Source organism: Cupriavidus basilensis OR16 (assembly GCF_000243095.1).
GTDB classification, from domain to species: domain Bacteria; phylum Pseudomonadota; class Gammaproteobacteria; order Burkholderiales; family Burkholderiaceae; genus Cupriavidus; species Cupriavidus basilensis_D.
This window is the reverse complement of sequence record NZ_AHJE01000056.1, coordinates 1-47,725: the sequence shown is the minus strand read 5'-3', so window position 1 is coordinate 47,725 and position 47,725 is coordinate 1. Positions and strand designations below refer to the sequence as shown.

Annotated in this window: 45 protein-coding genes and 5 pseudogenes; 16 read left to right on the top strand and 34 right to left on the bottom strand. The window is 67.0% G+C overall.

Annotated features, from left to right (window positions below; genetic code table 11):
* Together OR16_RS46160 and OR16_RS40515 are read left to right on the top strand one after the other, a co-directional pair.
* A partial coding sequence (locus OR16_RS46160; RefSeq protein WP_237717157.1) for a hypothetical protein occupies positions 1-180 on the top strand: 180 nt, incomplete at its 5' end.
* Between the two features lie 151 nt (positions 181-331).
* Positions 332-736, top strand: a complete 405-nt coding sequence (locus tag OR16_RS40515) for a ProQ/FinO family protein (protein WP_081488845.1) — start codon at positions 332-334, stop codon at positions 734-736.
* A gap of 75 nt (positions 737-811) precedes the next feature.
* Here the strand turns inward: OR16_RS40515 and OR16_RS47780 are convergent, their stop codons facing one another.
* Together OR16_RS47780 and OR16_RS47775 are read right to left on the bottom strand one after the other, a co-directional pair.
* Positions 812-1,159 (bottom strand): LysR family substrate-binding domain-containing protein, encoded by a 348-nt coding sequence (locus tag OR16_RS47780; protein WP_006160006.1) that lies wholly within the window; start codon positions 1,157-1,159, stop codon positions 812-814.
* Between the two features lie 92 nt (positions 1,160-1,251).
* Positions 1,252-1,734, bottom strand: a pseudogene (locus OR16_RS47775) (LysR family transcriptional regulator); the annotation flags it as partial.
* Positions 1,735-1,884: 150 nt separating this feature from the next.
* Here OR16_RS47775 and OR16_RS21190 point away from each other — a divergent pair.
* A complete protein-coding gene (locus OR16_RS21190; RefSeq protein ID WP_043420536.1) occupies positions 1,885-2,577 on the top strand; it encodes a 3-oxoacid CoA-transferase subunit A in 693 nt (230 codons plus the stop codon).
* A complete protein-coding gene (locus tag OR16_RS21185; RefSeq protein ID WP_006160003.1) occupies positions 2,574-3,209 on the top strand; it encodes a 3-oxoacid CoA-transferase subunit B in 636 nt (211 codons plus the stop codon). Before OR16_RS21190 ends, OR16_RS21185 begins: the two co-directional genes overlap by 4 nt.
* A 13-nt stretch (positions 3,210-3,222) precedes the next feature.
* Here the strand turns inward: OR16_RS21185 and OR16_RS42990 are convergent, their stop codons facing one another.
* The 5 genes and pseudogenes from OR16_RS42990 to OR16_RS21165 form a co-directional block, all read right to left on the bottom strand.
* Complete coding sequence (locus OR16_RS42990; RefSeq protein WP_006160002.1) at positions 3,223-3,378, bottom strand: hypothetical protein; 156 nt, start codon at positions 3,376-3,378, stop codon at positions 3,223-3,225.
* Between the two features lie 19 nt (positions 3,379-3,397).
* Positions 3,398-4,447, bottom strand: a complete 1,050-nt coding sequence (locus tag OR16_RS21180; protein WP_006160001.1) for an isocitrate/isopropylmalate dehydrogenase family protein — start codon at positions 4,445-4,447, stop codon at positions 3,398-3,400.
* Positions 4,448-4,598: 151 nt separating this feature from the next.
* Positions 4,599-5,162 carry an FMN reductase gene (msuE, locus tag OR16_RS21175; protein WP_006160000.1) on the bottom strand — a complete coding sequence of 188 codons (564 nt, stop codon included), beginning with the start codon at positions 5,160-5,162 and terminating at the stop codon, positions 4,599-4,601.
* Positions 5,163-5,328: 166 nt separating this feature from the next.
* Positions 5,329-6,173: pseudogene (locus OR16_RS21170) on the bottom strand (D-amino acid aminotransferase).
* Positions 6,174-6,351: 178 nt separating this feature from the next.
* Positions 6,352-7,380, bottom strand: a complete 1,029-nt coding sequence (locus tag OR16_RS21165) for an SDR family oxidoreductase (protein ID WP_006159998.1) — start codon at positions 7,378-7,380, stop codon at positions 6,352-6,354.
* Between the two features lie 125 nt (positions 7,381-7,505).
* On the opposite strand from OR16_RS21165, the gene OR16_RS21160 reads away from it, so the two are divergent.
* Entirely contained in the window at positions 7,506-8,183 is a 678-nt protein-coding gene (locus OR16_RS21160; protein ID WP_043420534.1) for a TetR/AcrR family transcriptional regulator, read from the top strand.
* Between the two features lie 32 nt (positions 8,184-8,215).
* Here the strand turns inward: OR16_RS21160 and OR16_RS21155 are convergent, their stop codons facing one another.
* The 9 genes and pseudogenes from OR16_RS21155 to OR16_RS21115 form a co-directional block, all read right to left on the bottom strand.
* Entirely contained in the window at positions 8,216-9,478 is a 1,263-nt protein-coding gene (locus OR16_RS21155; RefSeq protein WP_006159996.1) for a TolC family protein, read from the bottom strand.
* A gap of 20 nt (positions 9,479-9,498) precedes the next feature.
* Positions 9,499-12,634 (bottom strand): annotated as a pseudogene (locus tag OR16_RS21150) (efflux RND transporter permease subunit).
* Positions 12,634-13,707, bottom strand: a complete 1,074-nt coding sequence (locus OR16_RS21145; protein ID WP_006159995.1) for an efflux RND transporter periplasmic adaptor subunit — start codon at positions 13,705-13,707, stop codon at positions 12,634-12,636. The pseudogene OR16_RS21150 and the gene OR16_RS21145 overlap by 1 nt, the downstream one beginning before the upstream one ends.
* Positions 13,708-13,802: 95 nt before the next feature.
* The gene (locus OR16_RS40505; RefSeq protein WP_237717156.1) at positions 13,803-14,201 is read right to left on the bottom strand and encodes a hypothetical protein; all 399 of its coding nucleotides are present in this window, start codon (positions 14,199-14,201) and stop codon (positions 13,803-13,805) included.
* 106 nt (positions 14,202-14,307) lie between these two features.
* Positions 14,308-15,048 (bottom strand): ABC transporter permease, encoded by a 741-nt coding sequence (locus OR16_RS21135; RefSeq protein WP_237717155.1) that lies wholly within the window; start codon positions 15,046-15,048, stop codon positions 14,308-14,310.
* On the bottom strand, positions 15,009-15,881 hold the full coding sequence (locus OR16_RS21130) for an ABC transporter ATP-binding protein (RefSeq protein WP_006159991.1): 873 nt from the start codon (positions 15,879-15,881) through the stop codon (positions 15,009-15,011). The genes OR16_RS21135 and OR16_RS21130 overlap by 40 nt, the downstream gene beginning before the upstream one ends.
* Before the next feature lie 14 nt (positions 15,882-15,895).
* The gene (locus tag OR16_RS21125) at positions 15,896-16,900 is read right to left on the bottom strand and encodes an ABC transporter substrate-binding protein (RefSeq protein WP_237717154.1); all 1,005 of its coding nucleotides are present in this window, start codon (positions 16,898-16,900) and stop codon (positions 15,896-15,898) included.
* A 66-nt stretch (positions 16,901-16,966) separates the two neighbouring features.
* Positions 16,967-18,700, bottom strand: coding sequence for a hydantoinase B/oxoprolinase family protein (locus OR16_RS21120; RefSeq protein ID WP_006159989.1), 1,734 nt, complete (start codon positions 18,698-18,700; stop codon positions 16,967-16,969).
* Entirely contained in the window at positions 18,697-20,826 is a 2,130-nt protein-coding gene (locus tag OR16_RS21115) for a hydantoinase/oxoprolinase family protein (protein ID WP_043420532.1), read from the bottom strand. The genes OR16_RS21120 and OR16_RS21115 overlap by 4 nt, the downstream gene beginning before the upstream one ends.
* A 276-nt stretch (positions 20,827-21,102) precedes the next feature.
* On the opposite strand from OR16_RS21115, the gene OR16_RS21110 reads away from it, so the two are divergent.
* Positions 21,103-21,834: a TetR/AcrR family transcriptional regulator gene (locus tag OR16_RS21110; RefSeq protein ID WP_006159987.1), complete on the top strand. Its 732-nt coding sequence runs from the start codon at positions 21,103-21,105 to the stop codon at positions 21,832-21,834.
* A 129-nt stretch (positions 21,835-21,963) separates the two neighbouring features.
* On the opposite strand, the gene OR16_RS46155 is transcribed toward OR16_RS21110, so the two are convergent.
* A complete protein-coding gene (locus tag OR16_RS46155; protein ID WP_237717158.1) occupies positions 21,964-22,395 on the bottom strand; it encodes a carbohydrate ABC transporter permease in 432 nt (143 codons plus the stop codon).
* On the opposite strand from OR16_RS46155, the gene OR16_RS46150 reads away from it, so the two are divergent.
* Positions 22,310-22,834, top strand: a complete 525-nt coding sequence (locus OR16_RS46150; protein WP_237717160.1) for a hypothetical protein — start codon at positions 22,310-22,312, stop codon at positions 22,832-22,834. The genes OR16_RS46155 and OR16_RS46150 overlap by 86 nt on opposite strands.
* On the opposite strand, the gene OR16_RS21100 is transcribed toward OR16_RS46150, so the two are convergent.
* Genes OR16_RS21100 through OR16_RS46140 form a run of 4 tightly spaced genes read right to left on the bottom strand, consistent with a single transcriptional unit; the run spans position 22,803 to position 26,222 of the window.
* A complete protein-coding gene (locus OR16_RS21100) occupies positions 22,803-23,735 on the bottom strand; it encodes a carbohydrate ABC transporter permease (RefSeq protein ID WP_006159986.1) in 933 nt (310 codons plus the stop codon). The genes OR16_RS46150 and OR16_RS21100 overlap by 32 nt on opposite strands.
* A complete protein-coding gene (locus OR16_RS21095) occupies positions 23,732-24,811 on the bottom strand; it encodes an ABC transporter ATP-binding protein (RefSeq protein ID WP_006159985.1) in 1,080 nt (359 codons plus the stop codon). Before OR16_RS21095 ends, OR16_RS21100 begins: the two co-directional genes overlap by 4 nt.
* Before the next feature lie 32 nt (positions 24,812-24,843).
* Entirely contained in the window at positions 24,844-25,650 is an 807-nt protein-coding gene (locus OR16_RS46145) for a hypothetical protein (RefSeq protein WP_237717153.1), read from the bottom strand.
* A complete protein-coding gene (locus tag OR16_RS46140) occupies positions 25,644-26,222 on the bottom strand; it encodes a hypothetical protein (protein ID WP_237717152.1) in 579 nt (192 codons plus the stop codon). Before OR16_RS46140 ends, OR16_RS46145 begins: the two co-directional genes overlap by 7 nt.
* 303 nt (positions 26,223-26,525) lie before the next feature.
* Here OR16_RS46140 and OR16_RS21085 point away from each other — a divergent pair, with 303 nt between their 5' ends.
* Together OR16_RS21085 and tdh are read left to right on the top strand one after the other, a co-directional pair.
* The gene (locus OR16_RS21085) at positions 26,526-27,728 is read left to right on the top strand and encodes a glycine C-acetyltransferase (protein ID WP_006159984.1); all 1,203 of its coding nucleotides are present in this window, start codon (positions 26,526-26,528) and stop codon (positions 27,726-27,728) included.
* Between the two features lie 35 nt (positions 27,729-27,763).
* Positions 27,764-28,822 carry an L-threonine 3-dehydrogenase gene (gene tdh, locus OR16_RS21080; protein WP_006159983.1) on the top strand — a complete coding sequence of 353 codons (1,059 nt, stop codon included), beginning with the start codon at positions 27,764-27,766 and terminating at the stop codon, positions 28,820-28,822.
* 17 nt (positions 28,823-28,839) lie between these two features.
* On the opposite strand, the gene OR16_RS21075 is transcribed toward tdh, so the two are convergent.
* Positions 28,840-29,277: a universal stress protein gene (locus OR16_RS21075; protein ID WP_006159982.1), complete on the bottom strand. Its 438-nt coding sequence runs from the start codon at positions 29,275-29,277 to the stop codon at positions 28,840-28,842.
* A gap of 289 nt (positions 29,278-29,566) precedes the next feature.
* Between OR16_RS21075 and OR16_RS48340 the strand changes: the two are divergent.
* Positions 29,567-30,650, top strand: a pseudogene (locus OR16_RS48340) (Leu/Phe/Val dehydrogenase).
* Positions 30,651-30,779: 129 nt separating this feature from the next.
* On the opposite strand, the gene OR16_RS21065 reads toward OR16_RS48340, so the two are convergent.
* The 4 genes from OR16_RS21065 to OR16_RS21050 form a co-directional block, all read right to left on the bottom strand.
* A complete protein-coding gene (locus OR16_RS21065) occupies positions 30,780-31,301 on the bottom strand; it encodes an OmpA family protein (protein ID WP_006159981.1) in 522 nt (173 codons plus the stop codon).
* Positions 31,276-32,601 carry a diguanylate cyclase domain-containing protein gene (locus OR16_RS21060; RefSeq protein WP_006159979.1) on the bottom strand — a complete coding sequence of 442 codons (1,326 nt, stop codon included), beginning with the start codon at positions 32,599-32,601 and terminating at the stop codon, positions 31,276-31,278. The genes OR16_RS21065 and OR16_RS21060 overlap by 26 nt, the downstream gene beginning before the upstream one ends.
* Complete coding sequence (locus OR16_RS21055) at positions 32,598-33,122, bottom strand: YfiR family protein (RefSeq protein WP_006159978.1); 525 nt, start codon at positions 33,120-33,122, stop codon at positions 32,598-32,600. The genes OR16_RS21060 and OR16_RS21055 overlap by 4 nt, the downstream gene beginning before the upstream one ends.
* A gap of 234 nt (positions 33,123-33,356) precedes the next feature.
* Positions 33,357-34,313 (bottom strand): ATP adenylyltransferase family protein, encoded by a 957-nt coding sequence (locus OR16_RS21050; protein ID WP_043420524.1) that lies wholly within the window; start codon positions 34,311-34,313, stop codon positions 33,357-33,359.
* Between the two features lie 147 nt (positions 34,314-34,460).
* On the opposite strand from OR16_RS21050, the gene OR16_RS21045 reads away from it, so the two are divergent.
* Entirely contained in the window at positions 34,461-34,826 is a 366-nt protein-coding gene (locus tag OR16_RS21045) for a hypothetical protein (RefSeq protein WP_006159976.1), read from the top strand.
* Between the two features lie 39 nt (positions 34,827-34,865).
* Here the strand turns inward: OR16_RS21045 and OR16_RS21040 are convergent, their stop codons facing one another.
* Positions 34,866-35,327: an Lrp/AsnC family transcriptional regulator gene (locus OR16_RS21040; RefSeq protein ID WP_006159975.1), complete on the bottom strand. Its 462-nt coding sequence runs from the start codon at positions 35,325-35,327 to the stop codon at positions 34,866-34,868.
* 126 nt (positions 35,328-35,453) lie between these two features.
* Here OR16_RS21040 and OR16_RS21035 point away from each other — a divergent pair, with 126 nt between their 5' ends.
* On the top strand, positions 35,454-36,080 hold the full coding sequence (locus tag OR16_RS21035) for a LysE family translocator (RefSeq protein WP_006159974.1): 627 nt from the start codon (positions 35,454-35,456) through the stop codon (positions 36,078-36,080).
* Between the two features lie 70 nt (positions 36,081-36,150).
* Here OR16_RS21035 and OR16_RS21030 read toward each other — a convergent pair whose 3' ends face one another.
* The 5 genes from OR16_RS21030 to OR16_RS21010 are packed head-to-tail and all read right to left on the bottom strand — an operon-like array spanning position 36,151 to position 40,986.
* On the bottom strand, positions 36,151-37,164 hold the full coding sequence (locus OR16_RS21030) for a proline racemase family protein (protein WP_006159973.1): 1,014 nt from the start codon (positions 37,162-37,164) through the stop codon (positions 36,151-36,153).
* A gap of 35 nt (positions 37,165-37,199) precedes the next feature.
* Positions 37,200-37,988 (bottom strand): ABC transporter permease, encoded by a 789-nt coding sequence (locus tag OR16_RS21025; protein ID WP_006159972.1) that lies wholly within the window; start codon positions 37,986-37,988, stop codon positions 37,200-37,202.
* A complete protein-coding gene (locus tag OR16_RS21020; RefSeq protein ID WP_006159971.1) occupies positions 37,985-38,824 on the bottom strand; it encodes an ABC transporter permease in 840 nt (279 codons plus the stop codon). The genes OR16_RS21025 and OR16_RS21020 overlap by 4 nt, the downstream gene beginning before the upstream one ends.
* Positions 38,821-39,888: an ABC transporter ATP-binding protein gene (locus OR16_RS21015; RefSeq protein WP_006159970.1), complete on the bottom strand. Its 1,068-nt coding sequence runs from the start codon at positions 39,886-39,888 to the stop codon at positions 38,821-38,823. Before OR16_RS21015 ends, OR16_RS21020 begins: the two co-directional genes overlap by 4 nt.
* Positions 39,889-39,897: 9 nt before the next feature.
* A complete protein-coding gene (locus OR16_RS21010; RefSeq protein ID WP_006159969.1) occupies positions 39,898-40,986 on the bottom strand; it encodes an ABC transporter substrate-binding protein in 1,089 nt (362 codons plus the stop codon).
* Between the two features lie 85 nt (positions 40,987-41,071).
* Here OR16_RS21010 and OR16_RS21005 point away from each other — a divergent pair, with 85 nt between their 5' ends.
* The 3 genes from OR16_RS21005 to OR16_RS20995 all read left to right on the top strand — a co-directional run bounded on the left by OR16_RS21005 (position 41,072) and on the right by OR16_RS20995 (position 44,454).
* The gene (locus tag OR16_RS21005) at positions 41,072-42,151 is read left to right on the top strand and encodes a GlxA family transcriptional regulator (RefSeq protein ID WP_050983050.1); all 1,080 of its coding nucleotides are present in this window, start codon (positions 41,072-41,074) and stop codon (positions 42,149-42,151) included.
* Positions 42,152-42,351: 200 nt separating this feature from the next.
* Positions 42,352-43,506, top strand: a complete 1,155-nt coding sequence (locus OR16_RS21000; RefSeq protein WP_006159967.1) for a patatin-like phospholipase family protein — start codon at positions 42,352-42,354, stop codon at positions 43,504-43,506.
* Positions 43,507-43,653: 147 nt separating this feature from the next.
* Entirely contained in the window at positions 43,654-44,454 is an 801-nt protein-coding gene (locus OR16_RS20995; RefSeq protein WP_006159966.1) for an SDR family oxidoreductase, read from the top strand.
* A gap of 30 nt (positions 44,455-44,484) precedes the next feature.
* On the opposite strand, the gene OR16_RS20990 is transcribed toward OR16_RS20995, so the two are convergent.
* The gene (locus tag OR16_RS20990) at positions 44,485-45,189 is read right to left on the bottom strand and encodes a LysR family transcriptional regulator (RefSeq protein WP_006159965.1); all 705 of its coding nucleotides are present in this window, start codon (positions 45,187-45,189) and stop codon (positions 44,485-44,487) included.
* 249 nt (positions 45,190-45,438) lie between these two features.
* Between OR16_RS20990 and OR16_RS20985 the strand changes: the two are divergent.
* Positions 45,439-46,590, top strand: a pseudogene (locus tag OR16_RS20985) (MFS transporter); the annotation flags it as partial.
* A 442-nt stretch (positions 46,591-47,032) separates the two neighbouring features.
* Here the strand turns inward: OR16_RS20985 and OR16_RS20980 are convergent.
* Positions 47,033-47,725, bottom strand: a 693-nt coding sequence (locus OR16_RS20980) for a tripartite tricarboxylate transporter substrate binding protein (protein ID WP_043420519.1), incomplete at its 5' end; no start/stop codon positions are given.

The window sequence follows — 47,725 nt, the reverse complement described above, 5'->3', positions numbered from 1 at the left end:
TTTGCTGCAGCAGAGAAACGAGACTATAAAGAATTATCTGCGTTTCATCAATACTTTTTTAATCTTTTCTTGCTCGGGCAAGATTCGCTATGTGCTTTCTCACCTTTCCTGCCATCCCCGCAACCTTCGCTCGTCTGCCGTGCAGCTAAGCGTTGTACTGCGGAAGGGGGCGAATACTAAGCCGTTGGCACGGCCCTGGCAAGTCTTTTCTGGAAAATTTCGGCGATACGGAAAAAGAGCCTCCCGAGGCACAAACGAGCAACAAACCTCGGGGCTGACCGGCTTCCGCTAAAATTCACGTTCACTCCTCACCTCTTCACAACAAAACATTATGGGATTCGAACAACTTGCTGCCCTGAAAGCGCAGTTGGCGCAACAGGCCAAACCCAAGCCGGCGGCCAAGCCCACACGCGCCCGCCCAGCCCCACAGGCCGCCCAGTCGAAACCGGTGGATCCTGTCGTGCGGAACATCGGCCGGCTTCAAAAGCGCTTTCCCCTCGCCTTTCCTAAGAACCCTGCGCCGAAGAGAGCGTTGAAGGTCGGCATCTTTGACGATCTGCTTGGCTACGCTAGCGAGTTGGGCTTGCAAGAGGCGGAACTGCGCGAAGCCATCAAGACCTGGTGCCGCGGGACCCGCTACAAGGCCTGTCTCACGGAAGGGGCCGCGCGGGTGGACCTCAACGGCGCCGATGTGGGTTCTGTCACCCAAGCGGAAGCAACGCGCTTCAAGAAATAAGTGGCGGCGGTGGCGCGGCAGATACGGACAGGCATAAGGCTATCGGGCTACGGGCTATAGGGCCTGCCGCACGATTTACCCTGGCGGCCGCTCTGCCCCCTTCGCCTCGCGGCAGCGCTCGATCAGCCGCTGCGCCGTGGGTGAGCGCTCGTTCTTGCGATGGACCACGGCCAGTTGCGACACCACGTCGTTGCGGGCCAGCGGCTTGAATACCACGTCGGGTGGGGCAAACGCGCGCATCGAGGCCGGGATCAGCGCTACGCCAAACCCAGCCGCCACCATGCTGATGATGGTGGCCATCTGGGTCGACAAGGCCTCCACACGCGGCTGGAAGCCGGCATTGCCACAGATGGCAAGCGTGATGGCGTAGAAGCCGGTGCCGTGCTCGGTATGCGTACAGATAAAGGTCTCGTCGCGCAGCATCGCCACGTCGGCGCGTGCGCGGCCGGCCAGCGCGCCAGCGCATGGGTGGCGTGCAAGGCCACCACGACGGCTTCGGACGCGATGTCGAACATGGCCAGCCCTTCAGGCAAGGACCGCAGCGGTGGCCGGATAAAGCCGATATCAAGTTCGCCGCGTGCCACCGCATCGAGCTGCGCCGGCATGTCCATCTCCCGCATGGCTAGCCGCACGGCCGGATGATCCCGGCGAAAACGATAGACCAGCCTTGGCAGCAAGCCCGAGAGCGCGGCCGACGCCACATACCCGATGGCAGCGCTGCCGAGGTCCCCCCGGCTGGCACTGGCCGTGGCCAGCCCGGCATGCTGGACCTGGCGCAGCACGCCCATCGCTTCCTCGTAAAAAACGGCCCCCACCTCGGTCAGCGCGATCCGGCGCTTGCTGCGCGAGAGCAGCGGCGCGCCCGCCTCCTGCTCGATCCACCGGAACTGCTGGCTCAGCGCCGGCTGCGAAATGCCCAGGCGCTCCGCCGCGCGGCCAAAATGCAGTTCCTCGGCCAGCGCCGTGAAGTACCGGTAGTGTCGGAGTTCCAGGTTCATCGGGATGGCCACCTTCAATTCTTCAAGATAAGTACAGCTTATCAATAATTAAGCTTTGCATACTTGAACCTATCGAACCCTACGCCGCATGATGCAAGGCTTGGCGGCGGCAATGCCGCGGCGCGCATCGGGAGCAAGTGGGGCATGGGATTGGTCAACAAATGGGTAGCAAGCTGCGGAGAGGCCATCGCCGACCTGCGCCACGGCGCCGCCGTGATGGTGGGCGGCTTCGGCAGCGCGGGCCTGCCCGACGGCCTGATCGCCGCGGTGCTGGCGCATGGCGCGCGGGATCTCACCGTGATCTCCAACAACGCCGGCTACGACGGCGAAGGCGTGGCGAGCCTGATCGAAGGCGGGCGAATCCGCAAGCTGGTGTGTTCCTATCCGCTGACCGCGGGCGCCACGGCGTTCCGCGACGCGTACCGGCGCGGCGAGGTCGAGCTGGAACTGGTGGCGCAGGGCACGCTGGTGGAACGCATCCGCTGCGCCGGGGCCGGGCTGGGCGGGTTCTACTGCCCCATCACGGCCGGGACGATCCTTGCCGAAGGCAAGCACACGCGCGAGCTCAACGGCGTGCAGCACGTGCTGGAACTACCGTTGCATGCGGACTTTGCGCTGATTCGCGGACGCCATGCGGATCGCCTTGGCAACCTCGACTATCAACTGGCAGGCCGTAACTTCAATCCCATCATGGCCACGGCGGCGCGCGTGGTGGTGGCCGAGGTGGATGCCATGGTCGAGGCCGGCGCGATGCATCCCGAACATGTCGTGACGCCCGGCATCTTTGTCCACCGCGTCGTCACCGCCAGCGCCAGCAAGCAACACGCCAGGAGCCAGCCATGAAGCGATGGAACAGGGAGCAGATCGCCCGGCGCGCGGCGCAGGACATCCGGCCGGGTGCTTACGTCAACCTGGGCATCGGCCTGCCGACGCTCGTCGGCGACATGATCCCGAGGGAGCGCGAGGTCTTCCTGCATAGCGAAAACGGCATCCTGCATCTAGGGCCACGGCCGCCACTGGGGCAGGAGAACCCGAACCTGATCAATGCCAGCAAGCAGCCGGTGACGCTGCAGCCCGGCGCGGCCGTCTTCGATTCCGCGCTGAGCTTCGCCATGATGCGCGGCGGCCACCTGGACCTCGCTATCCTTGGCGCCTACGAAGTGGCGGAGAACGGCGACCTGGCCAACTGGAGCCGCGGCGACCCGAACACGCCGCCCGCGGTGGGCGGCGCCATGGAACTGGCGTTCGGCGCGCGCGAGGTCTGGGTGCTGATGGAACACACCACGCGCGATGCTCGCCCGCGCCTGTTGCAGCGTTGCACGCTGCCGTTGACGGCACGCGGCGTGGTCGGCCGCATCTATACCGACCTGGCGGTGATGCGCGTGACGCCCGATGGCTTGCTGGTTGAGGCCATGGCCGAAGGCATCACCTTCGGCGAGTTGCAGGCGCTGACCGAGGCGCGGCTGCTAGCCTAGCGCCACAGGCGGATCAGCGGCCGGACACCACCCGCTCGATCCACGCGATGAACACCGCGACCACTTCCCCGCGATTGGTCTCGTTCAACGTCTCATGGCGCGCCCCGCCGAACACGTGGGACGACACATCGGCCTGCCCTGCCGCGCGGGACGGCTGCGGCGCAGACATGGTACGCAAGCGGGTGCGTTCAGGCTATCGGGATTGCTCCGCCCAGCCGCTTGATCACCGCGTCGGCAAACTGCAGCGTCGAAGCCGAGCCCTTGAGGTCACCGGTCTTCACCTGGTCCTGGTTGAGCGCCAGGTCGATCGCCTGGCGCAACCGCACCGCCAGATCCTGGCGGCCCACATGCTCGAGCATCAGGCCGGCGGCCAGCATCAGCGAGATCGGGTTGGCAATGCCCTTGCCGGCGATGTCCGGGGCCGAGCCGTGCACCGCTTCGAAAATGGCGGCGGTCTCGCCGATATTGGCGCCCGGCGCCATGCCCAACCCACCGACAAGACCGGCGATCTGGTCGGACAGGATGTCACCGAAGAGATTGGTACAGAGCAGCATGTCGAACTGCCAGGGATTGAGCACGAGCTGCATGGCGCAGGCATCGACGATGCGGTCATCCATCTCCACGCGCCCCGCATAGTCCTGCGCCACCTCGCCCGCGGCCTCCAGGAAAATGCCGGTGAGCGCCTTCAGGATATTGGCCTTGTGCACCACAGTGATCTTCTTGCGCTGATTCTTGACCGCGTACTCGAACGCAAAGCGGGCGATGCGCCGGCAGGCGTCGCGCGTATTGGTGCCGGTGGATACGGCCACCGCGTGCGGGTCGTCCCCCACGGCGATGTAGTAATCGTGCGCCACATAGAAACCGCCCACGTTCTCGCGCACCAGCACCAGGTCGATATTCTCGAAGCGGCCCGGCACCAGCGTGCGCGCGGGCCGTACGTTGGCAAAGAGATTGAAGGCTTCGCGCAGCCGGACATTGACGGAGCGGAAGCCCCCGCCCACCGGGGTGGTCAGCGGGCCCTTGAGCGCCAGGCCGGTGCGGCGGATGCTCTCAAGGGTGGCCTGCGGCAGCGGATCGCCACCCTGGTCGATGCCCGCCATGCCAGCCTGCTGCACATCCCAGGAAAACGGCGCGCCCAGCGCGTCCAGCACCTTGACGGTGGCTTGCACCACTTCCGGGCCGATGCCGTCGCCTGGGATCAGGGTGGCGGGGATCTGATTGCGTGCTGGTTGCTCCATTTGCGATTCCTCTCGACAGGTTGAACGTCCGCGTGCGCAGAGCATGCAGCGCGGGCGCATTTCTGTCTAGCGCGGATCCTGTCAGCCCTGCGGGATCGCCGTGCCGGAAGGCAATGGTGTGGAATGAGCTAGTGCCTATGGCCGCCTGCCGTCAGGCGGCGCGCTGCAGCGGCAATCGGCTCGCACCAAACAGCGGCACCGCGCGGTCCGCCGCCAGCTGGATGCGCTGCGCCAGCGCCGCGCTGCTGACCTGATGGTTCTGGAAGTCGCCCGGGCTGCCATACACGCCGATCGGCAACGTCAGCGCCTGCAGGAAGCTGAACAGCGGCCGCAGCTGATGCTCCAGCACCAGCGCGTGCCGGTCGCTGCCGCCGGTCGCCGCCAGCAGCACCGGCTTGTCGACCAGCGCATCCTGCCCGACCAGGTCGAAGAGATGTTTGAAATGGCCGGGATAGGACCCGCGGTAGACCGGCGCCGCCACCACCAGCAGGTCGGCGGACTCGATCGCGGCGATCTCGCCTTCAATCTGCGCGGGCAGTTCGGCACGCGACAGCGCTGCGCCGAGCGGACGGGCGATATCGCCAAGGTTGACGATCCGGGTCTGCAACAGCAGCCGGCCCGCCAGTTCATCAAGCAGCGCCTGCACCAGCGCCAGCGTGCGCGAAGGCTGCTGCGCGCTGCCGTTGACGGCAACCACGTTCAGCGGTGTAGCCATGGGGGGAACCTCCTTTGGATGGAAGGCCGCCCGCGCCATGTTCCACGGCGGCCGCTTGCAAGTTCCTCACCTTAGCGCAGCCGCGCTGTCCGCCGAACGACGGATTTCAACTATGCATAAACGGTCGGCCGCCATGGCACGCATGGCGAAATTGCCAGCCGCTCGATCACGCCGGGCTGCGCGCCGCCTGATACGCGGCGTACAACTTCTTGAACACCGGGCCCGGCGCGCCATCGCCGATGGTCTTGCCGTCGATGGTCACCACCGGCAGGATCTCCTTGCTGGCCGAGGTCAGCAGCACTTCATCCGCGCCCATCACCTCGTGCTGCGAAATGCGGCGCGCTTCCAGCGAGATATCCAGCGCCGCGCACAGTTCCTCCATCCAGCCGTAACGGATGCCCTCCAGGATCAGGTTGTCCTTCGGCGGCGCCGAGACCCGGCCCTTGCTGACCACCCAGACGTTCGACGCGGAGGCCTCGGTCAACATCCCATCGCGGAACAGGATGGTCTCGGTGGCGTCGTTCTCCACCGCGTTCTGTGCGGCCAGCACATTGCCCAGCAGCGAGGTGGATTTCACCTGGCAGTGCAGCCAGCGCTTGTCCTGCGCCGTCACGCAGGCCACGCCCTTCTCACGCATGGCCGCGCAGGGCAGCGACATCGGGTTGGTCATGATGAACACTGTCGGCGTCACCACCTTGGGGAAGGCATGGGCGCGCCGGGCCACGCCGCGCGTGACCTGGATGTACACCATCTGGTCGGCAAGTCCGTTGGCCTGCACCACGCGCTCGATCAGCGCCATCCACTGCGCATCGGTGTGCGGGGGATGCTGATGGTGTCCAGGCTGCGCGCCAGCCGCGCCAGGTGCTGCTGCAGGCGGAACGGCTTGCCGGCATAGATGGGGACCACTTCATACACGCCATCGCCAAAGATAAAGCCGCGGTCCAGCACGGGGACGCGGGCTTCGGACAAAGGCGTGAGCTCGCCGTTGAGATAGACGATTTCGTCGTTCATGGTGGGTAGGGTAAGGCTGGCGGGCGCCGGGGCCTGGGTTGCAGTGCGGGTACGCGCTGGAAGAATGCATGCATTCTTCCACAAGGCGCGCGGGGAGCCTATGCAAAATCGGCATGACCTCGGCCTGCTCCGCCGCCCGGCCCCGCGGCCATGGCGCTTTCGCTTGCGCCCCCAGCCCTCACGCTGGGCCCGGCAACCATCCGTGCGCCCGATACCAGGCAATGACATCGCGCACCGTGTGATCCACGGGGCGGAAGCCCAGGCCTAGCTCGCTCTCGCTCTTGGCATGGCTAAAGCGTGTCCGGTCCGCTTCCTTCACCATCAGCCGCACGGTTGCAAGGCTGAGCAGGATCGGCTTGCCGCTGATCCGGGCGTAGATTTCCTGCGCGCAGGCCAGCGCAAACAACAATGGCACGGGCAGCGCGCGCTTGGGCGTTGCCACCCCCGCGGTGCGCCCGATCAGCGGGATCAGTTCACGCATGGTCATATGCCGGCCCGCCGCCAGATAGCGCTCGCCACGCCGCCCGCGCAGCGCCGCGGCGATATGCGCCTGCGCGACATCGCGGGCATCGACCACGGAAAAGCTCCCTGGAACCAGGCCCGGCAACCGGCGCTGTGCCGTGTCGAGCGCGACTTGTCCGGCGGACGTCGGCCCGATATCGCCCGGCCCCCACATCCAGCCGGGCAGCACAAACGTGGCATGCATCCCGGGGGCATTCTCGAGGAAGGCCAGGATCGCGCGGTCGCCCAGGATCTTGCTGCGATAGTAGTCATCGGCGTCGGCGGGATCGCGCACGTGCGTTTCATCGATCACCGAGCCCGGCGCGCCATTGAGCACGGCGATGGACGAGGTCTGCACGAAGCGGCGCACGCCCGCCGCGTAGGCTTGCCCGATGAGGGCGGCCGTGCCGTCGACATTGATGCGCCTGAGCGTTTCCCAGTGGCTGCCGCCCTTGTAGTTGTCGCGAAAGAAGGCAGCGGTATGGAACACCACATCGCAGCCGTGCAATGCCGGGGCGAATGCCTCGACATCGGCCATGTCGCCAACCACGAATTCCACACCCGCGAGGCCGCCGAATTGCTGCCTGGCTTTTTCCGCCGAGCGCACCAGCGCCTTGACCGCGACGCCGCGGCCCAGCAGCTCGCGGACAAGATTGTTGCCGAGCAGGCCGGTGGCGCCGGTCACGAAAGCGGTTTGCAGGTTCATGGGTAGGCCTTTATTTCGAAGATCATAGGAAATTCAGATATCAATTGATATCCGTTATGATAGCAGTTGATATCCCAAATGCAATCGATACGGCAATCCCTCTCGCCATGCCCAATGCCACGCCAATGAAGCCACCCACCCCACGCAAGCGCCTGAGCCGCGAGCAAAGCCAGGCGCAGACCCGCGAGCGCCTGCTTGAGGCCGCGCGCAGCCTGTTCGTGCAGCGCGGCTTCGGCGGCACGTCGATCCGGGACATCGCGGAAGAAGCCGGTTATTCGCAAGGGGCGTTCTATTCGAACTTTCTGGACAAGGAGGCGCTGCTGCTCGATCTGCTGCGCGGCCATATGGAGGCCGAGGCACGGCAGCTGGCCACGGTGTTCGACACGGCGGAGCGCGCCGGCGCAGAGGTGCTCGCGGGCCTGGATGCCTGGGCCGCGGCGCTCCATGCGGATGCCGACTGGGCCATGCTATCGATCGAGCTGCAGATGCACGCCAATCGCAGCCCGACGTTTGCCGGCGCTTACCGCGCGGTCTGGGATACGCACCGCAGCGAACTCGGCCGGCTGATCGAACGCCTGTTCCGCCATCTCGGCCGTGTGCCGCCGGCCGAGCCGGAGGAACTGGCCGCGAGTTTCATGGCGCTAGCCCATGGCCTCGCGCTGCAGCGGGGCACGACGAGCGCCGACCCGACTGGCCGCATGCTGATGCTCTTCCTGCGCGGCCTGCTGGCTAGCGCGCAGGCGGCTGGCGCAGCGGCCGATGCCGCTCACCCGGTCAAACGGGCCGGCCGCGCAAGCCGGTAGCCCCGGCGCACCGCGCCCGGGCAGTGGCCCGCTCAATCGTCGAAGTCCCACATCCGGTGCAGATCCAGCCGCAGCCGGCTGTCGGCCTCCAGCGCATCGACCAGGGCCACGCGTTCGGCCAGCGTGGTGTCGGCCAGGGTGCGCCGGACCATCAGCAGCTCGCTCAGGCCAGTTTCCCCCGCCTTGTAGGCCCGGCCCGTGCGCGCCGCGGCACTGCGCTGCAGCCCGAGCGCTTCGGCCTGGGCCACTGCGGCGGCGCGCTTGCCTTCCAGGCTGCGGTACAGCACATCGAACTCGGCGCCGATCCTGCGCTCCGCCGCCACCCGGCCACGGGCGGCAGCCTGCGCATCCGCCGCTGCCGCCACCGCCGCCGAACGCCGGTGCGCGGAGCCAAGCGGCATGCTGACGCTCACGCCCGCGATCCGCTCCGCGCCGCCGCGCTCAACCGTGAAGAACACGCCCACGGTCGGGTCGGGCTTGCGCTCCAGGTCGGTGCGCCGGGCCTGCCGCTGGGCTTGCATCTCCTGCGACTGGGCAAGGCGAAACTCATGGCTGTCCTCCACATAGCGGCTGCGCAGCGCGTCGGCGGGGTCTTCCGGCATGGGCTGCAGGCGCACCTGCGCGGGCAGCCCACCGGGCACGCCCAGGCCTGGGAAGCGCGCCCGCAGCTCCGCTTGCGCCGCCGCTTCCGCGGCGCGCGCGCTGGCCAGCGCGGCGGCGGTGCGGGCACGCTCGGCCAGCAAAAGCTCATGGTCCATGAGCGCCGCATCGCCGGCCTGCACGCGGCGCGCGGTGACGGCCGCCAGTTCGCCCGCCAGGCTGTCGTTGCCCTGCGCCGCCAGCCGGGCCTGTTGCGCGCGCAGCGCCGCGAACCACAGCGACAGGATCTGCCGCGAGACTTCATGGCGCGCATCCATCACGGTGAGCTGGCCTGACTGCACCGTGGCATCGGCCAGCTCGCCATCGGCGTCGGCCTTGCCCCATAGCCGCAGCGGGCGCTCCAGCGCGAGCTGCCCCTCGGCAAACCGGTCGGACGGCTCGCGCACCTGGCGCCGCTGCCCGATGGCGCGCACCACGGCCTCGGCCGTGCCGGCGCGAATGCCGTCCGCGCGTGCCAGCACCGCATCGCGGCGCGCCTCGGCCATCTGCACGTCCGGCGACTGGCCGACGGCGTCACGCACGGCGGACTCAAGGGGCAGCACGCCGGCTCCGGCAGGCATGGCTGCTTGCGGCCACACGGCGCCCGGCATCCCGGTGATCGCCATCATGGCAGCCGCGGCTGCCATCTTGCTCATTGCGCTTCTCAATGCGCCTCTCATTGCGCCTCTCCTTGTTCCATACGGCCTTGCTTGTCCTCGCGCGAACGCGCCACGCCAAAACGCTCGAACAGGAGCGGCAACAGCAGCAAGGTCAGTGCGGTGGCGCTGACCAGGCCACCCGAGACAACGATGGCCAGCGGGCGCTGGATCTCGGAGCCAGGCCCGGTGGCGAGCAGCAAAGGGATCATCCCCAGCGCCGTGATGCAGGCGGTCATCAGGACCGGGCGCAAGCGGTCGCGCACGCCGGTGCGCACCGCCTCGGCCAACGGCCGCCCTTCCTCCAGCAAGGCATTGAAATGCGAAACCAGCACCACGCCGTTGAGCACGGCGATGCCCAGCAGCGCGATAAAGCCCACCGAGGCCGGCACCGACAGGTATTCGCCCGCCGCCCGCAGCGCCGCGATGCCGCCCACCAGCGCGAACGGGATATTGGCGATGACGAGAGCCGCCTGGCGGACCGAGCGGAAGGTCAGCATCAACAGCAGGAAGATGGCGCCAAGCGCCAGCGGCACCACCAGCGCAAGCCGCGCGGCGGCGCGCTGCTGGTTCTCGAACTGGCCGCCCCAGTCCACGCGCAATCCCTTCGGCAGTCCCGCCAGGCCCGCCACTGCGCCTTGTGCCTCCTGCACAAAGCCGGTCAGGTCGCGCCCCTCCACGCTGACCTGGATCACCGCAAAGCGGCCGCCGTCTTCGTGGTTGATCCGCACCGGCCCTTCCACCCGCCGCACCTGTGCCAGGGAGGTGAGCGGCCAGGGTGTGCCGTCCGGCGCCGTCACTTGCAGGCTGGTGAATGTCTCCGGCGCCTGCCGCAGGCTATCTCCGCCACGCAGGATCAGTGGCGTGCGCACGGTGCCCTCCGGCACAATGCCAATACGCTCGCCCTCCACCTGTGCGCGCAGCAACGCTTGCAGCGCATCGCCGGAAATCGCCGGAAAGCCCGGCGCGGCCGACGGCAGCGCGGTCCAGTGCCAGCGTGAGGTACTGCACGCCCTCGTTGCTGGGCGCGATCACCTCGGCCGCGCCGGCGATCTTGCGCACGCGCGCGGCGATGGCCTGCGCCGCGGTGTCGATGGCGCCGAGATCAGAGCCGAACACTTTGATCGCCACATCGCCGCGCGTGCCGGTCAGCATCTCCGAGACGCGCATCTCGATCGGCTGGGTGAAGCCATACACCACGCCCGGGAAGCGCTCCATGACGCGCCGGATGGCGATCACGATATCTTCCTTGCTGCCGCGCCACTGCTCCTTTGGCTGCAGCACCAGGAAGGTGTCGGTCTCGTTCAGCCCCATCGGATCAAGGCCGAGATCGTCCGAGCCGGAGCGCGCCACGATCGAGCGGATCTCCGGCACCTCGGCCAGCAGCGCCTGCTGCACCCGCAGGTCCAGGTCCACCGAGGTGGCCAGCGACACCGACGGCGCCTTCTGCAGCTGCACGATCATGTCGCCCTCGTCCATGGTGGGCATGAAGGTCTTGCCCACCGACACGTAGAGCGCCACCGCCACGGCCAGCGCCACGCCCGCCGAGGCAAAGACCGCGCGTGGATGCCGCCCGCTCCAGTCCTGCAGCCGGGCAAAGCCGCTTGCCACCTTGCGCATCAGGTAAGGCGCCTCGTCCGCATGCGCGCGCAGCAGCAGAGAAGCCAGCGCCGGCACCACGGTGAAGGCGATCACCACCGACGACGCCAGCGCCAGCACGATGGTCAGCGCCACCGGGCCGAACAGCTTGCCCTCCAGGCCCTGCAGCGACAGCAGCGGCAGGAACACGATGGCGATGATCGACACCCCGGCCAGCATCGGCACCGTCACGCTGGCCACCGCGTGGCGGATCACCGCCCCGCGCAGCGACGGATCGCTCTTGCGCACGTGCGCCTTCGCCAAGGCGGATTCAATGTTCTCCACCACCACCACCGCCGCGTCCACCAGCATGCCCAGCGCGATCGCCAGGCCGCCCAGGCTCATCAGGTTGGCGGTCAGCCCCACATAGCGCATCAGCAGGAAGGTCGCCAGCATCGACAGCGGCAGGGTTGCCGCCACCACCAGCGCCGCGCGCAGGCCGCCGAGAAACAGGTACAGCGTCACCACCACCAGCAGGCTGGCCTCGATCAGGGCCCGCACCACGGTATTGGCGGCACGCGTGACCAGTTCACCCCGGTTGTAAAACACGTGCGTGGACATGCCCTTGGGCAGCTGCGGCGCCAGTGCATCCAGCCTGGCTTGCACGTCGGCGACCAGTTGGCGGGCATCGGCGCCGCGCAGGGCCAGCACCAGCCCCTGCACCGCTTCGCCGCGGCCATCCTTGCTGACCGCACCGTTGCGCGTAGCCACGCCGAGCCTGACGGTGGCCACATCGCCCACCGTCACCAGCGCCATGCCGTTGTGCCCGCCAGGCGCGGCAACAACCACCTGGCGCAAGTCCTCCACGCCGCGCACGCCGCCTTCCACGCGCACCACCCAGTTCTCGTCGCCCTGCTCCACCCGGCCCGCGCCGTCGTTGCGGTTGTTGGCGTCGAGCGACTGGCGCAGTTGCTCCAGCGTGACGGCGCGGGCGCGCAGCCTCGCCGGATCGGGGATGACTTCGTAGCTGCGCACCTCGCCGCCCAGCGCGTTGACATCCGCCACGCCGGGCACCGTGCGCAAGGCCGGGCGCAGCACCCAGTCCAGCACGCGGCGCCGTTCGGCCAGGGAGAAGGCATCGCCCTCCACCGTGAACATGAACATCTCGCCCAGCGGCGTGGTGATCGGCGCCAGGCCGCCGATGGCGTTAGGCGGCAGGTCGCGCAACAGGCCGGCGAGCCGCTCGGACACCTGCTGGCGGGCCCAGTAGCTGTCCACGCCTTCCTCGAAATCGACCGTCACGTCGCTGATGCCGTACTTGGACACGGAGCGGACGATGGTCTTGTGCGGTATGCCCAGCAGCTCCTGCTCGATCGGCGTGGACACCCGCTGTTCGACTTCTTCCGGCGTCATGCCGGGGATCTTCAGGATGACCTTGACCTGGGTGGGGGAGATGTCCGGGAAGGCATCGATGGGCAGCTTCAAGTAAGCCCACGCTCCGGCCACAGCCAGCACGCAGGCTGCAATCAGCACCAGCGCCCGCTGGCGCAGGGAGAATTCGATCAGGCCGGCAAGCATCACTGACCTCCCGCCAGCATGCCCTTGAGCGCGCCCACGCCGGCCACCGCCACCCGCGTGCCGGCCGGCAGCGCGCCGCGCACGGTTGCCGCGGCATCGTCCACGGCTTCCACCACCACGGTCTGGTAGCGCACGCCGCTCTTGGTTGCCACAAACACGCCGGGCGTACCGCGCCAGTACGTCAGCGCGGTAGCCGGCACCCGCGTGCGGCCCACGCCGGTGGCATCGGGCGCGCTGCGCAAGTGCACGATCACATTCACGCTTTCGCCAGCTTGCAGGCTGCCGCGCTTGTCCAGCACCGCGCGCACGCGCACGGCAGCGGTGCCGTCGCTTGCCGGCACCACGCCGGCAACCGTGCCGGTGGCGCCACGCTGGCGCACTTCCACACGTTCGCCGCCGCCGGGGGCCGGCACATCGCGCCCGACCAGCAGGTCAAGCTCCAGCGCGGTGGGGTCCACGATGCGGAACAACGGCGCCGCCCCTTCCACGCGCGTGCCAGGCACGGCGTTGACCTCGGCAATCAGCCCGGCACGGCCGGCCACCAGTTGCGGCTCGCCCGAGCCACCGGCCTGCACGATGCCCGCGGCAGCCATCTCGGCCTCGCGGGCGCGCACCATCGCCGCACCTTCCGCCGCGCGTGCTTGCGTGGCTTGCCAGCGGCTGCCTGGGATGATGCCGTCGTCGTGCAAGCCGCGATCCCGCGCCAGCGCCAGCCGCGCCAGGTTGGCCTGCGAGCGCGCCTCCGACAGCGCGCGCCCCGCCTCGAACAACTGCGGGCTGGCAAAGCTCGCCAGCGGCTGGCCGGCGCGCACCGCCTGGCCGATCGACACCAGCACGCGCGAGACCATGCCGGCATAGGGCGCGGCAACCACGTACTGGGCATCGGGCTTGAGCACCACGCGAGCGCTGGCGCCGACCTCCAGCTGGGCGGCACCGGCAACCGGATCAAACCGCACGCCGAGCGCGCGGGCCTGGGCATCGGACAGCGTCAGTACCTGTGCGCGGGCCATGCCAATGGGGAACAGCGTCGACGCGAGCAACGCGCCGACGAAAACAACTCGACGGGAAAACATGCCTGACTCCAAAGCAGGATGAAAAGCGCCGACACACCGTGATCAGCCTCGATCAGGCGCGCAAGCGTGCACCGCCGGCGTGGCCGGCAGGGGAATCAGGAAGCGAAGGGAGGGGCGTGCGCGGGAGGTGGCCTGCTGTCGCTGCCACGCCATCGGGGCGGCGTGCGCTCGCGCCACGGCAGGCGCCGGAACACCGGCAGCGGCCGTGATGCAAACAGCAGGAACGCGAAGACCAGGCCGATCAGCACATCGGCAGCCTGCACGTGGAGGGAAAAGGCAATGGGGCCGATGGCGGTCTGCACATCGACCTCGAGCGGCTCGACCGCGATCAGCGCGGCGGAACCGGCAGCCAAAGCGGACGAAGCGGAAGGAGAATAAGAATTAACCGCGCCTTGCAGCGCTGTGTGCACGTGCAGGCCATGGAGTTTAGGGGTTCCGAGATGGCCGTGCAGAAGCGGGGTGAGGAGCTGCATTGCAAACAGCAACAGCAGCAAGGTTCCCCGCAGGAAGGAGGGGCGGTCTGCGCGAAACATGGCGCGATTGTAGCCGAGTTTGAGCCGGCGGCGCAGCTTGTGAACGGACTATCCGCGCCGCCCGCCCTCAGCGTTTGGCTTGCACCAGTTGCGTCAACCGCTCCGTGCCCGGCGCGGGCGCATGGTCTTGCCCCGGCCTGCCGCGCTGCGACGCGTGCCACGGCAGCATCCGCTCCTCGGCCCACTCCAGCGCCTTGAAGAGGATCACCCCCAGCGCGCACAGCAGCGCCAGCGCGACGAACACGGTCGGCGTGTCGAAGCTGCCTTGCGCCACCAGGATGACGTGGCCAAGCCCGGTCTCGCCCGCCACGAACTCGCCGACAATGGTGCCCACCAGCGCGAACGACACGCCCACCTTCATCCCCGCGAAGATGCTGGGCAGGGCGTTGGGAAAGCGGATCTTCCACAGCACCTTGCTACGCGACGCCTGGTTGGCGCGCGCCATGTTCAGCATTTCCGGATCAATGGACTTGAGGCCGAGCACCGTGTCGATCAGAATCGGGAAGATGGCGATCAGCATGGCAATGGCGATCTTGGGCGCGGAACCGGTACCCAGCCAGATCACGAACAGCGGCGCCAGCGCCACCTTGGGCACGGCGTTGAGGGCCACCATCAGCGAGTAGAGCGTGCGATCCAGGAAACGGGAGTACACGATGCCGATGGCCGAGCCCACGCCCAAGACCACGGCCAGGACAAAGCCCGCCAGCGTGGTCTGCAACGTGTCCAGGCTCTGCATCAGCAGGAAACCCGGCTGCGCCAGGAACTCGGTTAGGATCTTGGTGGGCGGCGGCAGCAGGAATTCGCGCACGCCAAAGGCCCGCACTTGGGTGGCAGCCGGTCGGTGTATTGCGCCGCGGCATCGCGCTTGATGGGCGCTTCGGCGAGATCGGCCAGCCGTCCGGTGAATTCCTGCAGCACGTCATCCTTGACGCGCGCAAAGCCCAGCGCGGCGCGGTCGCGCGGATGGGCCAGCGGCACCGGCAGGATGCGCCGGATGCGCCCGGGACGCGGCTCCATCACCACCACGCGATCGCCCAGGTAGATGGCTTCTTCGACATCGTGGGTGACCAGGATCATGGTGATGCCTTCGGCCTGCCAGATACGATGCAGTTCTTGCTGAAGGTAAGCGCGGGTCAGGGCGTCGAGCGCGCCGAAGGGCTCGTCCATCAGCAGCAACTGCGGGTCCACCAGCAGCGCGCGGCAGATCGAGGCGCGCTGGCGCATGCCGCCGGACAGCTCCCACGGATAGCGGTGCGCGAACGCGCCAAGGCCGAACAGGTTGAGCACGGAACGCGCGCGCTCCTCGAAATCGGCGCGATCCAGGTCGTGGAACTCGGCCGCAATCAGCACGTTGTCCAGGATCGTGCGCCAGTCCAGCAGCAGGTCGCGCTGGAACACCACACCCATGTTGGCCGGCGGGCCCACGATGGGGTCGCCCTGCAGCGCCAGGTGGCCGCTGGAAATGGGCTCCAGCCCGGCCACGCACTTGAGCAGCGTGCTCTTTCCGCAGCCACTGGGGCCGACGATGCTGACAAATTCTCCTTCCTCAATATCGAGGCTGACGTCCTTCAACGCGTACAGCGGTTCGCGCTGGGAATGGTAGACCTTGTTGAGTTGCCCGATCTGCAGGAATGCCGACATGTGCGTCTCCCGGCCTAGTTCGCCAGCATGGCGTTGGTGTAGTAGTCGGCCGGCTTGCGCCCGGGCTTGATCATGCCGGCCTGCTCCATCGACTGGATAGCGGCCGCCCAGTCGGCATCGCTCTGCTTGCCGATCGGCAGGCTCTTCTGCGTGGGACTGTCGAAGAATGCGCGGTAAGCCTGGATCTGCGCCAGCAGGATCTGCGGGTCGAGCTTGGCGTTCGGGCGCTGCGCCAGGATGGCGGCCACGCCTTCATCGGCGTGGCCCGCGTAGATGTACTCCCACGCGCGCACCTGCACCTGGGCGAACTTCTTCAGCGCGGCGCCCTTCTCGGCCAGCCGCTGCGGCGTGGCCACCAGGCCGTAGCTGGGGAAATTGATGCCGCTGTCGGACAACAGCAGCGCCTTGGCGGGGCGCACCTTGGACACCATCGGCTGGCCGAACGGCGCCTGCGACAGGAAGCCGTCGCTGTTGCCCGAGGCGTAGGTGGAGATCATGGCCGCGGGCGAGACCATCACGATGGTGGCCTTGCTCTTGGCGATCTTGTTGGCCTTGAAGTAGGGATCGATAAATGGCGCCCACGGACTGGTGGTGAAGCACACCAACTTCTTGCCGACCAGGTCCTGCACGGATTTGACGCCCAGCTTTTCATCGACCATCACGGCCAGGTCGCCCTTGCGGGCGAAGCCGGCGATGGACATCAGGTCCAGCCCGTTCTCCTTGGCCACGGCCATGGTGCCAAGCTGCACCTGGCCCACGTCGGCCTGCCCCGCCGCGAGCAGTTGCAGCGTGTTGATGGTGCCGGTGCCGTCCTGCACCTCCACATCGAGCCCCGCCTCCTGGAACCAGCCCTTCTGCTTGGCCAGGTGCATGGCGGCGTGCATGCCCCATGGCGAGTAGTCCATCCGCACCAGTAGCTTCTGGGCGGGCGCCTGTGCGGCGGCCGCGCCGGCCCAGAGCACCAACGTTGTCGCGGCAGCACATGCGCGCCAAGCCAGTTTCATGACAGAAAAACGCATCTCGATTTCCTTTGTGGTGTGTCTGTGGGTATGCGTAAGCGGATGGCTGGCAGCCATCCGGAAATGCTACGCCGCCTTGGCCAGCAGCTTCGCGCGCAATGCCGCGGTGGACGGCACATCGATCTCGCCAGTGGCGGGGTCCACCACCACCCTGTAGTTCTCGAGTACGAAGGCGGCGGTGAGCTTGTGGTTCCATACGTCTTGCCGGATGCGCTCGAAGTCACGCGCCAGCGGATCGCCAAAGCCGCCGCCACCGGGCTGGATATGCGTCACCACATCGTTGCGCGCGATCGTCATGCCGACCTTGCTTGGCAGGTCGGTGACTTCATCGCCTTGCTGCAGCAGGTTGCGCGCCGGACTGGCAGGGCCGCCACCGGCCAGGCCATAGGGCGAGAACTTCATGCGGTCGGCACGCAGTTGCAGAAGCGCGTTGGGCGCCAGCACGCGATAGCTGCGGCGAATGCCCAGGCCACCGCGGAACTGGCCCGCACCACAGGAGTCCTCCACCAGTTCGTAGGCTTCAACGCGCACGGGGTGTTGCGCTTCCAGCGTTTCCACCGGCGTGTTCGACAGGTTCTGCGAGGCATTCGTGATGGCCTCGATGCCATCGCTGGCCGGGCGCGCGCCCCATGCGCCACAGATCATGTCCACGATGATGTAAGGCTTGTTCTCGTCGCTCATGCCGGACAAGCACACCACCGTGTTGCCGCCTTCGCCGGCGGCGGGAATACGATCCGGTACCACTTGCGCCAGCGCACCGAGCATCGCATCGAACACGCGGTAGCCCGTCAGCGCGCGCGCCGCCACAGCGCTCGGTGGCAGGGGATTGAGCACGGAGCCTTCTGGCACGCGCACCTCGATGCAGCGGAACACGCCGGCATTGTTCGGCACATCGCCCTTCAAGGCGCAGCGCACGCTCAGGTAAGTGCAGGACTTGGTGTACGACAGCGTGGAGTTGATGGCGGCGCGTACCTGCGGCGACGAGCCCGTGTAGTCCGCGCTCACGTAGTCCTCATGCACCGTCAGCGCAACCTGGATGGGAATCGGCTCCGGCGACAAGCCATCGTCGTCGATGTAGTCGATGAAGTGGAAGGTGCCCTTGGGCCATTTACGGATCTCTTCGCGCGTGAGGCGTTCCGCGTAGTCCAGCAGTTCGTTCAGGTAGGCGCGCGTGTCGTCGCGGCCGTAGCGGTCAAACAACGCGGTGAGTTCGCGCACGCCTACCTGGGTGGCGGCGTACTGCGCCTTCAGGTCGCCCAGCACGCGGTCGGGCAGGCGCACGTTCTGCGCGATGATGCGTTCCAGCGTGTCGTTGACCTTGCCAGCCTCGTAGAGCTTGAGCACCGGGATGCGCAGCCCTTCCTGGTAGATCTCGGTGGAGTCGCTGGCGTTGGATCCCGGCACGCGCCCACCCACGTCGGTGTGGTGGCAGATGACCACGCAATAGCCTTCCAGCTCGCCGCCGTAGAAGAACGGCACGAACATGAAGATGTCCGGCAGGTGCATGCCGCCCTGGTAGGGGTCGTTGACCACCACCGCGTCGCCCGGATTCAGGTCCTTGCCGTAGCGCGCCTGCACGGCCTCCATGGCCTCGGGGATCGCCCCCAGGTGCAGCGCGATGGTCTTGGCTTGCGCCACCATGCGGCCGTGCCGGTCGCAGATCGCGGCCGAGTAGTCCATCACGTCCTTGACGATCTCCGAGCGCGCCGTGCGGATGACCGTGTAGGCCACTTCGTCGACGATGGAGTCCATCGCGTTCTTGACGACCGCAAAGGTCACCGGGTCGAACTGCGTGCTCATGCTGCCTCCTGAGCGATATCGATGATGATGTTGCCGATCTTGTCCGCGCGCGCCGAAGCGCCCGGCGGCACGACGATGGTGGTGTCGTACGACTCGATGATGAGCGGGCCCTGGCGCGGCGCCTCCGTCATGGCCGAGCGCGGAATCAGGAAGGTCTCGCGTGGTGCCTGGTCGCGCCCGAAGCTCACCTGGCGCGTGCCGGCGACGCCGTGCAGCGCGCTGGCATCGACCTGGATGGCGTTGAAATCCAGCCGCTGGTCGCTGCGGCCATAGGCGCTCAGGCGCACGTTGACCAGCTCCAGCGGCTCGTCGTTGCGGTAGCCGAAGGTTTGCTGGTACTGGACACCGAAGTCCTCGATAAGCCGCGCAAGCGCGGCAGCGTCCGGCGCCTTGCCGGTTTCACCGCCGGGCAACGGGATGGTCAGCTCCGAACTCTGGCCGAGGTAGCGCAGATCGATGCCCACCGCCATCTCGACCGCCGCCGCCGGATAGCCTTCCAGCGCGAGGATGGTCAAGCCCTGCTGGCGCAGCGCATCGATCACCGCGCCGATGCCGGCGCCATCGCAATCCGCCAGCGGCCGCAGGATGGCCTTGACGAAGTTATGCTCGGCATCCGCGCACAGCATGCCGGCCGAGCAGAACACGCCCGCCATCACCGGCGCGACCACCCGCTTGATGCCCAGCAGCATGGCCACGTCCACCGCGTGCAACGGGCCACCGCCGCCGAAGGCGATCATCGTCATGTCGCGCGGGTCGCGCCCACGCTCGACCGTCACGGCACGCAGCGCACGCGCCATGCTCACGTTCGCCACATGGCGGATGCCGTGCGCGGCGGCTAGCGTATCGAGCTTGAGCGGCGCGCCGATGTGCGTGTCGATGGCACGGCGCGATTGCTCCGGGTCCACCTTGAGGCTGCCGCCCGCCAGCGATTCGGGATTCAGGTAGCCGAGCACCATGTTGGCGTCGGTCACCGTTGGCCGATCATTGCCGCGCCCGTAGCACGCGGGACCCGGGTTGGCGCCGGCCGATTCCGGGCCCACGCACAGCAGGCCACCGGCATCCATCCAGGCCAGCGAGCCGCCGCCCGCGCCCACCTCCGCGATGTCGATGGCCGGCACCTTCAGCACATAGCCCCCGCCTTTGACAAAGCGGCTCGGCGCGCTGATGCCGTCGCGAAACTCGTACTCGGTGGTCAGCGACGGCGTACCGTCTGTAATGATGGACGCCTTGGCGGTAGTGCCGCCCATGTCGAACACGATCAGGTCGCGCCCGCCGCCTAGCGCGCCAATCTGCGCCGCACCCGCCACGCCGCCTGCCGGGCCGGAGGCCACGGCAAACACCGGCTTCTCGCTGGCGCTGCCCACGCCCATCATGCCGCCGTTGGATGCCATCACCTGCAACGACGCCGACACGCCCATGCGGGCCAGGTCATCCTTCAAGCGCCGCAGGTAAGTGCGCATGGCAGGCAGGATGTAGGCGTTGACCACCGTGGTGCTGGTGCGCTCGTACTCCTTGATTTCCGGCAGCACATCGCACGAAGCGGTCACCAGCAGGCGGGGAAACTCCCGTTCCAGTTGCGCCTTCGCTTCCAGCTCATGCACCGGGTTGATATAGCTATTGATAAAGCAGATGGCCAGCGCTTCCACGCCCTCTTCCACCAGCCCGCATGCCACGCTCAGTACCTCGTCCACGTTGAGCGGCACGATGATGTTGCCGCGCGCGTCGATGCGCTCGTTCAGCCCGCGGCGATAGCGGCGCGCCGCCAGCGGCTGCGGCTTCTGCCAGCCCAGGTCGAACATGGTCGGTGTGCGGATGCGGCCGATCTCCAGCACGTCGCGAAAGCCCACCGTGGTCAGCACGCCGGTGCGTGCGCCCACCTTCTGCAGGATAGTGTTGGACGCCGTGGTGGTGCCGTGGACAATTTCCGTGATGTCGCCCGGGGCAATCCCGGCCTGCCCGATCAGCGACTTCAGGCCAGTGACGATGGCCTCGCCCAAGTCATGCGGCGTGGTCGATGTCTTGTTGACGAACAACCGCCCGTCCGGCATTGCCAGGACGATGTCCGTGAACGTGCCCCCGATATCGCACCCTACCCGGACGCCCGCATTGCTTCCCGCATGAACCATGTCAACTCCAAGGATGTGAGGCACGGGCGACTTGCGCGTGCCGCGCATTCCGTTGCCCTGGAACGCGCACCGATCGATTTGCTAACTAACTAGTCAGTACAATAGAAGACGGGATTTTGCTTGTCAACCGGGTTTTCACGGAGCACCAGAATGGCGCCACTGCTTGGCTGGCGGCATTCTTGCGGTGCGCCTCAGGGGGTGTACACTAACCATCTGGTTAGCGGGTGCACTGGCACGGTGCCACCCGCCATGACAAATTTATCGAGGAACATCCGTATGCCAGTGACCGCCAAGACCGCGCGCAAGCCAAAGCCGCGCGATGCCCAGGCCACGCGCGAGAAGATCCTCCAGATGGCCTCGAAGGAATTCGCTGCCAAGGGCTTCGACGGCGCCCGCGTGGACAGCATCGTGGCCCGCAGCAAGATCAGCAAGAACCTGATCTACCACTACTTCGACAGCAAGGAGGCGCTGTTCATCGAAGTCATGGAGCGCGCCTACGCCGCCATGCGCGAGCGGCAGAACGAACTCGGCCTGACCGGCAAGAGCCCTGTCGACGATATGCGCGCGCTGGTCATGCACACTATCCAGCATTTCATCGAGCAGCCGGAGTTCATCCTGCTGCTGGGCACGGAAAACCTGCACAAGGCGGAGCACATCCGCAAGTCCAAGGTCATCCCGGCCATGTTCAACCCGCTCAAGAGCGCATTGGCGGAGATTCTGGAGCGCGGCAAGGCGCAAGGCGTGTTCCGGCCGGACGCCAACTGGGTGGATCTCTACGTCTCGATCTCCGGCCTGGGTTCGTACTTCATCTCGAACCGCTACACGCTGTCATTTGTGCTTGGCGTCGATCTGGCCGCGCCGGAGCGGGTAGCTTCCCGGCTGCAGCATGTGCCGGACATGGTGATGAGCTATCTGTGCAATCTTGGCGAGGCGGCGACGCAGGGTAAGGGACAACCGAGCACGGAGCAGGCGACGGCGCGCACGCAAGGCGCGGGAGCCCTGTCGTAGCACCTATTGCCAGGCCGCCTTGTTGGCCGGCGGTCAGCTCTCATGGCATCCGCGCTGGCCGACGTTGCGCGCTCGACGCTGCCCGGATCGTTTCGCTATCGGCCAGGTTCCGGCCACAGCCAAACCCGCTCATTTCACCGCACCCACGGTAAAACCCGCGACAAAGCGATCGACGAACAGGTTGTAGAGCACCGCTACCGGCACGCTGACGACCAGGCAGGCACCCATCAGGGAGCCCCAGAAATAGACATCCCCGCGCACCAGGAAGGTCGGCACGCCAACGCTGACGGTGTACTGCGACGAACTGGTGATAAAGGTGAGGGCGTAGACGAATTCCTGCATCACCAGCGTCAGCGTGAATATGACCACGGTCAGGATGCCGGCCGACGACAACGGCACCACCACTTTCAGGAAGGCGCCGAAGCGGCTCAGCCCGTCCATCATCGCCGCCTCTTCGATATCGCGCGGCACCGCCTTGAAAAACCCCATCATCAGCCAGGTGCAGAAAGGCACGGTGAAGCTCGGGTACACGAGCACCAGCGACCATAGCGAATCCTGCAGGCCGAGCGCGCCGATGATGCGGGAGAAGGGAATGAACAGGATGGTGGGCGGGATCCTGCCGCCCGCGGCTGCCTGCCAGCCGGGCCAGGCTGTAGCCGGCCGGCACCGCCAGCAGCAGGGTGATGACCACCACCATCGCCCCCACCAGCAGCGTATTGGCGATCCAGCGCAGGTACCGTGTCTCCAGGAACAGCACACGCAGGTTGTCCAGGGTGGGCGGCTGGTTGAACAGGAAGGGATTGTTGGCTGTGTTGATCAGGTCGTGGACATCCTTGAAGGTGGTGATCAGCATCCAGTAGAAGGGAAACGCGCAGAACCCCGCGAAGACGGCAAGGATGGCGGCATGGCCGAAGCGTGCGCCCCAGCGCGCGCCACGGCGCTTCCAGTGGCTTGCATCGGCACGCATGTCAGGCTACCTCCGCGCGGCTGGCGGCGGTGAGCAGCAGGGCCACCACCGCTACCAGCAGCGGGAACAGGAACAGCGAAATCGCCGCGCCTTCGGCCAGGTCGCCGCCCTGGATGCCGGTGAAAAATGCCAGGCTGGCCAGCACTTGCGTGGTGTCGTAAGGCCCGCCACGCGTCAACACGAAGATGATGATCATGTCGGTGAGCGTAAATACGATGCCAAACAGCAGCGCCACCAGCATGATCGGCATCACCAGCGGGATATTGATGCGCAACAGGTGGCGCCAGAAGCCGGCGCCGTCCATGGCGGCGGCGTCGTGGATCTCCTGCGGGATGCCGTGCAGGCCGGCCAGGATAATGACCGTGGCCAGCGGCAGCAGGCGCCAGACATCCACCAGGATCACCGACGCCATGGCGAGGTCCGGCTGGCCCAGCCAGATCGGCCAGGTATCCGGGCCAAACAGGCCAAGCGCGCGCAGCGTCCAGTTGAGGATGCTGTAGACGGGATCGAAGATCCACAGCCAGCCGATCGAACCCAGCGAGATCGGCGCCACCCACGGTAGCAGGATCAGCAGGCGCACCAGCCATTTGCCGCGAAAATCACGCAGCAATGCCAGCGCCAGGATCTTGGCCAGGACCACCACCAGCGCCTGCGACACCAGCGTGAACACCAGCGCGTTGCCAAGCGAGCGCCAGAAGGTGGGGTTCTGCACGATACGCCGGAAGTTTTCCAGGCCGACGAATTGCATGGCGCGCGTGCCCACCGTGATATCGGACAGGCTGTAGTAGATCGACAGCAGGAAGGGAAAGCCGAGCAGCAGCACGATATAGATGAGTGCCGGCGCCAGCATCAAGGCGCCGAGCCAACGCTCGCCCTCCAGCGCATGCCAGGCACCGCCCTGCGGCACTGGCGCGGCGGGAGCCCGGGCGCTCATGCCGGCCTCGCGAATGGCGCCACGAATGAGGCCACGGACGACGCCACGGATGGCGGCGCGCCGAGGCTGGCGCCGGAGCGCGCATCAAAGCGCCTCAGGTCGGCGCGCCGCACCACGAACGGGTAGCGCGCGCCAGCCTCCAGCGGGACGGTGACCGTGCAGGGAATCCGCGAGATGACCTTGGCCGGCGGCAGCGGTGGCTCCAGCAGGCCATACACCAGCCGGTCGGAACCGAGGTTCTCGATGCGGGTGACATGGAAGGGGAAGGCTTCGAGCGCTTCGTCGCCGCCGCGGACCCCGCGCGGCAGGAAGTGCTCCGGCCGGAAGCCCGTCACCACGGCATCGGTGTTGACCAGGTTCATCGGCGGCGAGCCGATGAAGGTGGCCACGAAGGTATCTGCCGGCTGCTCGTACACTTGCTGCGGAGTGCCGAGCTGGTGCACGCGGCCGTGGTCGAGAATGGCGACCCGGTCGCCGAGCGCCAACGCCTCGATCTGGTCGTGCGTGACGTAGATCGTGGTGGTCGCCAGGCGCCGCTGAAGCTGCTGCAACTCCTCGCGCGCGGAAGTCCTGAGCTTGGCGTCGAGATTGGAGAGCGGCTCGTCCAGCAGGAAGGCCACCGGATCGCGCACCACCGCGCGCGCCAGCGCCACCCGCTGGCGCTCGCCGCCGGAGAGCTGGCGCGGCTTGCGCGCCAGCAGGTGGCCGATGCCGAACAGCGCCGCGGCCCAGCTCACCTTGCGCGCGATCGCCTCGCGCGGCATGCGCTGCGCCTCCAGCGGGAAGGCGATATTGCCGCCCACGCTCAGGTGCGGATAGAGCGCGTAGCTCTGGAACACCATGGCCATGTTGTGCGCGCGCGGCGGCAGCCCGGTGACGACACGGCCGCCCACCAGGATATCGCCGGAGGTGGGCGCTTCCAGCCCGGCGATCAGGCGCAGCAAGGTGGTCTTGCCCGAGCCGGACGGGCCCAGCAGCACCAGGAACTCAGCTTCGCGCACGGCCAGGTCGATGCCGTCGACCGCGTTGGCGCCGTCGAAACGCTTGGTGAGCGAGCGGGTCTCCACCGTGGCCATGACTTATCGGCCCACGCCCATCCCGTGGCGACTCATACGAGCCCTCTGTCCCGCCACTTGGCGAAGATCCGCTTGCACGCGGCCTCCGCGGCGCGTATGGCATTCTCCGGCGTTTCGTCGCCGGTGGCGGCCTTGGCGAACATGGTGTTGAGCACCCAGGTATTGAAGATCTCGTCGGTGGCCGCATTGGCATAGCCGGGGTAGCCGACGTTGGTGGCCTGGGTCATCAGGCTGCCCAGCACCTTGTACTTGTCGCGCGGGCGGGCCTTGGGGTCATCGGCGATCAGCTTGTGCAGGTCCGGCACCGTGCTCGGGAAGCAGGGGAAGTTGTAGAACTCACTGCCGAGAAAGCCCTCGCGGAAGTTGTCGATATAGTCCAGCAGGAACTGCTTGGCACCCGTTATGTTCTCTGCGAATTTCCAGATCACGTAGCAGTCCATCACATGTTCCATGCAGATGCGGCGCACCGGGCCACGCAAGGCCTGGGTCAGCCAGATATCGGGCGTGACAGGAATGTTCTTGTTCTCGCCTTCGCGCGTGATGGAAATGGCGTTCAGGCAAAGCGAGATCTTGCCCGCCAGCATGGCGCGGTTGTTGGAGGACGGATCCCACGCCAGCACCTCCGGCGTCATGGTTTCCTGGTACAGCGCCTTGACGAACTTGACTGCCTCCAGCGTGTTCTTCGAATTCAGCACGACGGTATGGCGCTCATCCTGGATCGAGCCGCCGAAGGCGAACAGGATGGTTCGCATCGCCATCGCGGTATCGAGTTCGGCCGACAACCCAATGCCCACCGGCACGTTGCGCTTGCGCTTGATCTGGCGGCCCGCGCTCAGCACATCGTCCCAGCTGTCCGGCGTCGGAAATTGATCGGGTCCGGCACGAAGCTGTCGGAGAAGCCGAAGTATTTCTTCGTCTTCGGGTTGTACGTGCTCCTGATCGCCAGTTCGACCGGCTTGCCATGCTTGCGCTGGCATTCCTCGTAGATCTCGCGATGGTCGATGACCTGCTCCTCGTACACTGGCGCAGGCGACAGGAACATGAACAGGTCGTGTCCCTTCTGCGCGGATACCTCGGCGGCGGCCCGCGTGGCCAGCGCGGGGATCCCCACGTGATCGACGATGACCTCGGTATCGTTGCGCTGGCCCCATTCTTTCACGTAGGTGTTGTCGAACCACTTGTCGTAGCCCGGCACGAAGTGGTTCCACTGGAGGATCTTCAAGGTGTGCCTGGCCGCCTGCGCCCGGCGTGGCAGCACCAAGGGGCCAAGCCCCGCGGCAAGCGCGCTAGCCGCGGCGGCCTGGATCAGGCGGCGGCGCCGCGCGTTGTGGCAAACAAGGGGGCCGGTGGATCCGTGCCGGCGCGAATAGAGGATTCGCTCGATCGGTGCAATCCGTACGTCGTCGTTCATGGCCGCCTCCGCCAGCAAGCCGGTAGCCGGCGTGCGCGCCGATCGCGGCGGCACGCGCAACCTCACTTAAGGATAGGAGTTGCCGCCCCTAAGGCAAAGAGACAAAGTCTTGATTTCATTGCGTTTACGAACCAATCCAGGGACCGGCGCGGCGGCTGCCGCATAGCAGCATTGGCGCCAGCCACCGCTTGCGCAGCGCAGCACAAGACACGCGCGCCGCAAAACCGGTATTTCCCCGGCTTTCGCCATACCATGGAGGCTGGCGTCTGCCACGCCGCCCAACAACCTAGCCAGGGGCCCCCCATGCGCGACCGCTATCTCTCCCACCTCCGCGATACGCTAGACACCATCCGCGCCGACGGCTTTCACAAGGCCGAGCGCGTCATTGCCAGCCCGCAGGCAGCCGACATCCGGCTTGCGGGCGGCGAGCATGTACTGAATTTCTGCGCCAACAATTACCTGGGCCTGGCCGACGATCATCGCCTGATCGAGGCGGCCCGGCGCGGGCTGGAACAGGATGGCTTCGGCATGGCCTCGGTGCGCTTTATCTGCGGCACGCAGTCGGTCCACAAGACGCTGGAAGCGGTGCTCGCCAAATTCCTGCACACCGGTGACAGCATCCTGTATTCGAGTTGCTTCGATGCCAACGGCGGCCTGTTCGAGACGCTGCTCGACGACCAGGATGCGGTGATCAGCGACGCACTGAACCACGCCAGCATCATCGACGGCGTGCGCCTGTGCAAGGCCAAGCGCTACCGTTACGGCAATAACGACATGGCCGGCCTGGAGGCGCGGCTGCGCGAGGCCGATGCCGCCGGCGCGCGCTTCAAGCTGATCGCCACCGATGGTGTGTTCTCGATGGACGGCATCATTGCCGACCTCAGATCCATCTGCGACCTGGCGGACCGCTACGGCGCGCTGGTGATGGTGGACGACTCGCACGCGGTCGGCTTTGTCGGCGAGCACGGGCGCGGCACGCCGGAGCTATGCGGCGTGGAAGGCCGCGTGGACATCATTACGGGTACGCTCGGCAAGGCGCTGGGCGGCGCGTCCGGTGGCTATGTGGCGGCGCACCGGGAGATCGTGGAGCTGCTGCGGCAGCGCTCCCGCCCGTATCTGTTCTCCAACTCGCTGGCGCCAAGCATTTGCGCCGCCACGCTGAAGGTGCTGGACTTGCTGGGCAGCGAGGAAGGTGCCGCGCTGCGCGCCCGCGTGCGCGAGAACGGCGAGCATTTCCGCCGCGAGATGACGGCGCTGGGCTTCACCCTGGTGCCGGGCCAGCATCCCATCATCCCGGTGATGCTGGGCGATGCCGCGCTGGCTTCCGGCATGGCCGATGCCTTGCTGGCAGAGCACGTCTACGTGGTAGGTTTTTCCCACCCGGTGGTGCCCAAGGGCCAGGCTCGCATCCGCACGCAGATGAGCGCGGCGCATACGCCTGAGCAGATAGAGCGGGCCGTGGCGGCGTTCGCCAAGGTGGGCAGGCAGTTCGGCGCTATCGCCTAAGCTTGGACACAGGACGCACCCCAAGGAGGCATCCCATGAAAGCCCTCGCCAAACTCGAACGCGCGCCCGGCCTGACGCTGGCCGAGGTCGCCGAGCCGGAAGTCGGCCACAACGATGTGATGATCCGCATCCGCCAGACAGCCATCTGCGGCACCGACATCCATATCTGGAAATGGGATGAGTGGGCGCAGAACACCATTCCCGTGCCGATGCAGGTGGGGCATGAGTATGTTGGCGAGATCGTCGCCATCGGGCAGGAGGTGCGCGGGCTGGCGCTTGGCGACCGCGTCTCCGGCGAGGGGCACATCACCTGCGGCTTCTGCCGCAACTGCCGCGCGGGACGCCGCCACCTGTGCCGCAATTCGGTGGGCGTGGGCGTGAACCGCGCCGGCGCCTTCGCCGAGTACCTGGTGATTCCGGCCTTTAACGCCTTCCGCATTCCCGATGACATCCCGGACGAGATCGCTGCCATCTTCGACCCCTTCGGCAACGCCACCCATACCGCGCTGTCCTTCAACCTGGTGGGCGAGGACGTGCTGATCACCGGCGCCGGCCCCATCGGCATCATGGCAGCCGCCATCGCGCGCCACGTGGGCGCGCGCAATGTGGTGATCACCGATGTCAACGACTACCGCCTCGCACTGGCGCGCAAGATGGGCGCCACGCGCGCGGTCAATGTGCAGCATGAAAACCTCAAGGACGTTGCCGCCGAGCTGCATATGACGGAGGGCTTCGACGTCGGCATGGAGATGTCCGGCGTGCCGAGCGCCTTTGCCACCATGCTCGAACACATGAACCACGGCGGCAAGATCGCCATGCTCGGCATTCCGCCATCGAGGATGGCGATCGACTGGAACCAGGTGATCTTCAAGGGACTGGAGATCAAGGGCATCTACGGCCGCGAGATGTTCGAGACCTGGTACAAGATGGTCGCCATGCTGCAAAGCGGGCTGGACCTGAAGCCGATGATCACGCACCGCTTCAACGTGGACGACTTCGAGGCCGGCTTCGCCGCCATGCTGTCGGGCAACAGCGGCAAGGTGGTGCTGGACTGGACGCAGCCGCGCAAGGCGGCTGGTGCGGCACAACCGTAGCCGGTTGCGGTGAGCCGCTAGCGATACACCAGTACCGGGATAGTGCTATGGGTGAGCACCTTGTTGGTCTCGCTGCCGATCAGCACGCCCTGCAAGCCGCGCCGCCCGTGCGAGGCCATCACGATCAGGTCGCACGCCCTTTCCTGGGCAGCCTGGATGATGGCCTCATAGGGGTGGTCATGTATGACGGAAAGGGTCTCGCAAGACACGTCCGCCGCCTCGGCTTCGGCGGCCAGGGTTCTCAGGTACTCCGCCGCATTGCGCGTGGCTTCCTGCACGAACCGGGTACGGGTGTCGGCCAGCAATTCCACCTGGTAAGTGTAGACATGGAAGTCCGGGATCACCCGGATCACCGTGACCCGGGCCCGCGCCTCGCGGGCGAACACCAGGGCCTTGCTGAACGCGGCCTCGGACAAAGGCGAGCCGTCGACGGGCAGCAGCAGATGCTGGAACATGGTGGCCTCCTGGCACGCGAAGGGCGCAGGCCGCCGCGCAGGCTCCTGCTCACGCTTCGCTCGGGTTGAGGATTACCTCGCTTCAAGTATAGGTGTGCCGGTGCCGGGCACACGCCGCGCGCCCCCTTCATCCAGCCGCGATTTGCCGGTAAGATCCAGCACCGGTTCCGCGCCACGACGCGGCACCAGGCGTTTACCCGAGGCCGGGCAGCCACACAATGGCAGCCCGGCCTTATCGAGACGGCAGCCCCCGGCGGCTGCCGTTGCAACTGCACTGCCTTGCAACCCAATGCGGTGCACCCGGAAAGCGAAGCTACCCCTTTGCATTCCCAATCTTCATGGAGAAGACGCTTTGACTGAACGCATCACCCCAGAGGCCGCCGGCCGCCTGTTCGGCACTGGCGAAGGCCCGTCCCACGAGCGCGTCACGCTCGCCACCGATCCCGACTCCGGCCTGCAGGCCATCATCGCCATCTACAGCACCAGCCTTGGCCCCGCATTTGGCGGTTGCCGCTACTGGGCCTATCCCGCCGAGAGCGATGCCCTGACCGACGCCCTGCGCTTGTCGCAAGGCATGGCCTACAAGAACGCGCTGGCCGACCTGCCCTTTGGCGGCGGCAAGGCCGTGATCCTGCGCACGCCGGCGCAAACCGATCGCACCAAGCTGTTCCGCGCCTTCGGCCGCATGGTCCAGTCGCTGGACGGCAGCTACATCACGGCTGAGGACGTCGGCACCACGGTGGAAGACATGGTCGCGGCGCGCACGCAGACCCGCTACATCAGCGGCATGCCGCGCGAGGGCACCTTCGGTGGCAATCCGTCGCCCAAGACCGCCTATGGCGTGTTCGTCGGTATCGAAGCCGCCGTACGCTACGTGCTCGACCACAACAGCCTGCAAGGCGTCTCGGTCGCCGTGCAAGGCCTTGGCTCGGTCGGCTGGGACCCTGGCGGAGCAGGCGCGCGAGCAGTTCGGCGCGCAGGTGGTATCCACCACGGCCATCACCAGCGTCGCGGCGGATGTCTTCGCGCCCTGCGCGCTCGGCGCGGTGATCACCCCGGCGGTGGCCGAAGGCTGCCAGTTCAAGATTGTCGCGGGCGGTGCCAATAACCAGCTTGCGTCGCTGGACGAGGGCGACACGCTGCAACGCCGCGGCATCTTCTACGCGCCGGATTTCCTGATCAACGCCGGCGGCATCATCAGCTGTGCCCGCGAGTATCTCGGCGGCGCCGAGGAAGCCGCGGTGCTGGCCGAAGTGGCGCATATCCGCGAGCGTGTGTTCGCACTGGCCCAGCGCGTGGAGAAGAGCGGGCTGGCGCCCGCGCGCGAGGCGGTCAACTGGGCGCAGGAGAAGCTGGCGCAGGGCGTGCGCTAGCCTTGGCGGTGTTGAGGGCCCGCGCTGGCAACGGCGCGGGCCCGGCCGGGAGCCGGGATCGCGCCGTTATCCTGGAGCCCGTGCTTGAGATTGCCGTTGAGATTGCCGCGTTGTGGATGTCGCCGGCGGCTACTCGATCGTGATCACGATGGCCACGCGCCGATTCTCCGTGCGGCCCGCAGCGGTACGGTTGTCCGCCACCGGCTTGCTCTTGCCCAGTCCGCGCACCTGGATGTTCTCCGGCTGGATTCCCGCCGTGGCGAGCACCTTCGCCACCGCCTCCGCGCGCCGGACCGATAGCTGCTGGTTATAGTCAGCCGAGCCGGAGTCGTCAGTATGCCCGTCCAGCCGCACGTGATCGATGCCCGCGCCCGACAGCGCCAGGCCGATGCGCTGCACGGCCTCTTGCCGGTCACCGCTGATCACGTCCTCGTTCAGGCCGAAAAGCACCTTCTCGGACAGGCCGAGCTCCCAGCCGTTCTCGGTGAGCGTGAACCCCTGCGACTGCAACGCCTGGACTTGCGCGGGAGCGAGCTGGGAAGCGGGCGCCGTCTGGCAGGCGGCCAGGGCAACGGTGATGGCTACCGAGGCGGCGGCCAGGCCCCGGCTGCCAGTGATTCGCAGGTTAGATAGCACGATCGATGTCCCCATCATTTTTCTCATTGTCCTGGCGCTCGGGCCCGAATGCGAATTCGGGCCGCCCCAGCCGCGGCTGCGCACTCTCCCAGCCGCCTCCCGACCTGCGCTTGGCCTGGTACATGGCCTCGTCCGCCGTTTGCATCAAGGTGGCGGCGGTCTGCGCATGAAGCGGAAACACAGACAACCCGATGCTAAGCGACGCTCCGATCCTGGTGCCGCTCGACAGTTGCACCGGGTCCTTCATGCGAAGCAGGATATGCTCCGCGACCTGGATCAGGTCGGCAGGCTTGCGCAGCACGGTGAGCAGTACCGCGAACTCGTCGCCGCCGAGCCTGGCCACCAGGTCGCCCTCGCGCACACAGGAGCGGATGCGCCGGGCAATGTCGGACAACACCTCGTCTCCGGCGGCATGGCCAAAGTTGTCGTTGATCTCCTTGAACGCGTCGCTATCCAGGTAGAGCATGCCGGCGTAACCCTTGGAGGTGCCGGCAAAGCGCACCGCCCGGTGCAGCGCATCCTCGAACGCCGACCGGTTGAGCAGGCCGGTCAGGCTGTCGTGGCTGGCGCGGTGCGCCAGCGACCTGTTCTCGTGCTGGAGCTGGTTCTGCCAGGTCTCCAGTTCGTCGAGCAGGCCGTTGAAATCCTCGCCGAGCGCATTGAGCTCGGCAATGTGCGCCGGTGGCGTGCGCTGGTCGAAAGCGCGCTCCGATCGCACGGCATGGGCCACGCGCATGAGGTTGCGCACCGGCTCGATGATGTGGACCAGCATGCGGCTCGACATGTAGTGCGCGCTGACCGCGGTAAGCAGCAGGCAAGCCAGCAGCCCCAGCAGCCCGCTAAGCACAAAGCGCAAGAGGTTGCCGGTGTCGGCCGTCAGGCGAACGGTGCCCACCGCCTGCGTTTCATGCAGGATCTCCTGCTCCACCGGGCCGAGTGCCATCACGCGGCTGGCCAGGCGCTGCAGGCCGGGAAACCGCTCGTCGGCCGGGCGCTGCCACTCGGCCAGCAGCCGGTTGTCCTTGTCGTAGACGCGGGCCTGGGCCACCTCCGTCGCGGCGATTGCCACCAGCGCCTCATTGACGGCCGCCTGGTCGCGGAACACCACCGGCGCTTCCAGTGTGTACGCCACGGAGCGGGCGACCAGGTGCAGGTTGTGGTCGGCATAGACGCGCAGCGCGGCCAGCCCGAGCGCGGTCAGCGAGATTCCCGCCGTGCACACGGCGATCAGTGCCACGTTGAGGTGGATGCGGCGCAGCGTGTTGTACAGCGTCGGACGCGATCCCGTCGCGTCGGACCGCAAGGGCATCTTCATGGCGATGGCCCCCGGCGGCGGCCAAGCTGCAAAACGGCCGGATGGATGTGGATGCCGCTGCGGGCAACGGCATCCAGGTTGACGCGGAACGAGACGTGGCCATCGACCACGTTAAGGCAGAACATGCTGCCGATCTCGCACTCGTAGTCTTCTTCCGTGATGACCAGGACCGGGCGCCCGATCAGCTCCGTCGACATCTTCTTGCGCCGGGCATCCGTCATCGGCCCCAGGTAGACGGAATCGCAACCCGTGGTGGACACGCCATCCTGCAGGTCGATGCGCCTGGATTGCACGGCGCGGCCGGTTGCCAGGACGCCTCCCTCCGCTAGCTTGGCGCCGTAGCGGGCCGAGCCGTCCACGCACAGGCGCAGGACTTCCCGCTCGGATGGCCAGCGCGCATAGCCAAGCAGGCTGAACACCACCCGCGCCACCGCCTCGGAACGCGGGGGGGCCGTGTCCGCCGCGGTGCCCTGCGACTGTGCACAGAGGATGGCGGCAAGGAGGGCCGGCAGGAAACGCACAACGCACAAGCGCTTGCGGCGGCGGTTCGAGCTGGCGGGGGCAGTAGCCGTTTGAAGAGGCAAGTGGCGAGGCCTACCAAGGGACACATTGGGGGAACATCGCATCGCACAGCAAGCGACGCGACCCGAGTTGGCCAGCACGATCCCGCAGGGATTCCAGCCCGGCGCGAACGCCACCGGACAACCTTGCTAGCCCAAACCCTTTAACGGCGCGCCCGCTTTTATATTTACCCCTTATTTCCGGCCCGGTGCCACCGGCAACGCCGAAGCCAGGCCCGCGACTTGCCGCAGCATCGCCATGGGGCCAAGCCGCTCGATGGTATGCATCTGCGCCTCGTTGCGCACAAAAAACGATCCCGCGAAGCCGAGCGTATTGACCGAGATGCCCTCGACGGACTCCGCCAACCTTGGCACGAGCAGCATCCCGAGCGGCGTGACAAGCAGGTTGTATGGCGCGGACGGCTGCGGCTCTCCATCCACATGGATCGTCCGCACGCCCACCGCCTCCAGCAACGCGCGGTAGCGCTCAAGTGCCGTGCGCGCCAGGGCCGGGCCAGGTGCCGCGGGCAAAGCCAGCGGCGCGAACGCATGTGGAAACGCCAACCCTGGCACAGTGCCGACGGCGCCATCGATGCGCGCGGCCGCAAGCAGCGGCGCGATGGGCAGCGCCGGGCCTTCGCTGGCAAGCGGCAACGGCACCAGTTGCAGGTGCTTGTGGCGCTGGCTTGCGCCGGCCACCGTGCCGCCGTTATAGAAGCCAAGGCCATCGAACTCGGCCATGCAGGCAAGCAGGGCCTCGAAGTCTGCCAGGTTGAGCAGCGCGTCCTGCGGCTCGAAGCGGCGCGTAACGATCAGCAGGTGGTGGTCCAGGACGTTGAACTTGTTCAGCAGCGCAATATGGGTCTCGGAGACGTCGGCAACGAACAGGTCCGGGTCGTGGGGCAGGAACGGGTCGGCGCCCGCCTGGTTGCCGGGGACGGCATTGTCCTTGCGGCCAGCGTTGCGCTGGTCCCTGTCGCGGTCCTTGCGTGCAAGGCTGGAAACCTGCCGCACCAGGAAGCGCACGCCGCCATCGTCGATGCCCGCCTGGGAGGTCTCGATCGGACGCAGCGCGCCGCTGCGCAGCGCGCGCTGCGTCTGGCGCAGGACAGCCGGCCACAGCGTGCCGGGCAGGAGAGATCGATGTGGCATGGTCTGGCCCAAGGGATGAGTGACTATATCCGGGGGGGGGGGCTGATCGATCTTATCCCTCGGAGGCAGGGCAGGCTGGCAGTGGCACGCCCTTTATTACAATACGTGCAAGCCACCCGGGGAAACAGAGGACAACAGAGGACACCAATGAGCGACGCGGAACAACGGCACGCACCGGGCAAGCGCTGGTCCCTTCCCGCCCGCATTTACCTGCTGGGCGCCGTGATCCTCGCCGCAGGCTGGATCGGGGGCGTCCTGATCTATCTGTTGGCCGCGAGCGACGAGGCCGGCGACCTGGCCTACGGCCCCGGGTGGAAGCGGCAATACGATTTCCAGCTCGAACGCATCGGCGGCAAGGCGGCGGTGCTGGCGGCCGAGTTCTCGCAGTGGTTCTCGGATCTGTGGCACGGGCGGCAACTGGCATTCACCGTGGCGATCCTGTGCACGGGGATCGCGCTTCTCTGCTTCTTTGTCGCGCGTGAAATATCCCTGGCTGCGGACCGCGACGACTGAGTCACCGTCTTTCAGGTCAAATCTTGCGGCGTCGCCACGTTACAGCAACGGCAAGCCGGCATTGCGCTTGACCTCACCCAGCGACAGCATGGACTCCACCGCCGTCACGCCGGGCAGTGTGCGCAATACATCGCGCATGAAGATGCCGTAATCCTCTAGGTCCCGCGCGACCACCAGGAGCAGGTAATCGGCGCTACCCGACACGTTGTGGCAGGAGACGATGCGCGGGATTGCCTGGATCTCCCGCTCGAAGCGGTCGGAAAGCTCACGGCTGTGCACGCCAAAGCGGACCTGCGTGAAGGCCATCAGGCCGAGCCCCAGGGCTTGGCGGGACAGCACCGCGCGATAGGCCTCGATATAGCCATCGGCCTCCAGCCGCTTGAGCCGGCGCGCGCAAGGCGTCTCGCTCAGCCCCACGGATTCCGCCACGCTGGCGTTGGTGGCGCGTCCGTCGGCCTGCAACGCCATCAGGATGGCGCGATCGGTTTTGTCGAGATTCAAAGGTAAGCCCCAATAAATACGCAAATATTAGCGGATTCCACCGGACTATATGAATTGGCAATATAAAATCGCCAGAATCCCCTCCGCCCCCTGAGTCATGATATTGCCCTCGACACGGCATGCATCATGGTCTCACTACATCTCCTCGTCACCTTTATCGGCGCCTTGGCCGTGGTCTACGCGCTGCCCGGACCGGATATGGCACTGGTGCTGCAAACCAGCACCGGCCGGGGCATCCGCCACGGCCTGGCCACTGTCGCCGGCCTGGCCATGGCACGCGCCGCGCATGTCACGCTCTCGGCATGCGGCGTGGCCGCACTGCTGCGCGCGGCGCCCTGGCTGTACCAGGGCATCCGCGTCGCGGGCGGCCTTTACCTGGCTTATGTGGCCATCCAGATCTTCCGCAGCCCGGCCTTCGGGATGGGCTCGGGCAGCGGCACGGCGCCGCCAGTGCCGCTGCGCGCCTGCGTTGCCAAGGGCGCGCTCAGCAGCATCCTCAACCCCAAGGCCCTGCTCTTTTGCTCCGTGCTGTTGCCGCAGTTCGTGGATCCGCATGGCGCGCCGGTGTGGTCGCAAGTGCTTGAGCTTGGCGTGGTGCTGGTGCTGACCGGCGTTGCCTTTGACCTGGCGTGCGTGTTCGGCGCGGTGCGCCTGACCGGCTGGCTGCGCAGGAGCCCGCGCGCGCAGACGGTGCAGCGCTGGTCCTTCTCGGCTGCGCTGCTGGCCTTCGCCGCGCGGATTTCCTTCGAGTAAGCGCGGATGCGGGGGCATCAGGCCAGCCGCATCCTGGGCGAGGCGTGACGGGCGGATTGCCCGTCACGCCTCAACGCACCAGGAACCCCGCCCCAACCGGATCGTTCCGGTCGATCTGCCAGCGCGCAGTCCCTAGGATGCTGGCGGTGCCTTTTACCGTCGGACGAACCGCGCGCGTGCCGTTGAGATCCACCTCACCCAGCAGGCAGCCCTCGAAGGTGCCGCTGCCCAGCAGGCCTTCGGACAGGATGGGTTGGTTCATGCCCATCTTCCCGCGCGCTTCGAACATCGCCATCATGGCGCTGGTGCCGGTACCGCCAGGCGATCGGTCGAGCTGGCCGGCACTGAACACATGGACATTCTTGTAGAAGGCACCCTCGATGGTGGGCTGGTGCCAGAACGTGATGAAGTTGAGATTGTTGATGTGGGCCTCGGTCGGATGCTGGATCTTCATTTTCTGGTTGATCTGGTCGCGAACCTCGACGCCAAGGCGTGCAAGCTCACTGCCGTTGTCCGGCGAGATGCGCAGGTTGCAGTTGCTCAGGTCCACGATACCGAAGTAGTTGCCACCCCAGACGAGGTCCGCCTTCAAGTCGCCATAGCCCGGCAGGTGCACGGGAATATCCTGGGCCACCACGTAAGCCGGCACGTTCTCGAAACGGGTCCACAGGACGGTGTCGCCCTCCGAGGCCACCTCGGAGACGACCAGGCCCGCAGTGGTTTCGAAGCGGATGCGGGTCATGCCATCGCTGCCGCGCGGCACCAGGCCGAGCGCGACCATCGCCATGCTCACCGCAATCGTGCCGTGACCGCACATATGCGAGTACTCGGTGCCATCGATATAGATCAGGCCGGCATCGTATTCCGGGCTCGACGGCGGGGTGAGGAATACGCCGAACATGTCCTTGTGCCCGCGCGGCTCGCGCATCAGGGCCTTGCGCAGCCAGTCATAGTGCTTCTCCAGGAAAGCGCGCTTTTCCAGGATGGTGGATCCTGCCGGGTAAGGGATCCCGCTGTGCACGATGCAAAGCGGCTCACCTTCCGTATGGGTGTAGATAACGTCGAACGCGTCCTGCTTGCGCATGGCTGAAGCTCCTCGCTGAGAAATGGCTGAGTGGGTTATTTGCGGTCGGACAGCATGTCCAGGCCGACGGTCAAATCGAGTATCGTGATCGCCACGATGGCCACCACGATGGTGGTGCCGGAGACGGCGGCGATCGTCGGGTCGATGGTGTACTGCACGTAGTTGAACAACTTCACCGGGATCGTGTTCAGCGCCGCGGTCGTATTGAAAATCGACAGCTCCACGTTGATCCAGGATGAGATGAATGCAAAGATCGACCCGGTGACGATGCCCGGCCGTATCTGCGGCAGGACGACCAGGAAGAAGGTGGTCCAGGGATTGGCGCCAAGATCCGCGGACGCTTCCTCCAGCGCCTTTTGCTCCGGCGTCATCAGCGCCAGCGTCGAGCGCAGCACGAAGGGCGCGACGATGACGCAATGCCCGATGAGCAAGGAGAGAAAACTACGGGTCAGCCCAAAATAGCCGCCGAACTGCAACAGGGCCGCCCCGAGCACGACATGCGGCAGTACCAGCGGTGACATCAAGAGCGCTGCGATCGCACGCTTGCCGGGAAACGCGTAGCGCGCCAGCGCCAGCGCGGCCGGCACGGTCAGTACCAGGGCGGCCAGCGTCGCGGCCAGCGCAAGCGCGGTGCTGGTGGAGAACGCCGCCACGTACGACGGGTCGGCCAGCATCCCGCGGTACCAGTTGAGCGTGAGGCCTTGCGGCGGAAAAGCAAGAAACGATGAGGCCGTCAGCGAGCTGCCCAGGATCACCACCAGCGGCAACACCAGGTAAGCCAGCACGCTCCACGACACTACCCGCACCAGGATCCGGACCATCATCGCGCGCTCCCGGGAATCTCGCCCACGCGGCTGGCAAGCGCCACCATGGCAAGCGTGAAGACCAGCAGCACGATGCTCAGCGCGCCGCCGTAGTGAAAATCGAAGGTCGAGCTGTACTGCTGGAAGATCAGCATCGAGAGCACCGTGATGCGTCCGCCCGACAGCAGCGCCGGGGTGACATAGGCACTGACCGCCAGCGTGAACACCATGATGGCGCCAGCCACCACGCCGGGCAGCGTAAGGGCAAAGGTGACATGGAGGAAGGTCGAGGCCGGGCTTGCGCCCAGGTCGGCCGAGGCCTGCTCGTAGGCCGGGTCGACCCTGGCGAGCGCATTGCCCACGGCTAGCACGACAAACGGCAACAGTACGTAGACCATGCCGACCAGGATGCCCAGCTCGGTGCCCAGGAAGCGCACCGGGCGCGCAACGAGCCCCACGTCGAGCAGGGCCTGGTTGACCAGCCCGTTGCGGCCCAGCAGCACCATCCACCCGAACGAGCGCACGATATTGCTGGTGAACATAGGCACCACCAGCAAGATCACGCAGACCCTGCGCCACGCTGCCCAGCGCACGATGCGCACGAGGTACCAGGCGAGCGGGTAGCCAAGCACCAGGCACGCCAGCGTGGTCAGGCAAGCGATGCGGAACGTCACCAGGATGACCTCCCAGTGATAGTGGTCGGCCAGCACGCGGACGTAGCTCGCAAGCGTCCACGCCGCATGCTCGCCGGTGAAACTGGCAATCAGCACGACCGCGAGCGGCGCCAGGAAGAACGCCGCGAAGAACGCTATCGGAGCGGCCAGCATCAGCACGGGCGCGGTGGCCAGGCGATTCATGCGTGCTCTCCGATCAGGTGCAGGTGCGAGGGATGGAAACCCAGCCGCACCGGGCTGCCTGGCAGCATGCCGGCGTTGGGCAGCCCCATCGCGCGCGCCAATACGGCATGCCCGCCGATGTCCGCATGGATCATGGTGTGGCTGCCCACGCTGATCACGTCGGACAGCACGCCGGTCAGCCTGCACAAGCCATCGCATCCTGGATTGGCGTCATCCAGCACTTGCAGATGCTCGGGCCGCAGCACGGCCAGGCCACGCGCCGGGGCATCCGGGCGCGGCGCAGGGGCGACGCTGTCCTGCATCGCAAGCCGGATCTCGCCATCGCGAGATGCCTCAAAGGCGATCAGGTTCGCTTCTCCAATGAACTCGGCGACAAAGCGCGTCGCCGGTGCGCGGTAGATCTCCGTGCCCGCGCCGATCTGCTCGATACGGCCCGCGTTCATCACCACGATACGGTCGGCCATGGTCATGGCCTCCTCCTGATCGTGCGTCACAAAGACGAAGGCGATGCCAAGCTTCTCCTGCAGGTGCTTGAGCTCCAACTGCATCCGCTTGCGCAGCTTCATGTCCAGCGCGGACAGCGGCTCATCGAGCAGCAACAGCTTTGGGCGGTTGACGATGGCGCGGGCCAGCGCCACGCGCTGCTGCTGCCCCCCGGACATTTCGCGCGGATAGCGGTTGCCGAGCGCGGCCAGCCCGACCAGTTCCAGCGACGCCAAGGCGCGCGAATTCGCCTCGGCGCGCGCCACGCCCTGGCGGCGCGGTCCGTAGGCAACGTTCTCCAGCACCGACATATGCGGAAACAAGGCGTAGTTCTGGAAAACGGTGTTGAGCGGACGCCGGTGTGGCGGCAGATGGCTGACATCCTGGCCATCGATCACGATGCGCCCGGTGTCGGGCGCCATGAAACCCGCGATCACGCGCAGCAAGGTCGTCTTGCCGCAACCGCTAGGCCCGAGCAAGGCGATGAACTCACCCTGGCGTATCTCCAGCCGGATATCGTCCAGCGCCGTGTACCCGCCGAACCGCTTGCAGACCGCATCAATGCTCAAGAGGGATGACATCGCGTGCTCCTAGCGCTTGCGCGCGACCTGCCGGTTCCACGCATCGGTGATCTCCGCGCGGCGCGCGTTGAGCACGCTCCAGTCGAACAGGCTCAGGCTGTCGACCGAACCCTGCGCGCCCCAAGGCAGCTTGCGCGCGACCTCGCTCGGGAGCTTGACGCCCTGTACGGCCGGCCCCAGGTAGAGCTTGGTAGCCAGGCAGGTCGCCGCCTCCGGGGTCAGCGCAGTATTGATGAACTTCTCCGCTGCGGCCTTGTTGCGCGAACCTTTGACGAGGTGCAGGCGCGCGTCGGTCGCCCATGCGCCCTCCTTCGGTACCACGAAGCCGATCGGCACGCCCTTGTCGATCAGGTCCCAAGCGCCCACGTTGAAGTGAGCGCCGATCACGGCCTCGCCACTCTGGAAAGCATTGGTGGCGGCACCCGAGCTGTCGAAGTACAGCGCGGTGTCCAGCGCTGCCAGCTTCGCGTACACCGGCGCGAGATTGGCCGGATCGATGCCCCAGACGCGTGCCATGAAGACCACGAACGGCACGCCGGACGAATTGGCCGGCGAAGGCACCGCCACGGCGCCCGCGTACTCCGGCTTCCAGATGTCCTTCCAGCTCGTCGGCGCTGGCTTGACGGACTTCGTGCTGTAGGCCAGGCCCAGCGAGTAGTAACCCGAGCCAACGGCATAGTTCGTGTTGCCGCTGCGGTAGACGGCCTTGGCGATCACGTTCTTCAGGTTCGGGATCGCGGCGGCGTCCAGGTTGTCCACCACGCCGGCCTGGAAGGCCAGCTCGCTGATGCCGCCATCCATCCAGGCCACGTCGATGCTCGGCGCCGCCTTTTGCTGTTGCAGCTTCGCCAGCGTGGTGGTGGACGTGCCGACCTCGGGGGTGACGGCGATACCGGTCGCCTTCGTGAACGGCTCCGCCACGCAGCTGCGAAAAGCGTCACCCCAGTTGCCGCCATACATCGCGACGGTCAGCCTGGCCGGTTGCGCGGCGGCGCCGAGCGTCACGACGGTGCCTGCGGCAAGCAGCGCGGCCTTCGTGATGTGCCGCGTGATGCGCCGGGTGATGCTTTGGTTGGTACAGCGAGTCTCGGATCCCATTTCTGTCCTCTCAAGGGTGCTGATCGGTCGTGACCACAGCCGTATCTTGCGCGTTCGGGTTCGTCCCAGCTTGCAAGCCGCGGTCATGAAATTGAATAATTGCGACATGCTAACGACGCCTCGGAATACGGTCGACGCGCGCGGCGCCGCACAGCCAGCCTCACTTCAAGAGACGGGTAAACCCGAGCTGAGCGTCGCGCTTGTTCTCCTGCATCAGTTCACGCTGGCTGCATTCGCGGGGCTGGTGGATGTCCTGCGGCTGTCCGCCGACCACGGTGGCCGCAGCAGGCAGATCCACACCAGCTGGCGCGTCGTGAGCATGGACGGCCTGCCCCGCACATCGAGCGCCGGGCTGACGCTGGAAGTCTCGGGCGCATTGCCCGCCGATCCCACCGAGTTCGACTACGTCGCTGTCTGCGGCGGCAATGACTATCCCAACACCTACCTGCCGCCGGAGCTGCAGGACTGGCTCAAGCTGGCTGCCGCCAGCAGGGTGCGCATGCTTGGGATCTGCACCGGCACCTTCGCGCTGGCGCAGGCCGGCATCGTCGGATCGCGCTCCGTGTGCGTGCACTGGAACGTCCTCGATGCGTTCCGCGAACGCTTCCCCGGCACGCGTGCCGTGGTCGACCACCTCTTCGTCGATGAGGGCGACCTCATCACCTGCGCAGGCTCGACGGCCGCCATCGATCTCGGCCTTTATCTCGTCGCGCGCCACTGTGGACGGGAAAAAGCCCAGCAAGCGGTGCGCCACATGATGCTGCAAGGCATGCGTCCCGCGAAGCTGCCGCAGGCGCACTTCTATGCCGACCTCGCCGAGATCAAGGACGTCCGCGTCCGGCAAGCCGCGCACTATATCGAGCAACGCATCGACAACCCCCCTTCGCTCGACGCTGTCGCCCGCTATGTGGGCGTGGGACGACGGCAACTTGAACGTGCCTTCCACGACGCGCTTGGCCTCTCGCCCATGGCATTCCAGCGCTCGCTGCGGCTCGAGTACGCAAGCTGGCTCCTGCTGAACTATCCGCGCAGCATCACCGAGATCGCGCTGGATTGCGGCTTCGCGGATGGGGCGCACTTCTCGCGGGATTTCAGGACGCGGTTTGGCGTGACGCCGAAGGAATTCCAGCGGCGCGGGCGCGACGGTGAGGCGGCGGCGCGGTGACCGCACAGCCCCGCATGTGACGGCTCTTACACACCGGCAACGCCGCACTGGCAAGAAAAGCCCTAGGTGCTAGCCTTACTAAGCGGCCAGGCAGTGACGCTTGCAGAACGGCTGCGTCGCCCTCTTCCTGGTGGACCAGCGCATGCCGCGCGCACCGGCCAACGCAGCCGCCCCCCTGACCACCGTGGAGCCGGAACACCATGGATACCAAGACGCAACCCGCCGCAGCCCGGACCGACACCCCTGGCGCGGCCAGCCGGCCCATCGACCAGCAAGTGGTGTTCGTCCTGCAAGGCGGTGGCGCGCTGGGCGCGTACCAGGCCGGGGTCTACCAGGCGTTGCACGAGGCGGGGATCGAGCCCGACTGGGCCATCGGCACCTCCATCGGCGCCATCAACGGCTCGATCGTGGCCGGCAACCGGCCTGCGGACCGCCTGCCGCGCCTGCGGCAGTTCTGGGAGCAAGTGGGCCGCCACGGGCCGCTCGAACTGGCCCGCCTGCTCTGCGGCGGCGACAGCACGATGTCGAACCTTGCGACCCTCACCCAGGGCATCCCAGGCTTCTTCGCGCCAAATCCGGCTGCCTGGCTTGGCACGCGCGTGCCGCTGGGCGTGGAGCGAGCCGGCTTCTATTCGGTCTCGCCATTGCGCGATACCCTGCTCTCGCTGGTGGACTTCGCTTACCTTGGCGAGAAGCACACGCGGCTTACCGTTGGGATGGTCAATGTCCGTAGTGGCAAGATGTGCTACTACACCAACCGGGACACCGCGCTGAGCGTGGATCACCTGCTGGCGTCGGCGGCGTTGCCGCCGGGTTTCCCGGCGATCCGGATCGACGGCCAGGCTTACTGGGACGGCGGCATCTGCTCCAACACGCCGATCGAAGCCGTGCTCGACGACTACCCGCGCCGCAGTTCGGTGATCTTCGCCGTGCAGCTGTGGTCGCTGCAAGGTCCGGAACCCGAGACGATCTGGGAAGCCATGGGACGCCAGCGCGATATCCAGTACTCAAGCCGGGCCGAGACCCAGCTTGAGCATCAAAGGCAATTGCACCGGCTGCGGCATGTGATCCGTGAACTGGCCAAGCACATTCCCGAGGCGCAGCGCGGTACGGCCGCGGTCGAGGAGCTGCTGGGCTGGGGCTGCCACACCACCATGCATGTGGTCGAGCTCAACGCGCCGCCGTTCGATGGCGAAGACCTGACCAAGGATATCGACTTCAGCACCGCCGGCATCGACGCGCGCTGGAGCGCCGGCTATGCCCATGGCAAGCAAGCCATCGCAGCCGCGCCCTGGCGCGGCGCGCTCGATCCCATCGAGGGTATTGCGGTGCATGTGGCCCTGGCTCCAACGTAGCCGTGCGGTGGCAAGCAAGGCCGCGGCGGGCGCGCTAAGATGGCAGCCCAGTCGTCTCACCGGCTTGACAGCCTACCCGCCACGCTTGGGGATACGCCATTTGTCGAACGACACCCGCGCGCTCCCCGCCAGCCAGGACACACCACCATGGATCTCGAACTGCGCAATCAGCGCGTACTCATCACCGGCGGCAGCCGCGGCATTGGCCTGGCCTGCGCAGCCGGCTTCCTGCGCGAGGGCGCGCGCGTGGCCATCGTGTCGCGCAGCGCCGGGAACCTGGCCGAGGCCTGCGCCAGGCTGGCCGAAGGCGAAGGCGAATTCGCCAAGGACGTGCTCGCGATATCCGCTGACCTGACCGATATCGCCCAGGCCGCGCGCGCCGTCGAGCAAGCGCTGGCGGGACTTGGCGCCATCGACATCCTGGTGACCTCCGCGGGCGCCGCCAAGCGCCGCCCGCCGGACGAGCTGACCCCGCAGCTGTGGCAGGACGCCATGAGCGCCAAGTACTTCAGCTACATCAACGTGATCGACCCGGTGGTCAAGCGCATGGCACAGCAGGGGCGCGGCGCCATCGTCAATATCGTGGGCATGGGGGGCAAGATGGCCAACCCCGCCCACCTGGCGGGCGGCGCGGCCAACGCGGCGCTGATGCTGGCCAGCGCCGGCCTGGCCAATGCCTATGGCAAGCAGGGTGTGCGCGTGAACGCGATCAACCCGTCGGCCACGCATACCGAGCGCCTGCAGCAGGGCATGGAGGTGGATGCGCGCATCAGCGGCACCACGGTGGAGCAGGCGCTGGCGCGCGCCAACGCGCGCACCGGCCTGGGCCGCCTGGCCACGCCGGAGGAGGTGGCGGACGCCGTGCTGTTCCTTGCCTCGGCACGCGCCAGCTATATCTCCGGCGCCATCCTGTCGGTCGATGGCGCCACCACGCCGATGGTGGTCTGACGCTGCCAGCCTGTCGTGGAGCGGCCCCGCCTAGCCTGGCGCGGGCCGCGACACCAGTTCGATATAGCGGCGGATGGTGGCGGCTTTTTCGTACTGGCGCGACATCAGCGAAAGATACGACGTCACCGCCAGGCCCGCGATCTCCCGATAGACAAGGCTGGGCAGGCTGATGTGGCCGGCCACGGCGTTCGGCACGATCGCCACGCCTTCACCCAGCGACACCAGCGCCAGTACTGCCACCAGCCCGCCCGGCTGCGGGCCCAGCCTGGGCACGAAGCCGCCCTGCTCGGCGGTGGACAGCGTGCCCGAGACCTGCTCGGGCAGAATCAATGTCTCCGCCTTGAGATGCGCGGGATGGATCTCGGCCAGCCCGACGTCGGGGCAGGCCTTGCGGAACGCCGCGACCTGGCGCTGGAGCACGCCCGAGTACGCTGCCGAGGCGACATAGCCCACATGGATCTTGCCCGTCTCGCCACGGGCCTCGCGCTGCGCGCGCAGTTGCGCGGCCTCGAACTGCGCCACCACGGCTTGCGCCTCCACCAGCAGCACCTCGCCGGCCGGCGTCAGCGCCACCGAGCGCTGGTTGCGCTCGAACAGCCGAATGCCGAGCGTGGCCTCCATCTCCTGGATCTGGCGGGTGAGCGTCGGCGTGGAGATGCCAAGCCGCGCGGCGGCGCGGGTGAAGTGCAAGTCCTGGGCGACCGCGATGAAGTAGCGGAAGTGGCGCAGTTCCATTGGTTTGCTGTCCTACCCTCTGTGTGCGTTCCGACTGTTAGCTAGAAAGCAACAAAATAGCACGGCCGGCGCAACAACACCTGGCCCTGCCGGCCGTATCCTAGCCCGCATCCAGTCAAGGAAAGCAACAGGAAGCGACGACATGCGGCACAAGACGAATCGGCACCCACAGCCAGCCGGGCACTGCACATCCGGCTTTATTTCATTCCAGGCAATATCACCGGCGGCCCGATTCGGGCGGGAGCCGGCATGAGCGGCACGAACTCGCGCGCCGCGCTGCTGACCGCCTCGGGCGCGTGTGCGCTGATCGTCCTCGACACCAACATCGTGGCCGTCACGCTGCCGCGCATCGCCAGCGACCTGCATGCCACGTTCTCCGATATCGAGTGGGTGGTCAGCGCCTACATGCTGACCTTTGCCGGCGGCCTGCTGCCCGCGGGCAGCCTGGCCGACAAGTTCGGCCGCAAGCGCATGCTGCTGACCGGCCTGGCGGTTTTCATGCTGGCCTCGCTGGGCTGCGGCCTGGCGGGGAGCAGCCTGGCGCTGAACCTGGCGCGCGCCGTCAAGGGCGTGGGCGCTGCCATGTTGCTGACCTCGGCCCTGGCGACCATCGCGCACGCCTTTCACGATGAGCGCGAGCGCGCCCGGGCGTGGGCCTTCTGGGGCGCGTGCATGGGCGTGGCCATGCTGGTCGCGCCCGGCCTTGGCGGCGTGATCAGCCAGACCTTGGGGTGGCGCTGGGTGTTCCTGCTGAACCTGCCGGTCGGCGTGCTGCTGGGCACCATGGTGCTGCGCCATATTGCGGAGTCGCGCGACGCCGGCGCGGCGCGCATCGACCTGTGGGGCGGGCTATGCTTTTGCGGCAGCCTGTTCCTGATGATCTGGGCCTTGATCGAGGCCAACCGCATTGGCTGGGGTGATACGCGCACCTTGATGCGGCTGGCCGGCGGCGCCGTGCTCTTTGCGCTGTTTATCGGCGTCGAGCGCATCCAGCGCCGACCCATGGTGGATCTCACGCTGTTTCGCAACCCGCGCCTGATCGGCGCCTTGCTCGGCATGGCCGCCTATGCTGCCTGCGCCCAGGTGATGATGACGCTGATCCCGCTGTACCTGCAGACGGGCCTCGGCTTCTCGGCGATCGCGTCGGGCGCCGCCATGCTGCCGTTTGCGCTGACCATGCTGATTTTCCCGCGCATCGGCGTGCGGCTGTCGGGGCGGCTCGATGCGCCCTCGATGCTGGTATTCGGGCTCGTGCTGGTCGGCCTGGGCAACCTGCTGAGCGCGTGGGCGGTCATCTCCATGTCCTACCTGCCCTTTGCGCTTGCCATTGCCGTCACCGGCAGCGGCGCCGGCCTGCTCAACGGCGATACGCAGAAGAACATCATGGCTTGCATCCCGCGCGAGCGCTCCGGCATGGCGTCCGGCATCAGCACCACCACGCGGTTCAGCGCGATCGTGCTGTCGTTCGGCCTGCTCGGCGGCCTGCTCGCCTACCGCACCCAGGCAGTGTTCGACGCGGCGCTGGATGCGCATGCGCAAGACTCGGGGGTCGTGCCCGGCATGGCCGCGCGCGTCATCCCTGGCCGCGCGCGTCATCCCGCGCGTGGTCGCCGGCGACCTGAACGGCGCGATGGCCGCTGTGCAAGCACCGCTGCGCAGCGTGCTGGAACCCCTGGCTCGCACCGCCTTCGCGGATGGCTTTGCGTGGATCCTGTGCGTGGCCGCCGGGGTCGCGCTGCTCAGCGCCGTCTTCGTGCGCCTGCTGATGAGGGACGAATCGCCGGCGCACCAGCCGGTGCGCGTGGATGCGCCGGCGCGCCGCTGAACGCGCCTTGCCGGCCAATCAATCGATCGTCATGTGCGCGTCATGCACGATCTTGCCCAGGCGCAGCTTCTCGCCCTGCACAAAACGCGCGAACTCAGCCCGCGTGCCTGACACCGGCCGGTAGCCATAGGTCTCGAACTGCGCGCGCAGGCCGGCATCGCTCTGGAACGCGGCCTGCGTGGCCTGCGCGATGCGCTCCAGGATCGGCACCGGCGTGCCCTTGGGCGCATAGATGCCGCCCCAGTGCTCCATGCGGATGCCGGCAAAGCCCTGCTCCACCGTGGTGGGCACGTCCGGCAGGGCCTGCGCGCGCTTGTCGTCGGTGACCGCCAGCGCGCGCAGCTTGCCGCCGCGCAGGAAGCCGAGCACGCCAACGGGCGCCTCGGACGCGAGGTCGATCTGCCCGCCGATGACCGCGTTGAGCGTTTCCGAACCGCTCTTGTAGTGCACCAGCGTCACCGGCACGCCAAGCGCGGACGCCACCATCTCCGCGACGAAATGCCCGGTGCTGCCCGCGCCCGCGGTGCCGAACGTGATGCCGCCCTTGGCCTTGCCGTAGGCCTGCAGCGTCTTCAGGTCCACGATGCCCTGGCGCGGCGCGCCCGCCCCCACCACCATCACCGACGGCGCGGCGTTGGTGCTGACCACGGCGACGAGATCGCCGTCCGGGCGTACGGGCACTCTTCGGGCGCGAACAACGCGTTGGCGACC

Coding starts and splice junctions, on each gene's coding strand:
- OR16_RS40515 (WP_081488845.1), top strand. CDS start 332: ATGGGATTCGAACAACTTGCTGCCCTGAAAGCGCAGTTGGCGCAACAG.
- OR16_RS47780 (WP_006160006.1), bottom strand. CDS start 1,159: ATGCTGCGCGACGAGACCTTTATCTGTACGCATACCGAGCACGGCACC.
- OR16_RS21185 (WP_006160003.1), top strand. CDS start 2,574: ATGAAGCGATGGAACAGGGAGCAGATCGCCCGGCGCGCGGCGCAGGAC.
- OR16_RS42990 (WP_006160002.1), bottom strand. CDS start 3,378: ATGTCTGCGCCGCAGCCGTCCCGCGCGGCAGGGCAGGCCGATGTGTCG.
- OR16_RS21180 (WP_006160001.1), bottom strand. CDS start 4,447: ATGGAGCAACCAGCACGCAATCAGATCCCCGCCACCCTGATCCCAGGC.
- msuE (WP_006160000.1), bottom strand. CDS start 5,162: ATGGCTACACCGCTGAACGTGGTTGCCGTCAACGGCAGCGCGCAGCAG.
- OR16_RS21165 (WP_006159998.1), bottom strand. CDS start 7,380: ATGAACCTGCAAACCGCTTTCGTGACCGGCGCCACCGGCCTGCTCGGC.
- OR16_RS21160 (WP_043420534.1), top strand. CDS start 7,506: ATGAAGCCACCCACCCCACGCAAGCGCCTGAGCCGCGAGCAAAGCCAG.
- OR16_RS21155 (WP_006159996.1), bottom strand. CDS start 9,478: ATGAGCAAGATGGCAGCCGCGGCTGCCATGATGGCGATCACCGGGATG.
- OR16_RS21145 (WP_006159995.1), bottom strand. CDS start 13,707: ATGTTTTCCCGTCGAGTTGTTTTCGTCGGCGCGTTGCTCGCGTCGACG.
- OR16_RS21130 (WP_006159991.1), bottom strand. CDS start 15,881: ATGTCGGCATTCCTGCAGATCGGGCAACTCAACAAGGTCTACCATTCC.
- OR16_RS21125 (WP_237717154.1), bottom strand. CDS start 16,900: ATGCGTTTTTCTGTCATGAAACTGGCTTGGCGCGCATGTGCTGCCGCG.
- OR16_RS21120 (WP_006159989.1), bottom strand. CDS start 18,700: ATGAGCACGCAGTTCGACCCGGTGACCTTTGCGGTCGTCAAGAACGCG.
- OR16_RS21115 (WP_043420532.1), bottom strand. CDS start 20,826: ATGGTTCATGCGGGAAGCAATGCGGGCGTCCGGGTAGGGTGCGATATC.
- OR16_RS21110 (WP_006159987.1), top strand. CDS start 21,103: ATGCCAGTGACCGCCAAGACCGCGCGCAAGCCAAAGCCGCGCGATGCC.
- OR16_RS21100 (WP_006159986.1), bottom strand. CDS start 23,735: ATGAGCGCCCGGGCTCCCGCCGCGCCAGTGCCGCAGGGCGGTGCCTGG.
- OR16_RS21095 (WP_006159985.1), bottom strand. CDS start 24,811: ATGGCCACGGTGGAGACCCGCTCGCTCACCAAGCGTTTCGACGGCGCC.
- OR16_RS46140 (WP_237717152.1), bottom strand. CDS start 26,222: ATGAACGACGACGTACGGATTGCACCGATCGAGCGAATCCTCTATTCG.
- OR16_RS21085 (WP_006159984.1), top strand. CDS start 26,526: ATGCGCGACCGCTATCTCTCCCACCTCCGCGATACGCTAGACACCATC.
- tdh (WP_006159983.1), top strand. CDS start 27,764: ATGAAAGCCCTCGCCAAACTCGAACGCGCGCCCGGCCTGACGCTGGCC.
- OR16_RS21075 (WP_006159982.1), bottom strand. CDS start 29,277: ATGTTCCAGCATCTGCTGCTGCCCGTCGACGGCTCGCCTTTGTCCGAG.
- OR16_RS21065 (WP_006159981.1), bottom strand. CDS start 31,301: ATGGGGACATCGATCGTGCTATCTAACCTGCGAATCACTGGCAGCCGG.
- OR16_RS21060 (WP_006159979.1), bottom strand. CDS start 32,601: ATGAAGATGCCCTTGCGGTCCGACGCGACGGGATCGCGTCCGACGCTG.
- OR16_RS21050 (WP_043420524.1), bottom strand. CDS start 34,313: ATGCCACATCGATCTCTCCTGCCCGGCACGCTGTGGCCGGCTGTCCTG.
- OR16_RS21045 (WP_006159976.1), top strand. CDS start 34,461: ATGAGCGACGCGGAACAACGGCACGCACCGGGCAAGCGCTGGTCCCTT.
- OR16_RS21035 (WP_006159974.1), top strand. CDS start 35,454: ATGGTCTCACTACATCTCCTCGTCACCTTTATCGGCGCCTTGGCCGTG.
- OR16_RS21030 (WP_006159973.1), bottom strand. CDS start 37,164: ATGCGCAAGCAGGACGCGTTCGACGTTATCTACACCCATACGGAAGGT.
- OR16_RS21025 (WP_006159972.1), bottom strand. CDS start 37,988: ATGATGGTCCGGATCCTGGTGCGGGTAGTGTCGTGGAGCGTGCTGGCT.
- OR16_RS21020 (WP_006159971.1), bottom strand. CDS start 38,824: ATGAATCGCCTGGCCACCGCGCCCGTGCTGATGCTGGCCGCTCCGATA.
- OR16_RS21015 (WP_006159970.1), bottom strand. CDS start 39,888: ATGTCATCCCTCTTGAGCATTGATGCGGTCTGCAAGCGGTTCGGCGGG.
- OR16_RS21010 (WP_006159969.1), bottom strand. CDS start 40,986: ATGGGATCCGAGACTCGCTGTACCAACCAAAGCATCACCCGGCGCATC.
- OR16_RS21005 (WP_050983050.1), top strand. CDS start 41,072: ATGAAATTGAATAATTGCGACATGCTAACGACGCCTCGGAATACGGTC.
- OR16_RS21000 (WP_006159967.1), top strand. CDS start 42,352: ATGGATACCAAGACGCAACCCGCCGCAGCCCGGACCGACACCCCTGGC.
- OR16_RS20995 (WP_006159966.1), top strand. CDS start 43,654: ATGGATCTCGAACTGCGCAATCAGCGCGTACTCATCACCGGCGGCAGC.
- OR16_RS20990 (WP_006159965.1), bottom strand. CDS start 45,189: ATGGAACTGCGCCACTTCCGCTACTTCATCGCGGTCGCCCAGGACTTG.